Raw genomic sequence first — 57490 nt, forward strand, 5'->3', positions numbered from 1 at the left:
TGGCGTGGCTGACGTCGGTGGTCTGGGTGCCCGCCCGGCACAACGCGACCATCGCCGCCTTCGCCGAGGCCGTCGACGAAGGGCTCACGGAGACGGGTCATCTCCCGGCCGGGGGTCGCCGGACTGAACCTGCCACGGACCGGCCGGGATGAAGGTGGCGCATCGCCACACCGCGAACGGCCGCGCCCTCCGCTGGCGGCATCCACTGCGGCCGGACCGTTTCGCCGGGGATCATGCGTCCACCGGGAGTCGAGCCCCGGTGGACGCAGTTCGTCCGGTGGGGTCAGGGTTGGAGGGGCATCGACCAGCAGTTGGAGGTGGCGGGCTTGCCCGCGAGGCGGTCGCTGAGCCAGGAGATGGCGTCGCCCTGGTCGGTGATGAGTGGCACGAGGTGGTTGGTGAGGATCTTGTCGCCGAGGTTGGGCAGCACGATGGCGTCGTAGGTGACGTTGCCGCCCTTGTCGCACCAGTCGACGGCGAGCTGCCGGGCCTGGGAGTGGGGGACGATGTCGTCCTGGACGCCGGTGGCCAGGCGTACGGGGCCGGTCGGCTTCAGCCTGCCGATGCGCTGCTTGTCCAGGGCCGCTTTCGCCCGGGGGTCGGCCGCGATGATGTCTGCGATGGACTTGCCGCTGGTGGTCCACTTGCTGCTCTTGGTGAAGCCGTAGCCGAAGATCGCGTCGCCGACGCACATGGTGGACGCGTCGGCCAGGGCGGCCTTTCCGACGGCGCTGATGTTGGCGTCGACGACCGCGCGCAGGTCCGGATCAGCCTGGGCGAATCCGTTGATGGACCAGGCGAGGGCGCCCGCGAGCGCGCTGCCGTCGATGCCCTTCATGACGGAGGTCAGGTCGGCCGGGGGCGCGCCGGCGTAGGTGCCGGCGAGGGGGATGTCGGGTGCGTAGGTGGGCTGGAGTTCGGCGGCGGCGGCGCTGGCTCCGCCGCCCTGGCTGTATCCGTAGAGGCCGGTGCGGGAGGCTGTGGTGATGGAGGCTCCGGGTACGGCGTGGGCGGCGCGGGCCGCGTCGAGCAGGGCGTGTGCCTGGTCGAGGCGGTTGACGTAGGTGTGCAGCCGGTCGGTGGTACCGAGGCCGACGTAGTCGGTGACGACGACTGCTGCCCCGGTGGACAGGAGCCGGTAGATCGCCAGGGCTTCGTAGCCCACGGACACCGTTTCGCCGTTGAGGGTGAGCGGGTTCTGGAGTGCGAACGACGGGGCGCACTGGTCGCCCTGGCCCATGGTGCCCGAGGCCACCGCGACCAGGGGGCGCGCACCTGTCCCCTTCCAGGCGGCCGAGGGTTCTATGTACGCGCCGGTCACAGCGACGGGCTGGCCGGCCGAGTCGGTCGACTTGTACATCAGGCGGGTGGCGGTGCCGGGCATGGGCCGACCGTCCAGACCGGGGATGGAGAGCCCGAGAGGCAGCGCTTCGGTGCGGATCAACGTCCCGTTGGCCGAGGGAAGTTCGGTCGGCGGGGTGTAGAAGGCGGGGATGGTGACGCCGCGGGAGACGACGGGTTCCGGCGCGGCGGAGGCGGGCACTGCCGACAGACCGGCGCAGACGGTGCCGGCGATGACGCCGGCCAGCAGGCGTCGGCGGGTCCGGTTGCCGCGGGGGGTGGTTCCGGCGGGTGTGGGGAGGGCGGAGCGGGATGGAGTTCCGGCGGGTGCGGGGAGAGCTGAGCGGGACGGGGTTCTCTTGCGGCTCATGTGTGTTCCTCGTTCGTCGGTCAGGTGAGGGTGTCGATGTGGGCTGCGGGGTTGTGGTCCATGGCCCGTTCGGCCACGGCGGCGATGGTCGTCGAGGGGGCGTTGGCTCCGGTGGTGCAGGGGATCTGGGCGCGGTGGAGGGCGTAGAGGCCGCGCCCGGCCCCGGACGGGTCCTTCTGGGCCGCATACGGTTCGCGTGGGGGCGCCGCCTAGCGGGTGCCAGGGGTTCTTGGCCAGAGCGTTGGTGTCCGTGAGGGTGCCGGGCTCCTGGGTGATGGCGCTGTTGATGACGGCGTCTTCGTCGAGGGGCCCGTGCGGTGGGACGGAGTCGGGGGGGGTGGGGGCGTGGCCACCCGGCCGGTGTCGTCGGTCCGGTCGGCGTACGTCTTCCACGCGCCTACCAGCGTCCGCCGGCGGTCCGTTCGGCGGAGGCGACGTTGTGGTGGGTCTGTACCGTCACTCGGCCCGTCGCCTCGGCCTGGGCGGGCGGAGGCGGGGAGGGTTCCGTAGCGAAGGTTCCCGGACCAGCCTCATCCGGGAGGGAGCCGTCGAGGCCGTAGGTGGGGGGTGGGTGCTCGCGGGTGCGAGTCCGGTAGCGCCGGTGAGCGGGCGCGCCTGCTGGGAGTGGGCATGTGCTGCTCCTTCGGTGGGGGGTGGCGGGCCGTCCGATCAGTGGGCCGTGCAGCGGTCAGGGCGGGTGTCGGGTGGTCGAGGTGCCCGCAGTCGTAGGCAATGTCCTGCACATGCCAAGGACAGAGGAAACAGCATCGTTACTCGCTGGTCACTTACGGCAGCGTAGGTCTGTGTGTCAGTGAGTGACAAGACGTCTTCACCCGCCGTTTTCGAACGGCTCGCTATGCTGCGACGACAGGCGGGGGTCGGAAGGGGCGAACGTGCACGAAGCACCAACCGCGGTGCATGCGAGGGCAGTTCAGGCGGCGGGAAGGCCGTCGCTGGCCGAGCGGCGAAAGGAGGCGCTCCGTTTCGAGATTGCCGCCGAGGCCGTCCGTCTGTTCGCCGAGCACGGCGTCACCGGCACCACGGGCGAACAGATCGCCCGCGCCGTCGGCATCTCCTCGCGCACACTGTGGCGGCACTTCCCCAGCAAGGAGAGCTGCGTCCTGCCACTGCTCTCCGCCGGGCTCGACTTCGCCGTCGCACAACTGCGCCACTGGCCGGCCGACATGGGCTTGCTGGACTTCGTCTCACGATCGCTGAGGGCCGGGGAACTGCCCGCAGTGGCTCCCGTCATCCTCGACCTGATCCGCATGACCACCTCGGACCCGGCACTCCGTGCCGTCTGGCTCCAGGCCCACGACGACGCCCTGCCCGTCCTCGCCCAACTCCTCGCCGAGCGTTCCGGCGGCAGTGCCGACGACCTGCGGACCAAGGTGCACGCTGCCACCATCAACGGCGCGCTGCGAGCGGCCTCGGAGGACTTCGCCCGCCGGTACGCCCAGGAGCCCGGTGCGGCGGGCAGTGAGATCGCCACCTGCCTCCTGGTCGCTCTGCGCGCGGCCTCCGAGGGACTTCCCTACTGAATCCTGTGCCGCCGGGCGGGAGCTCCTCCCCCGGTCACGGTCCCTGCGGCGCTCGCGGGCTGGGCGCTGCCCTGGCGGTCCGCTCAGTGCGGCGGTTCGCCGCTCCGCTCCAATGCGGACCGGCGGTGGGAAGACGTGTCCCTGAGTGGACTGAACCGGCGAAACCGAACGCTGTCGTCGACCGTCAACCTGTAGGCAGGTGTCTCCGTCGCGTCGGGGGCCGTGGCGGGCCCGTCCTCGTGTCCGCGCCCGCCAAAGCGCCTCAGTGCTCGTCGGCCGGTTCGACGCGGTGGTCGAGGCGGTCGGTTTCGGGTAAGTGGGCGAAGGCGTCGGCCACTTGGCGGAGCCAGTCGGCCTCGTCGGCCAGGGTGGGCGGGGCGTGCGGCTTCGGGTGTGCGGTCTCGGTGGCCGGGGCGCCGGGACGGCGGCCGAGTCGACGGTTCTCCAGGGCGGCGGCGATGGCGGCGGCTTCGAGGGCCGCCGCGCGGCGGGCGTCGGCGGCGTCCTGGCGGTGGGCGGACGACGTGATCCGCTCGGCCGTCTCCGGCTCCGCGTACGGACGCAGCGCCAGGTACGCGTCGCGGATCTCGACGACGCGGCGGTACAGCTCGAAGGTGGCCCGCCAGGGAAGGCCGCCGTGCCGCCGGGCAGGGGGGCCTTCGAGCGCGATGCCGGGTAGCTCGGCGTACAGGGCCGTCCAGAGGGGTTCCAGGGCGTGGAACGTGCGCCGGGCCCTAAACCAGCGGGCCGGGACGGCGAGGACGCCTGGCCAGAACGTCGCGGACGCGCCGCCCACCCCCAGCAGCGCCACCGTGACGCCCAGCAGCGTGGACATCAGGTCCTCGCCCAGGCCCACGCGTCCGATCCGGAGGACTTCGAGGGCGTCCGCCAGCGCCCACGAGGTCCACAGCACGCCCGCGCAGCAGGCAAGCGTCATCAGGCGCAGGCCGGTTCTGATCGGACCGGGCGCGGCACGGCGGGCGTGCCGGGCGAGGACGCGGATCAGGGGGACGACGCAGAGGCAGCCGTACGCCGCGAAGATCGCGCCGTACAGCGCGTACGCCCAGGAGCGTCCGGGGCGTACCAGGACGGCGTCGTCGGTGACGATCACATGGGAGGCCGCGTACAGGAGGGCGGACGCCAGCTGCGCGACGAGGCCCACGCCCAGGTGGCGGGCGCGGGCGGCGCGGTCAGCGGGCGGTCGGTCCAGCATCGCCGCCATGAGGGCGAGGCAGGTCAGCGCGGCCAGTTTCAGGCCGTGGGTGAGGACGACGAGGAGTGCGGAGAGGCTGGGCGCGGGGCGGGTGTTCGGCGCGTTGAGCAGCAGCGAGAAGCCGAGGCAGAGGGCGAAGACCCACATGCAGCGCTGGATGCGGCCGGTCCTGGCCACGGTGATCCGGAAGACGGCGAAGCAGAGGAAGATGAATCCCGCGACGTGGACGGCGATGTCGATCACGGGCGCGTCCTCCGCGTCCGGTTCACCGTGCCGTGCCCTTCGGCCGCCGGTCCGGCAGGCCGAACAGGGGCGCCACATCGGGCTGGGCGACGCTGTGCGGGCCCCGCGGTCGGTGGGAACTGACGCGGGACAGGATCAGCGATGCCACTAACTCGGCTTCGGCTTCCTCGGGTTCGCTGTACACGGTGCGGCCGAGGACGCGTTGGACGAGCGCGGGGTTCAGGGTGGGAAGCAGGTTCTGCGCGGCCGAGCGCAGGGTGGCGGCGTCCTGGTGGCCGCAGAGCAGGTGGGCCGCCTCGTGCAGCAGGATGTGCTGCTGATGGAACGGGGTGGTGTCGGCCGCGAACAGGACGTAGTCGGACGCCTCGGTGGTGAGCAGGAGTCCGCACGGCAGATCGGGCCGGGCGTAGACCGGTATCAGCTCGACCGGCCGTCCGCGTCGCGCCGCGACCTCTCGGACGAAGACGGCGGCGTCGAAGGGATCCGGCAGGTGCTGGCGGTCCACGAGGCGGCGGCAGTCGCGCCACATCCTTCTCCGGTCGCGTCCGGACCTGGCGCGGTCGGCGCTCACGCGGAGGAACCCCCGTCCCGCTCCCGGCGCGCTATCACGTCGATCATCTCGCTGATGGTCCCGACCGCTTGGGGGGACAGGTTCACGGCGCGCAGCGCCATGCTCCGGACCCCGGCGTCCCGCAGCGCGCCGAGGAGTTCGAGGTCCTCGGCGATGGCGGCGCCCTGCGCGTCGTCGAAGAAGTAGGTGACGGGGACCTGGAAGAACTGCGCCAGCGCCTCCAGGTGGCGTTTGGTCGGGTTGTCGCGCCGACCGGTCCGCAACTGCCACAGGTAGGTCGCCGAGAAGCTCTCGCCCGTCGCCTCGCGGCACGCCTTGGCGACTTCCTCGTGGCTGTACTGGTCGCGGTTGGGGCGGCGGACGACCCGGAAGAGGGCGTCGATCCTCCCGGCCAGCGTCTGCGGCGTGGCCTCGGGCTCCGTCACGTCACGCCTCCGGTCCGGTCTCGTCGGCCGGCGCTTCACCTCGCGTCGGCCCCGGCCACATTGTAGGGCGTGCGGGGGCGCGGCGATGAGCCCCCGGGCGGTGCCCGGGGGCTGCGGGAGAGCGCCGGTTCCCGGGAGGACACGGGCCGGTTGTGCGGGTGCGGGGCCGGGCCCCGCACCCTGCCGGGGAGCCGGTCCTGGCGGGAGGCCGGACCGGGTCAGACGCCCAGGTCCTCCGGCGCCACCCAGGTGGTGTTGGAGTCGCAGAAGATCACGCTGAGGGAGCTGTCACTGGTGGTGATGGTGGGCGGCAGGGCGGCGGACTCGTCGGCCGAACTCATGGTCTGGAGCTGCAGTACGGGGTGCATGGCGTCCTCCGGAGAGCGGATGGCTGAGTGAGCGCCGTGAGCCTACATGTATCAAATCTTCAATGCCATTCATTTCAGTTGACGTGTGATCCGGTGTCGGTCATCGTGGTGCGCAACAGCTGAGGCGGATGTGACGACGGGTCACCTTCGCGTCCGGCTGCCCCCGTGCTCGGCCTCGCCACCCAGGAAGAGGGCACATGCGGACCCCCTACGTCTTCACCGTCGCCGATCCCGACTTCTACGAACCGCTCGACGCGGCCGCATCGCACGGCGGCGAGCTCCGCCCCTCCACCGTGCCGCCCGGCTGGCACGGCACACCGTCGGGAATCTGGACCATGTGGCGGCGGGACGGGCTGGAGACCGTCCCGGCGGGCTGGAAGGTGCACGTCTCCGCCAGGCCGGGCCGCCTCGGCCACGTGCTGGACGTGGTGGCGGCCGTCTGCTGCGAACAGGACGTCTCCTTCAAGCATCTGTCCACCCGTCTCTTCTACGGATGGACGCACCAGAAGCACGCGTCCCGTCCGCAGAGCGGCAAGTTCTGCGCCGCCTACCCGCCGGACCCGGACGCGGCCCGGCGGCTGATGGAGCGCCTCGACGAGGCGCTGGCGGACGAGGAGGGGCCGTACATCCTCAGCGACCGGCGGTTCGGCACCTCCCGCACGGTGCACTACCGGTACGGGTCCTTCCTGCGACGGCAGCGGCTGCGGGCGGACGGCACTCCGGTGCTGCTGGTGCCCGACGGGCGGGGACGGCTGGTCGAGGACGTGCGCGGGGTGTCGTTCCGGCTCCCCGACGGTGTCGAGGACCCGTTCACGGCGGCGGCCGAGACGCCGTCGGGGCAGGCCGACTTCGGCGGCTACGTCTTCGAGGCGGCCCTGCGCCACAGCAACGGGGGCGGCGCCTACCGGGGCCGGCACAAGGCCACCGGGCGGAAGGTCTTCATCAAGGAGGCGAGGGCGCACACCGGTATCGGGGCGGGCGGCGCCAACGCGCAGCAGCGGCTCCGCGCGGAATGGGAGACCCTCCAGGCGCTGCACACGGCCGCGCCCGGCCTGGCACCTGAGCCGCTGGCGTACTTCTCGGAGTGGGAACACGACTTCCTGGTCACCGAGTTCGTCGAGGGCGACTCGCTCAGCTCCTGGACGGTCCTGCACAACCCGCTGATCCGCCGCGACGCGGGAGCCGCCGACTTCGCCGACTACTACGGCCGTTGTGAGAAGGTCCTGGCCCGCACCGAGGAGGCCATGGACCGGCTGCACGCGGCCGGCTACCTCTTCGTCGACGTCAGCCCCGGAAACCTGCTGGTCGCCGAGGACGACACGGTCCGGCTCATCGACTTCGAGTCCGCGCACCGGATCGGCACCCCCTTCGTCGCCTCCGGCACTCCCGGCTTCAGTCCGCCGACCGCGCTGGTGGGCGACGATCCGGCGGTCCACGACGCCTTCGGGCTCAGCGCGCTGGCCCTGCTGACGCTCTGTCCCCTGCACCAGGTGGTCGAGCGCGCGCCGGCCGCGCTCACCTACGTACGCCACGATCTGCGGCGGCGCGGCATCGACATCCCCCCGTCCCTGTGGCGGCGCGCCACCGCCTTCCACCACGCCGAACTCCTCGACGACGGCCGGGCGCCGGGCGGTGATCCGCTCGCCCCGCCCGCGCCCGAGCGGGTCGCGGAGGCACCCGAGGAGAGCCTGCTCTGGCTCCGTGAGCGGGTCGCGGAGGGGCTGACCGCCATGGCCGAGGCGGACCATCCCCGCCGGGTCTTCCCCACCGTGCCCGAGGGCCACCTCTCCAACACCCTCTGCCTGGCCTACGGAACGGCCGGTGTCGTGCACGCCCTGCGCCGGGCCGGCACACCGCTGCCCGACTCCGTCCTCGGCCGGCTGCGCACGGACGCGCTCGGTGCCGTGGACTCCCTCGGTCCCGGGCTCTGGACCGGGCTCGCCGGTATCGCCCGCGTGCTCGCCGACTGCGGACACACGCAGGAGGCGGTCGATCTGCTCGCCGCGGCCGACCGGCACCCGCTGACCCGGTCGGACGCCACGCTCGCCGGCGGCGGGGCGGGCGTCGCGCTCACTCATCTCGCGCTGTACGGGCACACCGGGGACGCCCGCCATCTGGAGAGGGCGGCCGAACTCGCCGCCGGCCTGGCCGACGGACCGGGCGCGCTCACCCCGCGACTGGGGCCGGACGACGCGACCGGGCTCTGGCACGGCAGGACCGGCGTCGCCCTCATGTTCCAGCAACTGGCCGCCGTCACGGGCGACAAGGACTATCTCGACACGGGACTTCCGCTGCTGCACGCCGAGTTGGACCGCGAGAGCGATCCGTCGGCCGTGCAGATGTCCTTCCCGGTCTCCACGACCGATGTCCGCCGCATGCCGTATCTGTACTGCGGTTCCGCCGGGGTGCTGCACACCGTGACCCGGTATCTGCGCGAGCGGGACGACGAGCGGCTCGCCGCGGCGTCGCCCCGGCTCCTCACCGCGCTCACCACCAGCTACACCGGAATGAGCGGCCTCGGCCAGGGGCTGTCCGGGCTCGCGCTCGTCCTCTCCGAGCACGCCGCGCTGACCGGCTCGGCGAGCAGCCGCCGGCTCGCGGTCGACGCCGCGTGCGGGCTGTTCGCGCACGCGGTGCCGCATCCCACCGGGGTCCGCTTCCTGGGGGACCAGATGCTGCGCCTCAGCGCGGAGCTGTGGAGCGGCAGCGCTGGTGTGCTGCTCGCCCTCACCGAGGTCCTCTCCCCCGCCCCCGACCCGCTGTTCACCGTGGACGCGGTCGCCGCCGCCCGCGCCTGACCGGAGCCCGCCACCGGACCGGTGCCCCCCACCGCTCCGATGTGACCCAGCGCCTGGTCCCCCATGCTCCCGGCCGTCACAGGGACGCACCGGGTTCGTCACACACACCAAGGAGTTCGCCATGCAGCAGATCCTCGACCTTCAGGAGCTGGAGACCGAGCACATCGTGGACGAGGACGGTGCGGTCATCGCCAGCGATTTCAGCACCTTCGCCTGTGACAGCAACGTCAGCGTCGTCGTCTGCTGACATTCGCGACGCCGGCCCCCGCAGGGCCACGGCGGCGGCCGCCCGCGCGGGTGTGCCGCCGCCGCTCTCCCGAACCACGCCGCCGCTCTCCCGAACCTTGCCGCCGGTGCCCGCTCCGCCCTGAGAGGAACCATGACACTCCCCCGGCCGGCGCTCGCCGGAACGCCGGCACCGACCGGGCTCGCCAGGTCCCGCCCCGCTGGAGCCCGGACCGGCCCGGCCGATCCCGCAGGCCCGGCGTGCGCCACCTTTCCCGCGGAGCCCGGACGCTCCCTGCGCGAGAACCTGCTCCACGCGCTCGGGCCGCGTGAGCCGCGGAGCGCCGACGCCCTGTCGGCCCTGTCCGACGCCACGTTGCGGGAGCTGGCCCGCACCGGGCTGTGCTCGCCGGCGTCGGTGCGGTCGCCGGGGCCGCCGACCGGGTGGCCGGGTGCGCTCGCCGCCCTGACACCGGAGCAGACGACCGTCGCCGGGTACTGCGCGCTGCTCGGTCCCGATGTCTCGCCCTCGCTGCTGGCGGCGGTCGGCGGATGGGACCTCGGCCGGGTGCTCGCCGTCCTCGACGAACTCGTCGCCCGGGGCGTCGTACGCGAGGACGAGTCCGGGGCCCCTCTCTTCCACTTCCGGCACCCGCTGCTGAGGGTGCTGGCGTACACGCGTGTCCCGCCCGGCCGCCGGATCGCCGCCCACGCCGCGGCGGCGCGCGCTCTCGCCGGTGTCGGTGCCCCTCTCTCCCAGCGGGCACCCCACCTCGCCCGGTCCGCCGCGCCAGGAGAGACGGAGGCCGCCCGGCTGCTGCACCGCGCGGCGCACCACGTGCTCGACAGCCGGCCCGACTCCGCCGCCGACTGGCTGCTCGCCGCTCTGCGCGTCCACCCGGCGGACCCGGAGGGCGGCGCCGCGACGCTGAGGACGCGGATCCTTCTGTGCGTCGCCGCGGCACGGTGCGGACAGCGGGCCGAAGTCGTCCGCCGGATGCCCGAGGTGCTGGCCTCGCCGCTGCTGCCGCCGGAGGAGCGCGGGCGGCTCCTGGACGTGTACGCGCGGATGGAGGACGGTCTCGGGCGGCACCGTGAGGCACGGGCCCTGCTCGCCGCCGAACCGCTCGGCACCGGACCGGCGGTGCCCGCCGCCCCTGACACCGCGCTCCTGCTGCGGTCCGCCGCGCTGAGCGCCGCCGCCGGGGACCTGGTGGCCGTTCGCGAGCGGCTGGCCGCCGTCACCGCCGCGACGGCGGCCTCGCCCGGCCGGGCACCGGGCGACGCGGTACGGCGGATGAGCGCCGCGGCCTCTCTGGCGCTGGGCACGGCTCTGGCGTCCGACGTCACCGCGCGCGACGCGGCGGTCGCGGACGCCACGCGCCGGGCCGACCTGCTCACCGACGCGGCTCTGCCCGAGGTGCTGGACGCCGTGGTGCGCCTGGGGCGGGCCCAGTACCTGACGTCCCGTCACCGGGACGCGGTCCGGCTGTTCGACCGGGGCGTCAGGAGCGCCCGCGCCGGCGGACGCACCGCCGAGCTGCCGGCGCTGCTGATCGGGCACGCACGGGCCGAGGCCGTGCTGGGGCGGCTCGCCTCTGCCTCGGCGTCGGCGGCCGAGGCCGCCGGAGCGGCGCGGCTGCTCGACTGCCCCGAACTCGCCCACGAGGCAGGGGTGATCGGCGGCTGGACCACGCTGTGGTCGGCGGGGCACGAGGCCGCGGAGCCGGCGGCACGGGACCTGGCAGGTGCGGGCGGCCCGTCAGGCGAGCGGGGGCGCGCGGCCGCCCTGCTGCTCGCCGCGGTCCATCTCGAAGCGGGCCGGCCCCACGAGAGCCTGGCTCTGCTGCTGTCGCCCGCCGCCGACGGGTCGGGGCCGCCCGGGAGCGGCCGGGCGCCCTGGTGGTCCCTGGCCTGCCTCGCGGCGGTGGCCGCGGGCCTCGACGGCACCGCGCGTCGCTGCGCGGCGGTGGCGCGCGCCGCAGCCGGGGCGTCACGGCTGCCGGCCGACCACGCCGCCGTGCTGCGCGCCGAGGCGGCTCTCGTCGCGGACGAGGCGGCGCTGCCGCTTCTGGCCTCGGCCGTGGAGCAGCACGTCCACGACGGCGCGCTGCCGCTGGAGTGCCGTACCCGCCTGCTGCTGGCCCGGCGGCTGCTGGGCGCCGGCCGGCTGCCGGAGGCCGCCTTCCACGCCGGCCTCGCGAAGTCCCGTGCGGAGCCGACCGGTTCCGAGCCCCTGCGTCTGCTGGCCGTCGATGTCCAGCGCGCGATCGGTGCGCGCCGACCGCGCGGTACAGGGAGTCCAGGCGGCGCGGGGGCCGCCGGTCTGTCGCAGCGGGAGCGCGAGATCCTCGCCCTGGTGTGCCGCGGCATGTCCAACCGCGCCATCGCGGGGGCGCTGTTCGTCTCCGTCAAGACGGTCGAGGCCCACCTCACCCGGGTCTTCCGCAAGACCGGGACCCGGTCGCGCGCGGCGCTGCTGGCCACGTTCGGAGCCGCGCGACCGACCGAGGTCCTGGCCCCCGTCGAGTCGGGCGCGGCCGCCCGGGTCTGACCCGCCGCCGGGCGGGCCGGCGGCGCCGTACCGGGCGGGGCGGCCCTCACTCGCCCGGTACGGGGGACGCATCCGGCCGACCGGCCGGTGGCGCCGTGCCGTCCCAGTGGCCGACCAGCGCCGCGTAGCCGGGCTCGGCCGCCAGCAGCTCCGTATGGGTGCCGCAGACCGCCCGGGTGCCGTCGAGCAGCAGGACGCGCCGGCCCCGCAGCGCGGACGCCAGGCGGTGGGCGATGACGACGAGGGTGCCGCGCCTGACGGCGAAGGCCGCTTCCACCACGGCCTCGCTCCGCATGTCGAGATGGCAGGTGGCCTCGTCCAGGATCACCACGGGCGCGTCGGACAGCCAGGTCCGTGCCGCCGCGACGAGTTGACGCTCGCCGCTGGACAGTTCGGCCGCCGGGTCCTCCAGCACGGCGTCGACGCCGCCGAGCCGTTCCACCACGGGTCCGAGTCCCATGGCGGCGATCGAGGCGGCGACGGCCGCCGGGTCGGCGTCGGGGGCGAGATAACGCAGGTTGTCGCGGAGCGTGCCGCGGAAGACGTAGGCCTCCTGCGGCAGCAGCGCCACGGCCGCGGGCCGCTCCCTGGTGCCGAGATCGGCCACCGGCCGCCCGCCGAGCAGGATCCGGCCCCCGGAGGGGCGTTCGAGACCGGCGAGCAGCCCCGCCAGGGTCGACTTGCCGACCCCGCTGGCCCCGACGATCACCAGGTGGTCGCCCTCGGGGACGCTCAACCGCACGTCCCTCACGACGGGTTCGGCGTGCGGACCGTAGGCGAACGTCAGGTTGTCGACGTCGATGCGGTAGCCGCCGCTCGGTGCGTCGCCGCGCACCGTGCCGGACGCGGGCTCGTCGCACGGCTCGGTCGCGGCGGCGAGCCGTTCCAGCACCACCTGGAGCTGGCCCCACAGCCCGGCCACGGTGCCCGTGAGCAACTGGAGCGCGGGCACGAGGCTGCCGGTGACGTACAGCGAGGCGCCGACCACCTCACCGGCGCTGACCGCTCCCTCCTCGACGAGGGTGGGGCCCGCCAGCAGGACGAGCAGCAGCGGAAGCTGCCCGCCGAGCAGCACGATCGGTACCCGGGCGGCGGCGGCCCAGGCCACGGCGACCGACGCGCGGGCGCTCGCACGGGCGCTGCGCCCGGTCGTCCCGCAGGCCAGGGCGACCGCGCCGAGGGCGGCGATGTCGCGGCCGGCGCCGAGCACGGCACCGGTGGACGCCGCCACGTCCTCCTCGGCGACGACGGCCGCCCGCCTGCGCCGGATCACCGACCTCATCGAGACGGCGAAGGCGATGAGCGCGGCGGCGAGCGGCACCGCGACGACAGCGGCGAGCACCGGGGCGAGCGCGGCGAGACCGACGAGCGTGGCCATCAGGGTGACGGTGAGGGGGCGGGCGGTGCGCAGCAGGGCGCCGACGACCAGGCGTACCGTGTCGACCTGACTGGTCATCCGGGAGACCCCGGCCGCGTCGTACGCTCCGGCGCCCCGGACCGCGCGGGACAGCGTGGCGTCCACCACGGCGGTCACCAGGGCGTCCCGCATCGGTTCGACGCAGGCGGCGAGCGGGTCGAAGAGGGCGCGCTCCGCGAGGGCCCGCACGACGTAGAGCGTGGCGAGCAGGCCGATCCACAGCAGCCCGGTGCCCGGTTCGCCGGCGAGGAATCCCCGGTCGAGCGCGGCGGCGAGCGCCCAGCCGGAGGCCAGTGCGGGCCCGGCCTCCAGCACCGACCAGAGGGCGATCCGTCGCAGCGGGCCGCCCGCGCCGCTCAGCGACCGCGCCAGCAGCCGGGCGGCCGGCCCCCGGAAGGGTGCCGTCCGTGCTCCCGTGCTCACACCGGTGAGGGACACGGCACCTCCCGCTCGGCCGCCGGGTCGTCGTGGGCGGCGAAGACCGCGCGGTAGTCGGCGTGCCGCCACAGTTCGCGGTGCGGGCCGACCGCGCGGATCCGTCCCCCGTCCAGCCACGCGACGGCGTCACAGCGCGCGGCGGTGGTGACGCGGTGCGCGACCACGAGCCGGGTCCGTCCGGACAGGGCGCCGGTGACGGCCTCGCTCACCTCGGCCTCGGTGACGGTGTCGAGCCCCGAGGTGGCGTCGTCGAGGACGTACACCAGGGCGGGTCTGGCCAGCGCCCGTGCCAGGCCGAGCCGTTGGCGTTCCCCGCCGGACAGCGGGGCGTGGTCGAGCGGTGTGTCGTACCCGGCGGGCAGCCGGCGGACGAAGGCGTCGGCCCGCGCCGCGCGGGCCGCGCGCTCCACGGTCGGCCGGCTCGCTCCGGGCCGGCCGTAGGCGATCGCGTCGTGGACGGTCGTCCCGATCAGGGCGGGGCGTTCGAAGGCGTACGTCACCGCGTTCCGCAGCGTGTCGAGGGTCAGGTCGCGCACGTCCACACCGTCGAGGAGGATCTGTCCCGCGTCCGGGTCGCTCAGCCGGCCGAGGAGCCCGGCGAGGAGGCTCTTGCCCGCGCCGGTCCTGCCGACCAGGGCCATGGAGCGGCCGGCGGGCAGCTCCAGGTCGGCGCTTTCGAGCACCGGGTCTCCGGCGGCGGACCGGACGGTGATCCCCTTCAGGAGCACGCCGCCGGGGCCGGTGGCGCCGGTGACCGGGCCGGCGGCCGGCAGCGGGTGCGCGAGGGTGGCGGCGATCCGGTCGCCGCCCGCGCGTGCCTGGGCCAGCGCGAGCAGGGCGTCGACCTGCTGGAGCGCGCCGATCGCGAGCTTCACGTAGCCGGCCACGGCCAGCAGTTGCCCCGGGCTCAGCCGTCCCCCGGCGACCCCGAGTCCCGCGACGGCGAGTGCCAGCGCCTCGGTGAGCGACAGCAGCAGTCCGAACTGCCAGACGGTCGACTTCTGGAGGCGCCACATGGCGTGTCCGGCCGCCGAGACGTCGGCCAGGGGCACGAGGACCCGGGCGGTCTCGCTCGTCAGGGTTCCCGAGGCCCTGATCGTCCTGGCCCCGGCCAGCGCGCCGAGCAGCCGGGTCGCGAGGTCGGACTGCGCGCCCAGGTAGGCGCTCTGCGCCTCGGCCGCCCGGCCGACGAAACGCCGGGCGATCAGCACCGAGAGGGGCACACCGAGGGTGAACGCCGCCGCCGTGCGCCAGTCGATCACCCAGAGTGCGGCGAAGCCCGCGAGGGAACCGGCCAGCGCGACCGCGGACTGGGCGGCCGCCGCGGGCAGCGCGCCCGCCTGGGGCGCCGCCTGGGTGATCTGCGTGACCGCCTCGCCCGCGGTCAGCGGTGCCCGCGGCTGGAGTTCGAGGAGGTGGCGTACGGTCCTGCCGCGCAGTCGGCGCGTGGCACGGCTGGTTCCTGAGGCCCCCAACGGCCCCATCACGGCGTCGCACAGCGCGGCGCAGGCGACGGCCGCGCCCCAGCCGAGCGCGGGTCCGTGGAGCCCTCCGCCGTCGCCTTCGAGCACGGCGTTCACGGCCGACGAGAGCAGCGCCGGGACGGCGAGGGCCACGACGACCCGGCACACCATCACGCACACCAGCAGGGCCAGGGACCCGCGGGTGTCCCGTGCGACGTCCCTGAGCAGGCGTCCGCCGCCGCGGGCGGGGTCACGCCGTGGCGGGGTGGTCATCGCTCGCCTCCCCGGTCGGCGCCGACAGCACGCGGGCCGCGTACCGCAAGGTGCTGAGCAGGGGCGGCATGCCCTCGGCGACGGCTGTGCCGTCGTGCGCCGAGATCGCCGGTTCCATCGGGACGACGTGGTGGCCGTCCTCCCGGAGCAGGTCCAGGTTGCGACGGACCGACGGCCGGGCGAGCGCGCCCTGCGGTATCGCGGGGGCGAACACCACCGGCGCGGTGGTGCAGATGACCGTCGTCAGGGCCAGGCTGTCGGTCATGCCCGCCGCGCACTTGGCGATGAAGTTGGTGGTCGCGGGGGCCACGATGATCAGGTCGGGCCACTCGGCGAGTTCCTTGTGGGGTACGACGCCCGACGACGTGTCCCAGTCGGGGCCCGCCACCGGCGACCGGGTCACGGCGGCGAGCGCCTGACGGGACACCAGGGTCTCGGCGGAGCGGGTCAGGCAGACGCGTACCGACCAGCCGTAGCGCGAGCGCGCCAGCATGGCCCATTCGGGCAGCGCGGTGACGGAGATGCCGCCGGTCGCGACGAACAGCAGCCGTCCGCGCGGCAGGACGATCGGCGGCAGTGCGCCGCGCCGTGTGCCGCGCGGCTGAGGGGTGGGGTCCGGCTGCACCGTGCTTCTCTCCGCTCCTCGACGCTCTTCGTCGCTGTCTGTCCGGTCGCTGCTGAGTCGCTGCTCGGTCGCTGCTCGTGGCTGCTCGGTCGCTGCTGAGCCGTCGCTCGGTCGCTGCTCTGTCGCTTCGGCGGTCGTGCCGGTGGGGCGGGCGACGGCCGGCGCGCCGTTGCGCGGGCGCGCCGGCCGTCCCTGGCCCGTCGGGTCAGTTGGTGACCTGACAGCTGATGCCGCAGGTGCTGCCGCCGTTGCAGGTGTGGCCCTCGCAGAGGTTCAGCGCGTGCGCCTGGGCCTCCTCGCCGGAGAGCAGTTGCAGGGCGTCGAGGTCGTTCTCCATGGGGGTCTCCTTCTGAGAAGCCGTTCGGCCGTGGCCGGGTGGTGGTGCGGAGGCGGCGATGCCTGCCGGACGGTGCCTGGGCCGCGTCCGGTGGGAGGGCGGCGGTGCCCGGCGCCCGGGGCGGTCAGCCGGTCACCGCGCACGTGCCGCCGGGCGAGCAGGATTCGCCGCAGGTCACGGTGCAGAGGGCGGCGGTGTCCTGGTCCTCGGCGGGGAGCAGTTGGAGCGCTTCGAACTCTGTTTCCATGGGGTTCTCCGTTCCGGTGGGCGACACCGCGGGCGCGGTGTCCGGTTCGAGGGGCCGGCGGGTGTCCCCGGCCGGTCAGCCGGGGGCGCGCGCGGACCAGGTGGCCGGATCGGGCATCCACGGCGTGGGGCCGCCGTGCAGGAGCCGCAGCAGGAAGGAGACCGTTCCCGCCACACCGGTCCTGGCGTCCGGGCGCACCGACGTCCCCGACTCGTCGGGGACGAGCAGGAGTCCGTCGCGGACCACGGCACGCAGGCGCAGCACCGCGGCGAGGTCCCCGGCCCAGCTCCGGTAGGGGCCTTCGGGCACCGCGTCGGCGAGGTCGAGGAGGAAGTCACCGTCGCCGGCGATCCCGTGGCAGGCGGCGGTCGACGATGTCCAGCGGGCGGCGTGCGCCGCCGCGCCGGCCTGCTCGGCGAGGCGGAGGTGGGTGGTGTCGCCCGTCGCGCGCCACAGGCGCAGCAGGAAGGTGCCGACGCCCGTCGAGCCGGAGCACCAGTGGTGGAGCAGGCCGCTGCCTGGCTCGTGGTCCAGGTCGGTCCGCCACCGGGCGCCCCAGGGGCCCCGCTCGGCCTCGGCGACCAGCGTGGCGCCCGCCGCGGCGGCCAGTTCCGCGTACTCCTGGTTGCCGGTCGCCCGCGCGGCGCCGAGCAGGAAGGAGGCCACGCCCGCGACGCCGTGCGCGAACCCGAGGTGCCGGGCGCCCGCGAGGGCGGAGTCGAAGTCCGCGGGCACCGGCCACACGATCCGGCCGCGCACGGTCTCGGCGCACTCCACCAGTCCGTCCGCGCAGGCGACGATCCGGTCGAGGAAGGCGGGTTCGTGTGTGGTCTGCCAGAAGTGCAGTTGCGCCATTCCGGCGCCGGCGGCGCCGTGGCAGACGTCGGGGTTGGGCCACCGTACGGGCACAGCCAGCGCGAGGTCCGCCGCCCGCCGCGCCATCGCGGGGTCGTCGAGCCGCCGGGCGGCGTCGTGCAGCGCCCAGGCCGTGCCGGCGCGGCCGAAGTAGAGGCCCGGCAGCAGCCGCGGTACGGATGCGCGTCGTTCGTCGGTCCACCGCGCCAACAAGCCGTGGGAGGCGTGCAGTTGGTCCCCGTCGAGGAGTTCGGTGGCCCGGCCGAGGACCGCCAGTACGCCCGCCGAGCCGTGCTGGACCGCGCACGGGTCCGTCGTGTCGCCGAAGGGACCCGCCTTCCAGAGGCGTCGGCGGGACGGCGGGCCGGCCTGTCCTTCGACGGCGGTACTTGGTCGCAGCGCCCGCGTCAGGTGGGTGAGGCCGTCCTCCACGAGTCTGCGCAGGTCGCCGTCGGGTACGGGCCGCGGGGCGGCAACGGCCGGGGCGGGCCCGCCGGCCCGCTCAGGGGCGGGGGCGACGGCCGGTGTGCGGTCGGCCAGGGAGGCGGCGAACCGCTCCATGGTCCAGCGGTGTTCGGGCCTGTGGACCGTGAGGCCGAGGATCGCCGGTTCGAGCCGCCGGGCGGCCGCTCGCTCCGGCCGTATCAGGGCCAGCAGTTCGCCGACGCGGTGCGCCGGGGACCGCTCCCGGCGGTCGTCCCGCGCGGCGGGCGGCACCACTCCGGTGGTCAGGTGGCAGAGGACGGCGCCGAGGGAGTACAGGTCGGCGGCGGGGCCGTGGGCCGGGCCGAAGCGGGGGCCCGCGCACTGTTCGGGAGCGGCGAAGCCCGGCGTGTGGGCCCGGTACGTCCACGCCCCCGGGACGGTCGCCCATTCCGGGTCGATCAGCCACAACCGCCCGTCGTCGTCCACCATGATGTTGTTCGGGGTGAAGTCCTGGTGGACGAGGCCGCGTCGGTGCACCTCGGCCAGGAGCGCGGCCAGTCGGCCCGCCATCGCGACCGCTGTCGCCGGGGCGACGCCGGGTCCGCCGTCCGCGTACCGCCGGCGGACCCACTGGCTCAGCGTCTCGCCGCTGATCAGGCTCTCCACCAGGAAGGCGTGGCCGTCCTTCTCGAACGCGTCGACCCTCTCGGGGCAGACGCCCTTCAGCGCGGTGAGCATCTCGGCTTCCCGGCGGAGCAGTGCGCGGGCGTCACTGCCGGTCAGTCCTTCGGCGACGTGGGCGCGGGCCTGCTTGACGACCACCTCGGTGCCGGTGTGCTCGTCCAGCGCCCGGTACACACCGCCCCGGGCCGAGTGCCGGATCGCCTCCTTCACCACGAACCGGCCGGCCAGCAGCACCGAGGAGGGCTCCGCCGGCGTCGCCGGCGGGCGTCCCGGCGTTCCGGCCAGGGGCAGTTCGGCCCACGCGGGGGGACAGAACCACGGCTTGCGGGGGTCGGTGACAGCGGCGCCGCCCGGCTCGCGCAGCCGGGTCTCGAACGAACCGTCGTTGTTCAGGACCGGCACGCCCCGGAAGGCTCCGTAGCGGTAGTGCACCAGACTGCCCGCGCGCAGCGGACGGTCGGAGAGGATCGCGGGTCCCGGCAGTCCTGCGGTCGCCGCGTCGAGCCGGTCGGCGAGGTCACGGAAGTGGTCGTCGTCATCGGGGTAGGCGGTGAGGAACTTGCCGCACTGCGCGCGGTCGTAGGAGGCCGAGGTCATCTCTTCGACGAGGTCGAGGCTCCGGGCGAATTTGAAGGCGCAGCCACCGGCTGCCAGGACCCGCGCGGCGCGGTCCAGGACGTGCGGCGCGGACAGCGCGGTCGCCGAGACGTGGAGTTTCCAGCCCTGGACGCGCGCCGCGGCGGAGGGCGGGGCCACCCGGCACCACACGTCGTCCTCGTCGAACGTCCAGCCGGACGCGCCGAGGTCGTCGAGCACGGCACGCACCAACGACCGCAGGGAGAGGGACGGCACGGACATGACCTCCTGACTCCGGTTCCCGCGGTCCCGGCGGGGACGGGCCGCGCCGTCCCACAGTGCCTCCTGGTCAGGGAGGCCAGCATTGGGGAAACCCCTACATGAGGGTCGGGGCCCGTCCTCGCGGCGGCGAGCACTCCTGCGAGGACGATCCCGGCGACGGTGTCCTCGACGGACCGGAGCCGCTTCTGGGCGCGGCCTGTGTGGACGGCCGCGGAGCCGGACCGGAGCCGGTGCTACGCGCAGTCCGTGTCGACGGCCGCCGAGCGGGTCGGTGCCGTGCCGCGTTCCACGGGCAGGGACGGGTCGCGTGACCAGGCCGACCATGAATCGACGTACAGGCCGACCTGTTGGCCGATGAGCGCTCCGGCGAGCACCAGCAGGGCGCTGGAGACTCCGCCGCCGCAGTAGGCGCCGACCTCGTGGCCGCCGACCGCCCTGCGGGCGAGGAACCATTTCCGGAGTTCGACGGGGGGTCTGAGCAGGCCGTCGGGCGTCATCAGCTCGGCCGAGTGGGCGTGCACGGCGTGCGGGACGTGCCCGCTCCTCGGGTCGTCGGGGGTGCCGTTGTAGGCGGCTGCGGGGCGGGAGTCGAGCAGGGTGCCCAGGGCCGCGATCTCCGGGACGTCCGCGCGTGCGAGGACGCGCCGACCGCCGGCGCCCTCGTCGTCGTACGAGAGCGGTGGCGCGGGGTGGCCGGGGGGCGCGGGCGTCGCGAGGGTCGTCGGGCCGTCCTCGCGGACCCAGGCGGGCAGTCCGCCGTCGAGGACGGCCACCGAGCGGAAGCCCGCCCAGGTGAGGACGAACCACGCGCGGGCGGCGGAGGACAGCTCCTCGACGCGGCGGGTGTAGAGGACGAGGTCGTCGCCGGGTCCGACACCGTGTGCGCGCAGGGCGGCCCGTACGGCGGTGCGCTCGGGCAGGGGCAGGTGGCCGCTGGTCGCCGTGGGGCGGCCCGCGAAGTCGGATCTGACCGAGGTCCTGATGGCGCCGGGGACGCTGCCCCTGATCGGGTCGGGCCCCTGGGCCATCACCCGCCAGGGAGCGACCTCGACGAAGACCGTGCGGGCCCGGCGCGCGCAGGCCGTGCGGGCGTCGACGAGGTGGGGCGAGCCGGCGCCCGTCACCCCGATGCTCCGGGAGTGTGCGGGACGAACACCACCGGCAGGCTGTCCTTGAGGGCGTTGTAGATGCGGCACCTCTTCTTGTACTCGGCGACGAGTTCGTCGGCGGTGACGTGGTCGACGCCGTCGATGAAGCACTCCATGACGAGGGTGCCCAGGTAGTCGCCCTCGATCTTGCGCTCGATGCGGGCGAAGATCTCGACCTGGCGCGCGGGCTGCCCGCCTTCGAGGAAGTCGTGCCGGAACGCGTTGAGGGCGCAGGAGACGAGGGAGGCGACGAGCAGGTCGAGTGAACCGGCCTGCTCGCCCGGTCCGCCGCTGCGCACCGATCCGTCCGACACGATCTCGAACTCGGGGCCCGCGATGGTGTACCGGCCCTGGATCTCCGTGGTCCTGCCGTGCAGATTGCTGACCACGGTCACTTTGTCGTTCACCGCGCGAGTCTAGGCGCGCGGTGCGTGCCGGGCCGCGGAGTCCGCAGTGTGGACGGCGCCGTTGGTGGTGGCGACCCGCAGCTGGTCGGCGAGGAGGGCGACGACGCGGGTGAGCGAGCGGTTGTCCTCCTCGAGCACGGCGGCCCGGTGTTCCAGTTCGTCGATCCGGTCGAGCAGTTCGCGCCGGCCCGGCCTGCGGTCCTGGCGGGCGGCGGGCGCGGCGCGGGGCTCCCAGCCGTCGCGGTCTCCGTCGCCGTCGGCCGGGGTGTGGTCGTAGTCGTAGCTGCCGTCGTCGTAGCGCAGGACCCACTTGCGCAGTGACTGCGGGCCGACCTCGAACTCCTCGGCGACCTCCCGGACGATCGAGCGGTTCTCGGGCTCCTCGCGGCGCCTGGTCAGGACCCGCTCGACCGCCGCCCGGCGGACCTCGTCGCTGTACTTCTTGTCGAACACCACGTCGTTCGTCCGTTTCAGGAGACTGCAACACTGCCGTCACGATACGTAAAGCATACCCGTGCCAACATATCGGTTACGGAGTCGCGGTGCACAGATCACATCGCGCCGTATCCCACCCCCGCCGCACACGGCATCTTTTATGTATCGCTTCTACATCCCCGCCTGAGACGTGCACATCGCTATGTAGCGCATCCGCTACCCGCTCGCCCAGGACCGATCGAGAGGAACCACACGTCGTGTCCAGTTCACGCCCATGGCGCCGGCTGACCGTTGCGGGCACCGCGCTCGCGCTCCTGTCCACCGCCGCCTGCGCGGGCAGCGGCGGACAGAGCGAGCCGGCGGCCCAGGTCGCCAAGAAGGACCGCTACGGCGGCACGCTCAACATCGGCCTCAGCGCCGACCCCGGCGGCGTCGACTCCGCCGTGGTGAACCAGGTCTGGCGCACGGCCGCGCGCGCCCTGGCCGACTCGCTGGTGTTCTACAACCCCAGGACCAAGCAGGTCGAACCGTGGCTCGCCACGAGCTGGACGGTCAGCGACGACGCCCGGGTCTACTCGTTCGAGCTGCGCGACGACGTGACCTTCCACGACGGCACCAGACTCACCGCGCAGGTGGTGAAGGCCAACCTGGAGAGCCTGGACCGGCCGGGCATCCACTCCAGCGCCAGGACCGTCGTCCAGGGCATCAGCACGATCGAGACGCCGTCCGAGCACCGGATCACCGTCAGGTTCGCCGAGCCGAACGCCGCGTTCCTGACGTCGCTGTCCCGCGCGTACGTCGGCATCGTCTCCGAGAAGACGGCCGGGCTGCCGGTGGCCGAGCGGCAGAAGTGGCTGGACGGATCGGGCCCGTACTACCTGGAGGAGTACGTCCCCAACCAGCGCATCGTGCTGAAGAAGCGCAAGGACTACGACTGGGCGCCCGCGTACTTCGACCACGAGGGGCCCGCCTATCTCGACAAGGTCGTCTACAAGATCATCCCTGAGGACTCGGTGCGCAACGGCGCGGTCATCGGCGGTGACGAACTCCAGTTCGTCTACTGGGTGAACGCCAAGTACCTCCCGCAGCTGAAGGCCGCCGGGCTGACCATCTCCAGGACGCTGAACCCCGCGACCGGCACCGAGCTGCCGCTGAACACCTCGTCGAGGTTCCTCAAGGACGTCCGGGTCAGGCAGGCGCTCCAGGTGGGCACCGACCGGGACGAGTTCGTGAAGATCGACTCGGGCGGTGTCGACCAGCCCGCGACCGGCCCGCTGAGCAAGGACAACCCCTACTACTCCGACCAGAGCGCGCTGCTGGCCTACGACCCGCGGAAGGCCACGTCGCTGCTGGAGCAGGCCGGTTGGACCAAGGTCGGCTCCGACGGCATCCGCGTCGACGCGAAGGGCAGGAGGCTGTCGCTGCGGGCGCCCGAGGACGACGCGGGCTGGCAGGTGCTCCAGGACCAGTGGAAGAAGCTCGGCGTCGAGCTGGTCCTCGACCCGCCGCTGGCCGCCGAGGCCAACGAGAAGCTGCTCAGCGGCGCGTACGACATCGCCTACTGGTACGCGTCGACGCCCGACCCGGACGTCCTGCGCGCCAACTACGGCAAGGCGACCGGCTCCAACCGCAGCTTCATCGCGGACGACGACGCGACCGGCGGGGAACTCGACCGGCTCCTCCAGGAGCAGAACCAGACCATCGACAAGGAGAAGCGGCAGCAGCTCGTCGACCGGGCCTCGCGCATCCTGGTCGAGAAGGCGTACGAGATACCGGTCTCCAACGACGTCGACATCTGGGCCTCCTCGCCCCGGCTGCACGACATCCAGCCCGTCGGGCTCGACCAGTACCTGATCAACGCCTGGCTGGCGAAGAAGTAGACCGATGGCTCGATACGGACGACGCCTGCTGTACGGCGTGATCGTGGTGTGGGGCGCCTTCACCGGAGCGTTCTTCCTGCTGTACGTGGTGCCCGGTGACGCGGCGGGCGGTCTCACGGCCGGCGCCGACGGCGGTGACGTCGAACAGCTGCTGGCCGAGCAGCGCGAACTGCTCGGCCTGGACCGCCCCGTGTGGACGCAGTACTGGGACGCCCTCACCGGGGCCCTGCACGGGGACTTCGGAGAGAGCGTCTACCAGCGCAGGGCCGCCGTGGACGTCTACTTCGACTCCTTCCCCCAGACCCTGGAGCTGGCGTTCCTCGGGCTGCTGCTCGCCGTGGTGCTGGGGGTCACGCTGTCGGTCCTCATCGAACTGACCGACTGGAGATGGGCGCGCGAGCTGCTCATCTCGCTGCCCCCGGTCGCGGTGTCGCTGCCGCCCTTCCTGGTGGGGCTCGTGCTGCTCCAGGTGTGCGCCTTCCAGCTGCACTGGATCAAGGCGGTCGGCGACCAGAGCCTCGGCGGGCTGCTCGTGGCCTCGGCGGCTCTCGCGGTCGCCGGCGGCGGCAGTGTCTCCCAGCTCCTGACGGCCAATCTGCGCGGCGCGCTGACCTCGCCCTATGTGGAGACCGCGCGCAACTGGGGGCTCAGCCGGTTCGACATCGTCGTCCGGCACGCCCTGAGGAACGCCGCGCTGCCGGTGGTCACCTCGCTGGGAACCACCGTCGGCGTGATGGTCGGCGGGACGGTGCTGACCGAGACGGTGTTCTCCCGGCTCGGGGTGGGACGCCTGGTCGTCGACGCGGTCAACGGGCGGGACATGCCCGTCGTGCTGATCGCGGTCACCGTCAGCGCGGTGATCTTCGTGGTGGTGAACCTCGTCGTCGACGCGGTGTACCCGCTGCTCGACAGGCGCATCCGATGGGAGGGATGACATGACGACCACGCTCGAAGCCGGTTTGGCCGCACCGCCGTCCGGACGCCCGCGCGGGCTGCGGGGACGCCTGGCCGTGCCGGCGCGCTCCCCCGGGCTCCTGCTGGCGTACGTGTGGATCGCGGTGGTCCTCCTCGCGGCGGTCCATCCCGCGCTGTTCGCGCCGGGCGACCCGCTGCGGCAGGACGGCGCCCGGATGCTGCTCGCCCCGGGCGGTGGCCGTCTCTTCGGCACCGACGACTTCGGCCGCGACCAGTTCACCCGGACGGTGTGGGGCACCGGGCAGTCCCTGCGGGCGGCGGTCGTCGCCGTGGCCATAGGGCTGGTGGGCGGCTCGCTGATCGGGCTCGTCGCGGGGGCGCTGCGCGGCCGGGTGGACAGCGTCGTGATGCGGATCGTCGACATCATGCTGGCGGTGCCGAGCCTGATCGTCTCGCTCGCGATCATCTCCGCGCTCGGCCGCGGCACGCTCAACATCGCTGTCGCCATCGGCATCAACAGCACGGCCGGTTTCGCCCGGCTGATGCGCTCCGAGGTGCTGAAGGTGAGCAACGCGACGTACGTGGAGGCCTCGGTCTTCGCCGGGCACGGGTATGTCCGCCGGCTGTTCAAGCACGTGGTGCCCAACGCGTCCCGCTCGGTGCTGGCCGCCGCGACCATGGACATCGGCACGGCGATCCTGACCGTCGCCGCGCTGAGCTTCCTGGGGCTCGGCGCGCCTCCGCCGACGCCCGAGTGGGGCCTTCTGGTGGCCGAGGGACGCACGTTCATCGGCGTCCAGTGGTGGCTGAGTCTGCTGCCCGGCCTGGTCATCGTGGTGACCGTGCTCGCGGTCTACCGCATCGGCAGGTCGTTCAACCGAGGGAGAACCCGTGTCGTCGCCTGACCATCTTCCCGCGCGGTCCTCCGGCGGGCCGGCTCCGCGGGCCGGGGAGCCGCTGCTGCGGGTGCGGGACGTGAGCGTCGAGTTCGCGCTCCCCGGCCGGCCCGCGGCGCGCGTGCTCGACGGCATCGACCTGGACGTCGCGGCGGGGTCGATCCGTGCGGTCGTCGGCGAGTCGGGCTCGGGCAAGTCGACGCTCGGCCGGGTCGTCACCGGCACCCTCGCCGGGAACGGGCGGCTGACCTCGGGCGAGGTCGTCCTCGGCGACCGCACCCTCACCGGACTGTCCGAGCGGCAGTACCGGACGGTGCGAGGCAAGGAGATCGGCTACATCCCGCAGGACGCGCTGCTCGGCCTCAACCCCCTGCTGCCGGTGGGTGTGCAGGCCGGGGAGCCGCTGCGGGCGCACCGGCTGGCGTCCCGGGCGGAACGCCGTGAGCGGGTCGTCGACCTGTTCGCGAAGGTCGGGCTGCGTGATCCGGCGCGCCTGTACGAGCGCTACCCGCACGAACTGTCCGGCGGGATGTGCCAGCGGGTGCTGATCGCCGCCGCCATGAGCACCCGGCCCAAGCTCCTGATCGCCGACGAGCCGACGACGGCGCTGGACGTCACGGTCCAGAAGACCATCCTCGACCTGCTGTCGGGGCTGGTGGAGTCGGAGGGCCTGGGGATCCTGCTGATCACCCACGACCTGGGGGTCGCGGCCGAACGGGCCGACGACATCGCGGTGGTGAGGGACGGGCGCGTGGTGCGCGGCGGCAGGACCGGCGAGGTCGTCGCCGATCCGGGGGACCCCTACACGGAGCGGCTGCTGCGCTCCTCGTCGCTCGGGTTCTCCGGGCGGCGGGCGGCGACCGCGCGGCTGGAGTACACGCGTACCGTGCCGGCGGACTCGCCGGTGGTGGTCGAGGCCAAGGGGGTCTCCAAGACCTTCGCCTCCCGGCGCGGCTCTCAACCGGTGACGGCGGTGGCCGACGCCTCCTTCCGGGTGCGCAGGGGGACCACGCTGGGGATCGTCGGCGAATCGGGGTCGGGCAAGACCACCCTGGTGCGGGTCCTCGCCGGTCTGACCCCGGCGGACACCGGCTCGGTCGAGATCGACGGCGAACCGGTCGTCCACCATCGCAGGGGCGCCGGGCAGGCCGGTCTCTACCGCACGGTGCAGATGGTCTACCAGGACCCCTTCGCCTCGCTGAACCCGCGCTCGACGGTCCGCTCGATCCTGGACGAGCCGCTGCGGGGCCACGGGTACGGTCCCGGGCGGGAGCGCGCGCGGCGGATCACGGAGCTGCTGGAGGTGACGGGGCTGCCCGCGTCGCTCGCGGACCGGTACACGGCCGAACTGTCGGGCGGCCAGCGGCAGCGGGTGGCCATCGCCCGCGCCCTGGCGCCGCGGCCCGACGTCGTCGTCCTGGACGAACCGGTCTCGGCGCTCGACGTGAGCGTGCGGGGCCAGATCCTGGGCCTGCTCGACTCGCTCCAGCGCGAACTGGCCCTGACCTACGTCTTCATCTCGCACGACCTGGGCGTCATCGCCGAGGTGTCCGACGAGATCCTCGTCCTGCGCCACGGGCGGATCGTCGAACGCGGCCGGGCCCTCGACGTCCTCACCGACCCGCGGACCGAGTACGTCGGACGACTGCTGTCGTCGATCCCCGGTGCCGACGTGCCCGGCCCCACCGTGCCCTCACCGGCGTCGTAGACGCCACAGAAAAGGAACACACCATGCCTGAACGACAGCTCCACCTGGGCTACATGCACTGGCTCAACGGCACCCACTGGGGCGGCTGGCGGCACCCGGACGCGCCCACCGCGCGCGCCTTCGAGCTGGAGTACGCGACGAAGGCGCTGCGGATCGTCGAGGACGCGAAATTCGACTTCTTCTTCCTCGGGGACACCCTGCCGGGTGACATCGTCGGAGAGCAGTGGATCACCACCCACAACACCGGGCGCCTTGAACCCTTCACCCTCGCCTCGCAGCTCGCCCTGAACTCCTCGCGGATCGGGCTCGTCGTGACGGCGCACCCGACGTTCTACGAGCCGTACATCCTGGCGAGGCTGACGGCCTCCCTCGACCATCTCAGCGGCGGACGGCTGGCGTGGAACGTCGTGCTGGGCGCCTCCGACCTGGCCGCCCGCAACTTCAGCCTGCCGGACCTGGGCGGCGCCGACCGCTACGGGCGGGCGGACGAGTTCATCGACGTCGTCCAGCGGCTGTGGGACAGCGTCGAGGTCGGCGCCTACCTCCAGGACAAGAGGTCAGGGCGCTACCTCGACGACACCAAGGTGCACCGGCTTGAGTGGGAGGGCAGGCACTTCCAGGTCGCCGGCACGCTGCCGCTCGAGCGGCCGCCGCAGGGGCACGTCCCGCTGCTGTACGCCGGTGCGTCCGAGCTGTCGCGCGAACTGACCGCCAAGTGGGCCGACATCAACTTCACCGGCCCCGCGACGCCGGAGGAGTCGATCGCCTTCAACACCGACGTGCGGCGGCGGGCCGAGCGGCTGCGGGGGCGGACCGACCCCCTCTTCTTCCTGCCGGGGATCACCCCGCTCGTCGCGGACACCCGGGCCGAAGCGGTCGAGCTGTACGAGGAGTTGAACGCGCTGCTGCCGTTCGACGACGACCTCGTCGAGGGCGACCAGGACGAGGCGTTCTGGTCGGGCCCCGAGTGGGCGGGGATCAGCTCGGGGCGGGGCGGGCTGCCGAGGGGGGTGCGCAGTGTCCGCTCGCTGTCGGAGCGGCTCGGTGTGGATCTGCGGCCGCTGGGCATCGACGGCGTCGTCAAGCCGGACACCGCCGAGCGGTTCGACGCCTACGGCCGGCGGCTCCTGGCGGCGCTGGGCGAACGCACCGGCCGGAGTGTGGACGGCGGGTCGGTGCGGGTCAGGGATCTCCTGGGCGCGGCGACGGCCGGGAACTTCCCGCTGGTCATCGGGACCGCCGGGCAGGTCGCCGACACGCTGATCGACTGGTTCGAGCGGGGTGCCGCCGAGGGCTTCAACGTGAGCACGCCCTACCTGTGGGAGCCGCTGGAGCGGTTCGCGGGCGAGGTGGTGCCCCTGCTCCAGGAACGCGGCGTGTACCGCGCCGACTACACGAGCAGCACCTTCCGGGGCCACTTCGGGCTCGACGTCCCCGCAGGCCGGTTCGCCGCCACCGCGTCCGAGGGGCGGTCCGCGTGAGCCGCCGGCGCAAGCTGCGACTGGGGCTGGCCGCCTACGGCACCGGGTGGGACCTGGACGCCTGGCGGCTGCCCGAGGCCACCAACTCCGGTCTGCGCGACCCCCGTGTCATCCTCGACATCGCCAGGACCGCCGAACGCGGCACACTGGACTACGTGTTCGCGGGCAGCGCGCTCGGCAGCGAGCCCGACCGGCTCAACCGGGTCCACCGGTGGGACAGCTTCGTGTACGCCGCGCACGCGGCGGCGGTCACCGAGAACCTCGGGTTCGTGATGTCGGTGAACTCCTCCTTCGAGCATCCCTACGGCGTCGCACGGCAGTTGGCGACGCTGGACAACTTCAACCGGGGGCGCACCGCGCTGAACGTGGTGTTCGGTATCGACCGGGACGGCGATCCGGTCGGCAACTTCGGCAAGAACCCGGTGCCGACCGAGGAGACGAAGTACGCGCGGGCCCGGGAGTTCACCGAGGTCGTCAACCGGCTGCTGCACGAGAGCTGGGACGACGACTTCCTGCTCGACGACCGGGCGGGCGCCACGCTGATCAGGCCCGGGTCCTGGCACGAGATCGACCACCACGGTGAACACTTCGACGTCCGGGGCCCGTTGAACGTCCCGCCGCCGGTGCAGTCGCACATCCCGATCGTCCAGGTGGGCCTCTCCGAGGAGTCCCTGCGCTACGGCGCCGACTTCGCGCAGCTGCGGTTCTCGCCGTACTTCGGCGTCAGCCGGGGCAAGGAGGAGTACCGCAGGCTCAAGGAGCGTGTCGCGGCCAACGGGCGCGACCCCGAGAAGTTCAAGATCATTCCGGGGATCACCTTCTATCTCGGGGGTACCGTCCGGGAGGCCCGCGCGAAGTTCAACGAGATCAACGCCCTGCAGCTCACCCAGGATCTGCCGGCCGCGTTCTCCCGCGGCCTCGGTGTCGACCTGTCGCGGGTCCGCGACAGCGAACGCGTCCTGGACGTGGTCGACATCGACACGCTGCCCGACGACGCGCTCAGGCCGCTCCTCGGCGACCTCGGGCGGGACGCCGAGGACGACCGCGAGCTGCTGCGGCGGATCCTCGGCACCCAGATCGGGGAGGACGCGACGCTGCGGGAGCTGTACCACCACGTGCAGCGCTCCCGGCACGCGCAGCAGCCGGCCGTGGTCGGTGACGCGCGTGCCATCGCCGACTGGCTGGAGGAGAACCTGGAGGAGGAGGTGCTCGACGGCGTGCAGCTCTTCCCGCCCTACCACCGCGGTCCCGCCGACCTCTTCGTCGACCTCGTCGTGCCGGAGCTGCGGCGGCGCGGCATCTTCAGGACCGCGTACGAGGCTTCGACCCTCCAGGGTCTGCTGGACACCGACGACACCTACTGAGGACCACTGTGCCCCCTGCTCTTCAACTCCCCGCAGGACACCGGCTGCTCGGCTCCTCGGGTCTCGTCCTCTCCGAGATCGGCGTCGGTGCCAGCACGTTCGGCCGGTCCGGCATGCGGGCCGCCGGCCAGGAGGCGGTCACCGCGATCGTCGACCGCGCCATCGGTCTCGGCGTCACCTACTTCGACCTCGCCGAGGGCTACGGCGACCGGCCGGGACAGAGCGAGGAACTCTTCGCCGCCGCGCTCGGCCGCCGACGCGAACAAGTCGTCATCGGCACCAAGTTCGGGCTGAACCTCGCCCGGGAGCACGGCGCCGCCTACTCCCGGCCCGGGTCGCGCAAGTACATCGTCGCCGCGGTGGAGGAGTCGCTGCGCCGGCTGCGCACCGACTACATCGACCTCTACCAGATCCACTTCCCCGACCCCCTGACGCCGATCGAGGAGACCCTGTCGGCCCTGGACGCGCTGGTGCGGTCGGGAAAGGTGCGCTATGTCGGCGCGTCGAACTTCCCCGCCTGGCAGCTCGTCGAGGCCGAACACGTGGCGCGGGCCTCGGGGTCGACCCGGTTCGTGTCGACGACCGACGAGTACAGCCTGCTGTGGCGGCGTCCCGAGGAGGAGCTGATCCCGGCGCTGCGCCGGCACGGCCTCGGGCTCATCCCGTACTTCCCCTTGCAGAACGGGCTGCTCACCGGGAAGTACACGGCGCGGCGGGCGCCGGACGACGCGAAGATCACCAACCTCAAGCGGTATCTGCTGCGTTCGGCTCCCTGGGACGCGCTGGCGCAGTTCGAGCGGTTCGCGCGGGAGAGGGGCATCACGCCCGCCGCGGCGGCGCTCGGCTGGCTGCTCGCGCAGCCCACGGTGACCAGTGTGATCGCCGGGGTGACCGTGCCCGAGCAGGTGGAGGAGAACGTGCTGGCGTCCCGGTGGACGCCCACCGCCGACGAAGAGGCCGAGCTGCGGGGCCTGTTCACGGGTGATCTGTCGGGCGGTCCTGGCGTGGTCGACCGGGGCTGACGGGCGGGGTGCCGGGGCGGCGGGCCCCGGCACCCGGGTCAGGCCGCCGAGGGCTCGGGGGCGCCGGGCCGGTCGCCGGTGGCGGCGGGTCGCGCCGGGTCGGTGATCCACTCGGACCACGAGCCGGGGTACAGGGCCGCCTGGATGCCGAGGGAGGCGAGCGCCAGCACGGTCGTGGTGGCCGAGACCCCGCTTCCGCAGTAGGCGCCGAGCGGACGTCCGTCCAGGTGGGCGCCGTAGCGGGCGGTCAGCTCCGCGGCGTCGCGCAGCCGTCCGCCGGTGAAGTTCCCGGAGCCGGGGAGGCTGTGCGCGCCGGGGATGTGTCCGGTTCCCGGCCGTCGCGGGTCGCCTGCGTACGCCTCGGGGGCGCGGGCGTCGAGAAGGTGTCCCGAGGCGGCGAGCCGTTCGGCGTCCCGGGCGGTCAGGACGGGGAGCGAGCCGGGCCGTGCGACGGCCGTCCCCGCGCCCGGCGGCGGCACGCGGGTGTCGAGCGCTCCCCCGATGGCGCGCCAGGCAGCTAGGCCGCCGTCGAGGAAGAGCGTGTTCTCCACTCCGGCCCAGCGCAGCACCCACCAGGCCCGCGCGGCGACGGCGGGGTTCTGCCGGGTGTGGACGACGACGGTGGAGCCGTCGTGCACGCCCCACGCGCGCAGCCGCCTCTCCAGGTCGCCCGCGGACGGGAGGGGGTTCGGGCCGGAATCCTCGGCCGGTGCGCCGACCATGTCCCGCTCGAAGGGGACGTAGTGGGCTCCGGGGATGTGTCCCTCCGTGTAGGCGCGGAGCCCCGATTCGCCCTCCGCCGCCCCTGCGCCGGTCTCCCGGCCGATCTCGAGGACCACGGGCCGGGTGCCGCGACGGGACACCGTATCGAGGTGCTCCGCCGACCATATGACTGATTGCACGCACAAGGGCCGCACTGCCACACTCCTCCGCCTCCGATGTACATAAAAGATATCGGGAGAGCGGCGCGGTGCTACGTAGTTTCTATTGCGGCTTGACGAAGCTGTTGTGTCCGAGGTCGGTTCCGCCCGGGTGCCCCGGGGTCAGCCGTGGGCGGTGGGGCGCGAGGACTCCCCCGGCTCCCGCGGGGCGGTCTCGCCGGGGAGCGCGGGCGCGGCGGTGCCGCGGGCCCTGCGGCGGGCCGCGAGGGACTCCCGTGCCGCCTGGCGGGGGTGGCGGCGGCGCCAGTAGGGGTTGTCGTGCGACAGCTTGCTGGAGACCCGGCCGTACATCCCGAAGGTCAGGATGATCAGCCCCATGACGAAGCTGAAGATGACGTTGGTCATGCCGAAGTCCAGGATGTTCGCCGGGCGGTCGAGGATGAACAGGTGCACGAAGCCGCTCAGCAGGAAGAGGGTGCCGACGACCATGTTGAGCGTCGAGGCGATGTTCCCGCCGATGAAGCCACCGGCGATCAGGGCCAGGCCCACGACGACGGAGATCAGGCTCAGCACGCCGTTGGTGGACATGCCGGCGAGCCGGTGCCCGTCGGTGCTGAACGGGCTCAGCTCGTCGGCGAAGCCGAGGGCCCCGAAGATCAGCAGGACCACCCCGCACAGCCCGGCGCCGTAGCGGTAGACCGTGGACAGGCCGTGGTCGACGGGCAGTTCGTCGCGCAGTTTCATGGCGGTTCCCTTCCGGACAGCGGAACGCGTCGGCGGATCAGCGGATCAGCAGGGCGGCGGATGAGCAGGTGGCGGGTCGGCGAGTGGCGGGTCGGACGGAGTGGCGGCACAAGGACCAGGTAGAGCGTTATCACCCTGAAAGCCACTCATCACACCATTCTTCGCACAACGACCGTCCGGTTGCGGTCGGTCCGGTTCTTCACCCGAACGGGTCCACCGGGTGTTCCCGGCGCGGGCGCGCTCAGTCCGTGCCCCGGGCGGCCAGCGCCCGCAGCAGGCGGCCCCGGCCCCGGTCGGGCACGGTCCACAGCGGGTGGCCGCGTACCCCCCACTCCTGGAGCAGGGCGTTGGCGGCGAGGAATCCGCTGGTGGCGGCGCGTTCCATCAGGGCCACGGGCAGATCGGTGCGGACCAGGTCGCCCGCGAGCACCAGGCCGGTGCCGGGGGCGCGGGTGCCCGGCCGATCCGCGTGGCCGCCCACCGGGAACAGGGGGCAGTCGCCGCGCCACTCGTGCCGGGCGTCCAGGACCCGCGCGTGTCGGGTCTCCGGGTAGACCCTGCGCAGTTGTTCGACCAGGCGGGCGGCCTCGGTGGCGGGGTCGGCGTCCTCGGGCAGCGCGTATCCGTGCAGTTCGACGACGGAGCCGCCGGTGCGGGTGGCCCAGCGGCGGGACTCGCCCTCCCAGCGTTCGAGGACGCTGACGTTGTCCAGTGAGCCGTATCCGGCGGTGCCGAGGAAGCCGGGTCTGCCGGGGGCGACCGGGCGGTCGAGCCAGAGCCGGGAGACGAGGAACGGCGGGGCGGTGCGGAGCCGGCCGATCCGCCGCCGCCAGTCGGCGTCGCCCAGCCGGGGCGAGCGGGCGACGAGGGCGCGCAGGCCCGGGGTGTCGAGGGCCAGGACGACGGTGTCGTGCCGGGTCTCCTCCCCTTGGGTGGCGACGGTGTACCCGCCGCCGCCGGCCGGCGTGACGTGCAGGACCGGTGTGGTGGTGCGGACGGTGACGCCGTGCCGCCGCAGGTGTCCGCCGAGCGGGTCCCACAGGGCCGTCGGGAAGGGTTCGGCGGGGACGTCGAACAGGAGCCCCTCGGAGGAGCCGAGGAAGTAGATGTGGAACATCAGGACCATCTCGGCGGCCGAGAGCTGCCGGGGGTCGGCGAAGAAGCTGCGGGAGAACACCTCGAAGGCCAGGTGGCGCGCGGCCCGGGGGAAGCGCAGCCGGTCGAGGAAGGCGTGGGCGCTGACGCCGTCGAACCGCTCGTAGACGTCGGGGACCCGCACGTCGAGCAGGGCGAGCGCGGCGGCGGGGCGCATCCGGACCAGGTCGCGGGCGCGGAAGGAGGGGCTCAGGGCGACGAAACCGAGCGCGCTGAGCGGTGGGGTGCGCGGGACGCGGCGGAAGCTGTCGTGGAGTCCGTCGCGGTGCCGCAGCGGGTAGTCGGGCAGCCGGGTGAGTGCGCCGAGGCCGGGGTCGGCACGGCTCAACAGGCTCCGCAGGTTGTAGTACTGGAGGAAGAAGGCGTGGAATCCGCGGCTCATCGTCGCGGTGGAGCCGTCGAACAGGTCGGTGTGCCAGCCGCCCACCCGGCCGCCCAGGTACGCCTCGCGTTCGTAGAGCGTGACGTGCGCCCCGCGTTCGGCGAGCGCGGTGGCGGCGGCGAGTCCCGCGATGCCGGCGCCGACGACGGCGGTGGTGCGCGGTCCGCCGTCGACCCGGGGCGCTCCGGGCGGGGCCGCGACGCGGACGGCGCGCCGGTCCCGGACCGTGCCGGTCACCGCGGTGCCCGCGCGGCGAGGACGGTGTGGGCGATGCCGGTCTGCCAGCCGGGCAGCGGCAGGGCCCGCACCCGGTCGAAGCCGTGCGCCCGGACGCGGTCCGTGAACCGTTCGACGGTGTCGAAGCCGACGACGCTGTGCCACAGATGGCGGTAGAGGGGGCCGTCGCCGAGGGCGGTGGCGACCGGCAGCACCAGGCCCCGGCAGACGGCCGTCCACGCCGTTCGGTGGGCGGGGCGTCCGCTGAGGAGGTAGTCGTGCACGGCGAGCCTGCCGTGCGGGACGAGCAGTGTGTGGACGGCGTCGAGGACGGCGTCGGGGTCGGCGACGTTGCGGAAGAGGTAGGCGGCGAACACGGCGTCGAAGGGGCCGTCGACGCCCGCCCGGGTGAGGGCTTCCGCCGGTGCGCGCAGGAACGTGACGCCCGTGGGCCAGGGTTTGGCGCGGGCCCGTTCGAGCATGCCGGCGGAGGCGTCGACGGCGGTGATCGCGGCGCCGGGCAGCGCGGCGCACAGGGCGGCGGTGGAGGCACCCGTTCCGCAGCCGAGGTCCAGCACCCGCAGCCCGGCGCCTGGGCGGGGCAGTCCGAGCCGGTGGGCCGAGCGGCGCAGTTGGCGGTGGTAGCCGGGGTTGGCGGCCACCAGCGTGTCGTAGCGGCGCGCCACCCGGTCGAAGGCGGCGGCCAGTTCCGCGTCACGCAGCAAGGTCATGGCGTCTCCGGTGCGGGTCTCGGGGTGTCGGAGGGGGCGGGTCGGCTCAGGGGAAGGGCCTGCGGGGCAGCCGGGGGAGTTCGGCGGCGGCCCTGAGCATGGGCAGGACGGGGGTGCGCAGCCCGATGGCGAGGTCTTCGTGCCAGCGGGTCGTGCCGTCGAGGAAGCGGAGCAGGCGGACCATCGGGACCCGGGAGAAGAGCCGGGAGAAGAAGGCGGCGCCGTCCATCGCCCCGCTGTCGAGGGCGCGCAGCACGACGGCGTCCATGGCGCGGGAGCGGTGCGAGTGCGGGGACGGCGGCAGCGGTGGGCGCCCCTGGCGCAGGGCGGCTTCGACGGCCGCCGTCTGGCGCTGGACGCCCGCGAAGGTGTAGCCGGTGGAGGGTCGGGTGCAGCCGCCGGCGGCGCCGACGCGGAAGACGGACGGCGCCGCCTGGCGCGCGAAGGGCGCGTCGGTCATGGGGATGGCTCCGGTCTCGGTCCCGACGACCTCGAAGTCCCCGAGGCCGAGCACGGCGCTCGTGTAGTGGCGCAGGGCCGCCTCGTACTGCGGCGCGGACAGCGGCGCCCGGGAGAACTCGGTGTACTCGACGAGGGCTTCACGGCGGCCGGTGGGCAGGACGTAGCCGAAGGAGAGGCCGCGCGCGGGCTGGGGGGTGCGGAAGTCCATGAGGTCGGCGACGCCGGGTTCGAAGGCGGCCTCGCCGGTGCGGACGAACCAGCCGTGGAAGTGCTGGAGCAGCGTGGTGCGGGCGGCGGGGAGGCTGCCGAGCGGGCGTGAGTCGAAGACCCAGCGGGCCCGCACGGACCGGGTCCTTCCGTCCGCCGTGCGGGCGTGGACCCTGGCCCCCTCGGGGAGGGTCTCGACGTGGTCGACGGTGGCCGTGAGGCGCCGGACCCGGTCGCCGCGCGCGAGGTCGCGGCCGACCAGCCGTTCGAAGTCGTCCGAACGGATCATCTTGTAGCGCAGCGGTGTGATGTCGTCCTCGACCGGTGCTCCGGCGGGCGGGTGGACGCGCAGCCGGTGCCAGGTGGCGGTGACCGCCTCGTCGTGGCGTCCGCGTCCCGCCTCCCAGAAGCACCAGGTGCGCGGGGGCGGGCGGAGCGGGCCGGGCGGGGCGTCCAGCAGGACGGCGGAGGGGCCGGGGGCGCCGGGTCCCGAGCCGGCCAGGCGGTGGGCGAGGGAGAGCCCGGCGGCTCCGGCCCCGACGATGGCGACGTCCGTCTCGATCACGGCGTGTTCACTCCTCCCGCCGGCCCGGCAGGCGGACGGCGGGCACGAGGCTACGCATCGTGATCGCGTCCGGCCGTCCCGGCTGGGCCGGACGGCCGCGCGCGCTCCCCCGTGCGGACGCTTCGGGACGCGCGGACCGTCCCGGTGCGGGGCGGGCGGGTGAGCGGGGTGGTGCCGTCGTCCGCGCCTGCGGGTCGCGAGCGGGCGTGACAGATTTATCTCGGTACATCACTTATAAATATGAACAGATGACCTAAATCAGAAGAAGATGATCGTGAATCGTCAACGTGGTGATGGGTCACCGTCCTGTCCTGCCGTAGCCGTCCCCCGGCCCGCGGCGGACCGATGACGACGACGCCAGCTCTGATCGCGAGGATCTCGATGACGGGAACCGGCATGGGCCCCCCAGCGCGCCAGGACCAGCGCGGTCCCGAGCACGCCTTCGCGCACCCGTGCGCCGTCGACGCGGACGTGACCGGCGCCGTGCGCGCGGTCCTCGCCGACCTGCTCGCGCGCCGGGTCGCCGCGGCCGAGGCGGTCGATCCGCTCTTCGCCCGGGACCTGGCCGCGCGGGTCGCGCGCTTCACCCACGACGGCGGGAAACTCGCCAGACCCCAACTGATGTGGTGGGCGCTGCGGGCCTGCGGCGGCGGCGAGCACCCGCAGACGGCCGCCGCGCTGCGGCTCGGCGCCGCCCTCGAACTCATCCAGACCTGCGCCCTGGTCCACGACGACGTGATGGACGCCGCGCCGGTCCGCCGCGGCAGGCCCGCGCTGCACGCCGACGTCACCGCCCAGTACGCCGACGCCGCGCCCGGCGTGCGCGGGGTCCGGCTCGGCGAGGCGACCGCGATCCTCGCCGGTGACCTCGCGCTGGCCTGGGCGGACGACGTGGTGGCGGAGACCGAGCCGGCGCCGGGGACCGCGCGCCGGGTGCGGGAGCTGTGGAGCGGGCTGCGGATGGAGATGGTCGCCGGGCAGTACCTCGATGTCCACGGCGAGGCCACCTCGGCGCGGGCGCTGGCCCGCGCGGTCCGCGCCGCCTGCCTCAAGAGCGCCCTGTACTCCGTGGAACGTCCGCTCGCGCTGGGCGCCGCGCTGGCCGGCGCCGACGCCGTCACCACGCGCGCGCTGTGTTCGGCGGGCCGCTGCGTGGGGCTCGCCTTCCAGCTCCGCGACGACCTGCTCGACGCGTTCGGCGACCCGCGCGCCACCGGCAAGCCGGCCGGCGGTGACATCCGCAGCGGCAAGCCGACCTGTCTCGCCGCCGTCGCGCAGGCGCGGGCCGAGGCCGCGGGCGACCGGCGTGCGCTCGGCGTGCTGCGCTCCACGCTCGGCCGCTCCGACGCCTCGGACGCCGAACTCGCGGCGGTCCGCGAGGTGTTCACGGCCACCGGGGCCAGGGACGCCGTGGAGGCGCGGGCGGCCCGGCTGGTCTCCAGGGGCCTCGGGCACCTCGACGCCGTGCCCCTCGACCCGCGCGGCGCGGTCCCGCTGCGCGCCTGCCTCAGCCGCGCGGCCGGCCCACCGCCGGCCGTGCCCGACGACGACGGGAGCGACCCGGCGAGGGCCGCCCTCCACGTCACCGCCTCCGACGAGGGAACCCACCGATGACCCGCACGGTGCCGGGCCGCACCGACCATGTGGTGGTCGTCGGCGCCGGTCTCTCCGGGCTCGCCGCGGCCCTGCACCTGCTCGGCGCCGGACGCCGGGTGACGGTGGTCGAGCGCGACCCGGCGCCCGGCGGACGGGCGGGCCGGCTGGTGCGCGGCGGCTACCACATCGACACCGGGCCCACCGTCCTGACCATGCCCCACCTCGCCGACGAGGCGTTCGCCGCCGTCGGCGACAGCCTGCGGGCGCGGGTCGAGCTGCTGCCGCTGCATCCGGCCTACCGCGCCCGGTTCGCCGACGGGAGCACCCTGGACGTCCACACCGGCGCGGAGGCGATGGAGGCGGAGGTGGAACGGTTCGCCGGGCCGCGGGAGGCGGCCGGGTACCGGAAGCTGCGGCGCTGGCTGGAACAGCTCTACCGGGCCCAGCTGCGGCGCTTCATCGACGTCAACTTCGACTCCCCCGCGCAGCTCCTCACCCCCGATCTGGCCCGGCTGGCCGCGCTGGGCGGGTTCAGCCGCCTCGACCCGCGGATCGGCCGCTTCCTGCACGACGAGCGGCTGCGGCGGGTCTTCTCCTTCCAGTCGCTGTACGCGGGCGTCCCGCCGGCCCGCGCGCTGGCCGCCTACGCCGTCATCTCCTACATGGACACGGTGGCGGGCGTGTACTTCCCGCGCGGCGGGATGCACGCGCTGCCCCGGGCCATGGCGGACGCCGCCGCGGCGGCGGGCGCGGACCTGCGTTTAGGGGAGCGGGTCACCCGTCTGGAGCGATCGGGCGAGCGGATCACGGCCGTCGTCACCGACCGGGAGCGGATCGCCTGCGACGCCGTCGTGCTCACGCCCGACCTGCCCGTCGCCTACCGACTCCTCGGCCGGGCGCCGAAGCGCCCGCTGGGCCTGCGGTTCTCGCCGTCCGCCGTGGTCCTGCACGCGGGGACGGACCGCACCTGGCCGTGGCTGGCCCACCACACGATCTCCTTCGGCGCGGCCTGGCGGCGGACGTTCCACGAACTCACCGAGAGCGGACGGGTGATGAGCGACCCGTCCCTGCTGATCACCCGTCCGACCAGCACCGACCCGCGCCTCGCGCCGCCCGGACGGCACCTGCACTACATCCTCGCGCCCTGCCCGAACACCGCCGTCGGACCGAGCGCCGCGCACTGGGGCGAACTGGCGCCCGGCTACCGGCACGGTCTCCTCGCGGAGCTGGACCGGCGCGGCCTCGACGGCATCGCCTCGGCGATCGAGGAAGAGTGCCTGGTCACCCCGGCCGACTGGCAGGCGCGGGGGCATCCGGCGGGTTCGCCCTTCTCGGCCGCCCACACCTTCGCGCAGACCGGCCCGTTCCGGCCGCGCAACCTGGTGCGCGGCACCACCAACGCGGTGCTCGCCGGGTGCGGCACCACCCCGGGCGTCGGAGTGCCGACCGTCCTGCTGTCGGGCAAGCTGGCCGCGGCACGGATCACGGGCGGCGACCGCTCCCCCGCGACCACGGCGCGACGGCGCTCGGGCGCCCGGGGCGACCAGGAGAGGAGGCCGGTGTGACCGACCGCGAACTGGACGCGGCAGGCATCACCGATCCGGCGCTGCGGCAGGCGTACACGTGGTGCAGGCGGCTCAACGCCCGGCACGGCAGGACCTACTTCCTCGCGACCCGGCTGCTGCCGGTGGAGCGCAGGCCCGCCGTGCACGCGCTGTACGGGTTCGCCCGCTGGGCCGACGACATCGTCGACACCCTCGACCCGGCGGAGACGCCTGCGGCGGCGCACGGCAGGTCGGCCCGGCTCGACCGGCTCTGCCGCGAACTGGAGAGGGGGCTCGCCGACGGGGACAGCGCCGAACCGGTGGTGCGGGCGCTGGCCGACACCGCCCGCAGGTACGCCATCGACCACCGGCACTTCACCGCCTTCATGGCGGCGATGCGCGCCGACCTCGATGTCGTCGACTATCCGACCTACGCCGATCTGCGCCGGTACACCTACGGTTCGGCGGAGGTGATCGGGCTGCAGATGATGTCGGTGCTCGGCACGGTCGTCCCGCGGGAGCGGGCGGCGCCGCACGCGGCGGCCCTCGGCGTGGCCTTCCAGCTGACGAACTTCCTGCGGGACGTGGGCGAGGACCTCGACCGCGGCCGGGTCTACCTGCCGGGCGACCTGCTGGCCGCGCACGGCGTGGACCGGGCGCTGCTGCGCTGGAGCCGGGCCACCGGCCGCTCGGACCGCCGGATCACCGCCGCGCTGCGGGACTTCGAGCGGCTGACCCGCGCCCTGTACCGCGAGGCGGCTCCCGGGCTCGCGCTCCTCGAACCGGTGTCCCGCCCGTGCATCCGTACCGCGTTCGTGCTCTACGGCGGCATCCTGGACGCGGTCGCGCGGGACGGCTACCGCTCGCTGCACCGGCGGGCCGCCGTCTCGCAGCGCCGCCGCGCCACCGTCGCGCTCGACGGCCTCGCCCGGGTCGCCGCGGCCAGGCTGCGCTCACCCGCGCCCGGCGCCGACCGTCCCCGCGCGGCGGAGCGGGTACCGGCGAGGGTCGCGTGAGGCCCGGCCGCCCCTCGCTGTCGCTGCGCCGGCGTCCGGTGCGCTGGGAGCGGCAGCGGCCGACCTGGCGCGAGGCGAGGCCCGGCATCATCGCGGACGCGCTCGACCGGGCCCTGGCCCGCCCGTCGGGCAACTGGTACGTGGTCGGCGCGGTCCTCGACGTCCGCCGCGACCGGCCGCTGTCCGCGACGGTGGCCGGCCGGGAGATCGTGGTGTGGCGGGCGGCCGACGGACGGCTGGTGGCCGGGCCGGGGGTCTGCCCGCACCTGGGCGCGCCGCTCGCCGGCGGCGCGGTGCGGTGCGGACGGCTCGTCTGCCACTGGCACGGCCTCGCCCTGGACGGCGCGCCGTTCGCCGGCTGGGAGCCGCTGCCCGTGCACGACGACGGGGTCCTGGTGTGGGTGCGGATGGACGCGGCGGGCGGCGAGACACCGCTCGACGCGCCCGTCGTCCCGCCCCGCCCGGAACGCGCGCGCTCGATCGCGGCGGTGTGCACGGCGGTGGGGGTGTGCGAGCCGGAGGACATCGTGGCCAACCGCCTCGACCCCTGGCACGGGGCGTGGTTCCACCCGTACTCCTTCGTGGACCTGACCGTCGTCGGGACACCGGAGAGGGGCGGGGAGGGTGACGGGAACGGTGGCGGTGGCGGTGGCGGTGACGACGGGTTCACCGTCGACGTCTCGTTCAAGGTCGCGGGCCGGCTCGTGGTGCCGGTGCGCGCGGTGTTCACCGCTCCCGAACCGCGGACGGTCGTCATGCGGATCGTCGAGGGCGAGGGCCGGGGTTCCGTGGTGGAGACGCACGCGACGCCGCTCGGCCCCGACGAACTGGGCAGACCGCGCACCGCCGTCGTCGAGGCGGTGATCGCCTCGTCCGAACGCAGGGGCTTCGCGGCGGCCCGGGGGGCGGCGCCGGTGGTGCGGCGCCTGATGGCGACGGCGGCCGGCCGGCTGTGGCGCGACGACCTGGCGTACGCGGAACGCCGCTGGCTGCTGCGGACCAGCGGGGGCTTTCCGGGGTGAGGGGGCCGTGGTGGTCCTGCCGGGCGGTCTCTTCTCAAGGCATGGATTCGCGGGCGCCCGGTGACCGCATGTCAGGCGCCGGTGACACCGTCGATCCGCTCGCGGATGAGATCGGCGTGACCGTTGTGACGTGCGTATTCCTCGATCATGTGGACCATGATCCAGCGCAGGGAGACCTCTTGATCGCCGACGAAACCGGCCTCCTGTTCGGACAGCCGACCGCAATCGTCGAGCGACGCGTCAGCGATCAGCTCACGCCCTCGGGCGATCTCGACCTGCCAGCGAGCCGTCGCCTCGTCGAGCCGTCGGTCCGGTCGGAGCGCGTAGCCGTCGAGGTTGTTGTCGCCGTGGACCGGCGGCACGTCCAGTTTCGCGAACACACGCTGGAACCACTTGCGTTCCACCTCAGCCACGTGCTGAACGAGACCGAGCAGTGTCATGGTCGAAGGTGGCAGTGCGGCAAGCCGTGATTGATCGTCCGTGAGGCCCGAACACTTCAGGGCGAGCGTCGCGCGGTGGAAGTCCAGCCATGCCTCCAGCATGGCGCGCTCGTCAGCATGTGCGGGTGGGACAGGCCGTCCGTCCGGTGTCGTCTTCATCAGCACACCATGGCAGCAACGGCCGTGGCCAACGGCCGCGTTCGCCGGCAACGAACAGGCGTCTCGTCCTCGCACTGGGAGGGCCTGTGTCATCAAGACCAACGTCGTGACGCAGTCGGCACGACGGGCGCCCAAGCAACTGAAGGCCGGGCCCGCAGCTCGCGGGGCGGGCCGAGCCGACCACCAGTGTCGTGCTCAGGCTCCCAAGTCCGGGGCGACGGTGCGCGTGACACAGTCCCGGAGCAAGGCCCGCCGCTGGTCATGCGCGCTCGCGGGCTCCTGGGCGGAGGCGGCGTAGACGTTGCTCACCGGGGACCAGGCCATGGACATGGCCATCACACGGAGTGGTCGTTCGCGACGGGCGCCATCAGCTCTGGCGCGGTACGGGGAAGCAGCGACGGCAGGAGGACGATTCCGCTTGCTCTCCTACTCTCCCGACTGGTCGGCGCGCGCCGACCGGACTTCCTCCAGCAGTTCCGGGTGGCGCTCGCCGTACGTGTTCACCGCGGGAGTGCAGCACCGCGGGTTGGGCTCTCAGGATGACCACTGCTTGAATGCTCCAGTGATCGAACTGGTGGTTGTCCTGGCAGTGGCAGGGCTGACGGCGTGGTTGACGCGTCGCAGAGTGAGCCAGCGGGCGGACAGCGCCGCACAGGGAAACGTCATCGAGGTTCCCTGCCTGCTTCAGCACCCTTCACTTGAAGGGCGATGGCTGCGGGGGCGGCTGTTGATAGGAATCGCCGGAACCGACTGGAAGCCACGGACAAGGGCGGGTGCGGCCGTGTCCCTCCCGGACGGGCTGCGGCAGGTCGGGGTGCGTTCACCGTCGTGGCGCGAGGCGGTGAAACTCAACGGTGGGGCCAGGATCGTTGAGTGCACCTCCGCCGAGGGGGCCTCCTTGTCGCTGTGATGCCGAATGAGTTGAATCACGTGCTCTCGGCTTTGAACGGCAGCGCGACAGAGTAGGAAGCGTCCCGTTGCGCCCTCCAGACAGGTTGCCGAGCCGCGTGATTTCGGAGTTATAGTCGCCTGGTCGCGAAAAACGATGTCCCGCGGGTCCACCCGCCAGGCATCGCGCACACATCGACGCAGATGGTTCTGATCGGTGAGCGTCTCCCTGCCGAGAGCGGGCGCCCTGCCCCCTCCCGGCGCTGCCCACCGCCGACGCGTGTCGGCGCGAGCGAGGAGCGCAACGTGCGGAAGACCATCGCCATCATCGGAGCCGGACTCGGCGGGCTGACCCTCGCCCGGGTGCTCCAGACACACGGCGTCGCCGCGACGATCTACGAGAGTGAGGCTTCGGCGACGACCCGTGGGCAGGGCGGCCTGCTCGACATCGACGAGGAGACCGGACAGGTCGCGCTTCGCGCGGCCGGTCTGTACGACGAGTTCCTCCCTCTTGTCCGTCCCGGCGAGGACGCCAAGCGCGTGGTGGACCGCCACGGCACGGTCCTGTTCGACCAACCCGCGGACCCCGGTTCGGCCCGTCCGGAGGTGGATCGCGGCGAACTCAGGCGGCTGCTTGTCGACTCGCTGACACCCGGCACGATCAGGTGGGGCCACAAGCTCACCTCGGTCCGGCACTGCCCGGAGGGCGGCTACGACCTGACCCTCACGAAAGGTCCCGCCGCACGCGCCGACCTCGTCGTCGGCGCGGACGGTGCCTGGTCGAAGGTGCGTCCGCTGCTCACCCCCGCCACGCCCTCCTACAGCGGAACCTGCTTCATCGAGATCGCCCTCACCCAGGCCGGCCAGGACCACCGGGCGAGCGTGGCCGCCATCGGCAGCGGCACGCTGATGGCGGTCGCGCCGGGCAGAGGCATCATCGCCCACCGCTACGCCGACGGGCGCGTACGCGGATACGTCGCGCTGAACAAGCCCGAGGGGTGGATGAGGTCGATCGACTTCAGCGAGCCGTCCGCCGGCCTCCGTCAGGTCGTCGACCAGTTCGACGGCTGGTCGCCGCTGCTCACCGCCTTCGTCACGGAGAGCGACGCGGAACCGTGGCTGCGGCCCATCCATGCCCTTCCCGTCGGCCTCACCTGGGACCGGGTGCCCGGCGTGACGCTCGTCGGCGACGCCGCGCACCTGATGTCGCCCTTTGCCGGCGAGGGCGCGAACCTCGCCATGTTCGACGGCGCGGAGCTGGCGAGGGAGTTGGTCGAGCAGCCGGACGCCGAGGCCGCGCTCGCCGCCTACGAGGAGCGGTTGTTCCCGCGCGGTGGCGACGCCGCCCGCCGCTCGGCGCGGAACCTGGAGATCTTCTTCGGCCCCGAGGCGCCGCGGAGCGTAGCCGCTCTCTTCGACCACTCCTGACACCTCGGTCTCGTTCGCGATCTTGTCGCGTACCGACCAGGTCATGGCCCGGATCGTGGGCCGGTTCGGGCGGGTTGAGTGCCGCGCCTCGACCTGCCCCTACCGGCGGCTCGGGCTGCTGTCCGGCGCGGGTGTCCGGCGCGGAGCCTGCGGGCCTCCTCATCTCTTGCTGGAGCCAGTGGTCCGGCATATCGCCCTCGGCCTGGGCCGCCACACCTGCCAGCACCCACCAACCACGTCCCACGTCCGACCAGCCGAATCCATCATCCACGTACATCACATGCACATTACGCAATCCCTTTTCAGCACATGGGATCTCCGGTAAGTTTCCGCCGCAGCGGAGGCCGATCGCCGCCTTCGCGTGACGGATCGCGTGATGCGCGCAGCCGCGCGGGAGGCATCGGTGGACGGGGCGACCCCGCCCGGTCGTACCGTTCCTGAACTCCGCCGCGCCGGTTCCGCCCCCGACGAAGGAGTCGCCATGCACCCCCTCAAATCCCGCGCCCTGCTGGCCCCGGCCGCCGCTCTGGCGGCCGTGCTCGCCCTCGTCCCGGCCGCCCCTCGGGCGGAGGCGGCCGGGACGGCCGCCGTCTCCGTGGAGCAGGTCCCCTACGCGATGGACTCGTCCAATCAGGCGGCCTGGTGGACCCCCGCCGCCACCTACAAGGGCCGGGGCCAGTACACCTACTTCGCGTTCAACGAACCGGGTTCGACGGCGGCCACGCACCGTCCGGCGATCGCGCGCCGCGATCCAGACGGGGTGTGGAGCCGGCTGCCGCTGCTCGCGAGCGACGGGCAGCAGGCGCAGTTCACCGACGACAACGGGCACAACCAGCCCTCCGTCGCGCGGGACGGCAGTGGCCGGCTGCACGTCTTCACCTCGATGCACGGTGACCCCTGGCGCTACTTCCGCACCGACTCGCCCCAGAGCGCCGTCACGGACCACTCCGCCGAGATGCCCGACCAGGGCCAGGGCATCACCTATCCGGTCCTGACCACCGCGCCCAACGGCGACCTCTACCTCGCCGCCCGCGTCGGCACCGGCAACGACCGGCGCCCCGGCAAGCTCTACCGCTGGAACAACGCGGCCGCCACCTGGAGCGTCGTCGCCACCTTCGCGTCGGCCCAGTACCGCTCCGTCTACCCGGACGACCTGGCGGTGGACGCCGCCGGGAACGTGCACCTCCTCTACGAGTGGTCGAAGGCGCCGTCGTCCGCCTTCCGTCACAAGCTGTCCTACCTGCGTCTCGACCCGGCCACCGGCCACTTCACGGACAGTTCGGGCGCCGCGGTCACCACGCCCGTCACCCCGGACACCTCCGACGTGATCCAGGACCTCACCAGCGGCGAGGAGTGGAGCGCGGACAACACCGGGTACACCGGTGCGGCGGTCCAGAGCGCCAAGCTCACCCTGGACGGCTCCACGCCCAAGGTGGCCTACCGCTACCGTTCGGCCGCGAGCGGGGCGGAGTTCCACGTGTACTACGGGTATCCGAGCAACGGCGGCTGGCTGCGCCAGGACGTCTACACCGGGGGCCAGACCACCGCCGCGATCGGCATCACCTGGGACGCGACCGACCTCAAGCGCGTCTACTACGTGAAGAGTTCGGGCACCGACCGCGTCTTCGCCGCCACCGAGAAGAACGGCGGCTGGACCTCGGCGTCCGTCGTGCCGGGCCTGACGGCCGACCGGCTCGCGGTACGCCGCGACAGCGACGGGAACGACGTCCTGTACCTTCCGGACACCAAGAGCGGCACCCTGTACTACGCCCGCCGCTAGCCACCCGTACCCCGGCAGGACGGCAGGACGGCAGGACGGCGGACCGGTGTCGTGCCGGTCCGCCGTCCGCACCGGCCCCTCCCCCGCCCTCGCACCCGCCCCTGGACCGACCGGCGGCCGTCCCCGCCCGACAGCCACCGTCTTGAGGAGAGATCTTGTCCGCCCGTCCGACACCCACTCGTCCGTTCGCCTCGGACCGCGGTGAACCCGGCCCGCTTCCGCATGACTTCCCCTTCGATCCCACCCACGGCTACGACCTGCCGCGGCTGCTCGCGGTGGACGCTCCGCCCGGTCCCCGCGACTTCGCCGACTTCTGGCGGGAGCGCCACGCGAGGGCGCTGCGCGTCGACCCGGCGCCCCGGATCGAGGGACCGTGGGTCACCGTGGAGGGCGTGCGGATCGCCGACGTGTCGTACACCTCCGTCGACGGCGTCCGGATCGGCGGGTGGCTGACCGTCCCCGCCGACGGCCCCGTCACGCAGGGCTGTGTGGCCACCCACGGATACGGCGGCCGGGCGGCCCCCGACCCCTGGCAGTGCCCGCCGGAGACCGCGACCCTGTGGCCCTGCCTGCGCGGGCTCGGCACGCGGAGCCTGCTGCCCGGCGTCCCCTCGTCGTCGGCGGGGCACGTCCTGCACGGCATCGGTTCCCGGGAGTCGTACCTCATCGGCGGGTGCGTGGCGGACGTCTGGTGCGGGGCGACCGCACTGGGGACGCTGGTCCCGGAGGCCGCCGGCCGGCTGACGTACCTGGGCACGAGTTTCGGCGGCGGCATCGGGGCGCTTGCCCTCCCCTGGGACGACCGCTTCCACGCCGCCGGCCTCACGGTGCCGACGTTCGGGAACCATCCGCTCCGGGTGACGCTCCCGTGCACGGGCAGCGGGGAGTCGGTGCGTACGCGGCTCGCCGAGGACCCTTCCGTCCTTGACGTCCTCGCGTACTTCGACGCCGCGACGGCGGCCCGTCATCTGCGCGTCCCGGTGCACGTGGGCGCCGCGCTGTTCGATCCCTCGGTCCCCCCGCCGGGGCAGTTCGCGATCCACAACGCGCTGGCCGGGCCGCGCGAACTCGTCGTCCTGCGGGCCGGGCATTTCGAGCACCCGGACGAGCGGGACGAGACGGCGGCCCTGGAAGAGGCCCAGCGACGCTTCCTGTCGGGGGCGGGCCCCCTCGCTTGACCCGTTCCGCGCGGCCCGCCTCCCTCCGGGCCGAGGCCCTTCGGCCACCGCACCATGACCTGGTGGTCCGGTGGCCGATTCGAGGTACGGGCGCCTGCCATGCGCGATAGGGTGATGCAGATTGTGCACGGTATTTGCAGAGCTAGGAGGGCCATGGTCACGCGGGCTACTGACGTCGGCACGAACCAGAGCGTCGAGCGCGCGGTCTCGGTGCTGCGTGCACTCGACTCCGGTCGGCCCGAACTCCGTGTCTCCGACGTCGCCGAGCTGACCGGACTTGGCTCGTCGACCACCTCCCGGCTGCTCTCCACCCTGGAACGTCTCGACATGGTCGAGCGCGATCCGGTCAGCAACCTCTACCGGCTCAGCCTCGGCCTGCTCCCCCTGGCCGCCACCGCCGTCAACCGGCATCCCGTGCACCGGGCCGCCCGCATGGTCCTCCAGGACCTCGCCACCCGCACCGGGCTCGGGGCCAACGTGGCGGTGCGCCGTGGCGGCGAGCTGATGTTCCTGTGCAACTTCGAGGGCCCCCGCGCGCCCAAGTCCTATACGCAGAGCGGACACACGGCGCCGCTGCACGCCACGAGCATCGGCAAGTGCCTGCTCTCCGGGCTCACCCCCAAGGAGCGTCGCACGCTGCTGGGTGCCGCGCTCGACGCGCACACCGAGTACACGACCACCAGCCACGACCTCCTCGACGCCGAGATCGACACCGTCCGGCGCTCCGGGTATGCCGTCGAGGCGGAGGAGCGGGCCTTGGGCCGCGCGTCCCTGGCGGCGCCCGTCCGCGACGCGTCGGGGGACATCGTCGCCGCCATCTCCCTCTGGGGCCCGACCTCGGTGCTGGGCGACCGCGACGACGCCGAGGGCAAGCGCCTCGCCCTCGTCCGCGAGGTCATCGAGGCCGCCGACGCCATCAGTCAGGCACTCGGCGCGCTCTGACGCGCGCACGGCGAAGGGCCGGTGGAAGCCGAACAGCTTCCACCGGCCCTTCGCCGTGCGTCTCCAGGCACCCTGCGCCTTCAGGTGCCCTGCGGCTCCAGGCGCCCCGTTGCTCTACACGCCGTACGCCTTGAACGCGATCACGTGGGCGTGCCGTGCGCCGTGCGTCGCGTCGACCACGAGCCGCAGCGCGGCGGTGCGCACCGGGCCGCCGTCCGCGGTGGTCAGTGCGTGCACCCGGTGGCGGCGCCGGTTGTCCTTCACGGTGAGGGCGGTGTGCCACGCCCCGGCGGCGTCGCACCACTGGACGCGGTAGTCGCTGACGAGTTCCGGCATGACCTCGTACGGAGTGCGGTGCCGGTGCAGGTTGTTGAGGTATTCGTCGACGTCGTCGTCGAACACCAGGCGGATCTCGGTGAGTTGCCGCTCGTCGTCCCAGTCGAGACGGAGCCACTCGGCGTCGCCGTCCGGCGCGGACGACCACATGTGCGGGCCGCCGTAAGGGCGTTGGTAGCCGCCCACGGCCCGTTCGGGGTGGAACGCCGCGGTGTCGGGGGCCGCGCGGAAGGCGAAGGTCTGCCGGCGCAGCCCGCGGGCCTGCCACTCCAGGACCGGTTGGCCGTCCTCCTCCGGGATGTCGTGGTCGACGGCCGCGTCCCCCTCGGCCTTCCTGCGCAGGGCGAGGACACCGTCGGTCCGTTCGGGGAGGAGGACCAGGGCCGTGTCCGGGCAGGCGCGGACGATGAGGATCGCGTTGCCGGGGGTGTCGGGACGGTGGTCGAGGCGGGCCGTGACCCAGTGCGGGCCGCCGGGGGCGACGGCGACCGTGGTGGTGAGGAGCCGGTCGGCGGGAACCGCGTTCTCGGGGCGGCCCGTGCCCCACAGTTCCACGGTGAGTTCGCGGACCTGGTCGTCGGGGGCGCCGTGGACGAGGAGGTCGACCGTGTCGAGCGCGGGGTCGACCGGCAGCAGCAGGGCGAGGTCGCGGGTGAGGGGGTACGGGACGCCGGGCGTGTCCGGTGTGGGCTCGGCGGCCAGCCCGGTCAGGCTGGAGGAGGCGGTGACGCGGGCCGTGCGCGCCAGGTTGGCGGGGTCCTCGTCGGCGAGGCCGATCACGGAGGCGTCCTGGCGCAGCAGGGTGCGGTGCACCAGATCGGGGCGTTCGGTGGCGAGTTGCCTCGGCGTCAGGCCCTCGGCGACGCAGAGGGCGGCGGCGGTGCCGGCGGCCTCGCCGAGGGTCGCGCAGGTGGCCATGACGCGGGTGGCCCCGAAGGCGATGTGGGTGGCGGAGATGTTGCGCCCGGCGAAGTGCAGGTTGGTGACGTTGGCCGAGTACAGGGAGCGCAGCGGGATGTGGAAGACGCCGTCGGCGTACCGCTGGCGGGCGCCCGGCTCGTCGGCGTACATGCCCTGGACGGGGTGGAGGTCGACGGACCAGCCGCCGAAGGCGATCCGGTCATCGAACCGGCGCTGCTGGAGGATGTCCTGCTGGGTGAGGACGTGGTCGCCGAGGAAGCGGCGGTACTCGCGCTTGCCGGGGAGGCTGCCGACCCACTCCAGGGTGAGGTTGGCCGCGTCCGCGAACCGGCCCGAGTTCTTGATGTGGTCCCAGACCCCCATGATCACGGACTGGAGCTCGTCGCGGATGCGCTCGTTGTCGTGCACGGTGTCGAGTTCGCCGCCCCACTCGATCCACCAGTAGTCGCAGCCGTTGTCCCCGGTGCGCAGGATGCGGTTGCGCAGGATGGGCGTGGTCGACAGGTCCTTGGCGTGGGCGGGCGGCACGAACTTCACCGGGCGGCCGGTGTCCCTGGTGTGGAAGAGGATCGTCGAGCCGAGCAGCGCGCCGTCCGCCTCGGACGGCGCCCAGGGCTCGTCGAACTCGGTCCGGGCCTCGCGTCCTATGCGGTAGCGGGCGCCGGCGAGGTGGCCGAGCAGGCCGTCGCCCGTGCAGTCGAGGAACTGGCGGGCGTGGAAGGTGATGCGGCGCTCCGAGCCCATCATCCAGCCGGTGCAGGAGTGCACCTCGCGGCTGTCGGCGGGGCCGCTCGCGTCGACCTCGCGCACGTCGGTGTTGAGGTAGAGGTCGATGTTCGGTTCGGCGCGGACGGCGTCGAGGACGACCTGGTCCCAGTAGTAGGGGTTGCCCTCGGGGTTGCGGTACTGGTTCTCGGTGTACAGCTCGCCCATGATCCCGGTCTCGCGGGCCCAGCGGTGGACGCCGTGCGCGGTGGCGCCGCAGACCCAGACGCGGATCTCGCTGCTGGCGTTGCCGCCGAGGACGGGCCGGTTGTTGACGAGGGCGACGCGGCGGCCGAGCCGGGCCGCGGCGATGGCCGCGCAGGTTCCCGCCAGTCCGCCGCCGATCACGGCGATGTCGTAATGGGCCTGTTCTTCCCGCACGGTGCGGCCTCCTAGGTGTGGCGCTCGGATACTCCGCGCCGTGGCGGAGCGACCTTGAACGTACATCACATCCATATTGTGCAACCACTGTTCAGTCAGCGGGATTGGCTGTAGGTTCCGATGGCGGCCACCGACCTGGCCGCTGTGTGGCGATGCGTGCGTTCGATGCAGCTGGGGCGCATGCAACGGCCCAGCCGGAACCGGCGATTCCCCGACCAAAAGGGTTGCGCCATCGCACGTTATGGAGAACGATCCCGCATGCTGCAAGTTGCATTCACGTAACCGGGGACGACGTTCACACAGGGTCCCGGCGCTCCCGCCACCGTTTGAACCGTTCGAGAGGACAGAGCCATGAGTACGGCCGCACCACGCCAGAAGGAGCCCCCGCCCCGCCGGACCGAGGGACGCCTCTCCAACGGTGCGTTCGCCTTGCTGCTGACCGCACCGGGACTCGCGCTGTTCGCGGCGATCATCTTCTACCCGCTGCTCTCGGCCCTGTTCACCGGCTTCTTCCAGCAGGATCTGCGGCTGCCGGGCCGGGAGTTCGTCGGCCTGGACAACTTCGCCTACTGGCTGGACGGCGACTTCCTCACCATCCTCGAGCAGACGCTGGTCTTCACCGTCGGCGCGACGCTCCTCCCCTTCGTGCTCGGCTTCGCGCTCGCGCTCGCGCTGAACACCGGGCTCAAGGGCAGCGGGTTCCTGCGCGGTCTGTTCCTGTTCCCGTGGGTGATCCCGGGTGTGGTGGTCTCCTTCCTCTGGATGTGGATCTTCAACGCGAACTACGGGGTCCTCAACGGCGTCCTCGTGGAGGCCGGGATCATCGACGAGTCCGTGGCGTGGCTCGGCCGGCCCGGCACCGCGATGCTCGCCGTCATCGTCACCAAGACCTGGGCCAGCTTCCCGTGGATGATGGTGATGCTCCTGGCCGGTCTGCAGACCGTGCCCAAGGAGCTGCACGAGGCGGCCTCGATGGACGGGGCGGGCTCGGTCCGGCGCTTCTTCGCCGTCACCTGGCCGCAGGTGCGGGGAGTCGCCTCGATCGTGCTCCTGCTGGAGTTCATCTGGAACTTCCAGCACTTCGACACCATCTACGTGCTCACCGGCGGCGGGCCCGCCGGCACCACCGAGACGTTCGCGACCGCCGTGTACCAGACCGCCTTCAACGGCTTCGACATCGGCCGGGCCACCGCACTGGGCGGACTGTGGATGCTGCTCCTGCTCCTCCTCGTCGCCGCCTACCTCAGGATCACCGAGCGGAAGGGCGACGTCTGATGACCTCCACCACCTCCACCGCGCTGCCCGCCGTCGAACGGCCGCAGCCGTCCACCGCGCGGGCCGGACGGGGCACCCGGCGCCGTATGCGCAAGGACCTGCTGCGTTCGCGGATCGCCGCCTGGTGCGCGGTCGCCGTCATCGGCGCCTTCGGTCTGCTGCCGGTCTACTGGCTGCTCGCCACCGCGCTCAGCACCCCCGAGTCGGTCTTCCAGTTCCCGCCGAAGCTGGTCCCCACCGATCTCACCCTCGGCAACTTCACGGCCCTGGCCGAGAACGACCAGTTGATCAAGTACATGGTCAACTCGCTCATCGTGGCCTCGATCACCGCCGTGCTGAGCGTGGTCGTCGCCACGTACATGGGCTATTCGTTCTCCAAGTTCCGCTACCGGGGGCGGCGTTCGCTGATGCACCTGGTGCTGGCCTCGCAGATGTTCCCCCAGGCGCTCCTGCTGGTGACGCTGTACGCCGTCTTCTCCAGCTTCGGCCTGCTCAACACGTACACCGCCCTGGTGCTCTCGTTCACCACGTTCACCATGCCGCTGTGCGTCTGGATGCTGAAGGGGATCTTCGACACCGTCCCCGACGCGCTGCTGGAGGCGGCGTCCATCGACGGCGCGTCCCGGTGGCGGACGCTGCACTCCATCGTGGCGCCGCTGGCCGCGCCGGGGATGATCGCCGCCGGCCTCTTCGCCTTCGTCCGCGGCTGGAACGACTTCATCTTCGCGCTGACCCTGGCCGACAAGGAGAAGCAGACCCTGCCTCCCGGGCTCGTCTCCACCTACATCGGCGAGTTCCAGACCGCCTGGCCCCAGTTGATGGCGGCCTCGCTGGTGGTGTCCGTGCCGGTGGTCGTCGCCTTCATGTTCCTTCAGCGCTACCTCGTCGGCGGCATGACCGCCGGCTCGGTCAAGAGCTGACCCGCGGGCCCGTCCCGCCCCCTCATCACCTTCCCTCCCGCCGACTTCCCCATGGAGAGATCATGACCACCTCTGGCATCAGCCGGCGCGGCGCGCTGCGCATGTTCGGCATCGGCGCGCTCGGTGCGGCGGGCGCCGGTGTGCTCGGCGCCTGTGCGCCGTCCGGCGCCGGCTCCACGGCCGACAGCGGCGACCCGAAGTCCAAGAATTTCGACTTCACCTCCTGGTCGCTGAACGAGGAGGCCGCCAAGCCCGCCATCGAGAAGATCATCAAGGCGTGGGAGAAGGCCGAGAAGTCGAAGATCCGCGCGGTCTCCTACCCGTACAACGAGTACCTGAGCCAGCTCACCCTCAAGCTGGGCGGCGGCGAGACGACGGGCGCGGTGCACCTCGACATCGCCTGGCTCGCCGCGATGGCGCAGATGGGCAGGCTGGCCGACCTCGGCTCGGTGGCGGGCAAGGGCGGCTACACGGACGTGGCGCTGAAAAGCGGTGTCTACGACGGCACGCAGTACGGGCTGCCGTGGAACACCGGCTCGATCGGCGTCATCGCCAACGCCAAGCTCCTGGAGAAGGCCGGGATCAAGAAGCACCCCACGACCGTCGAGGAGTTCGAGGACGCGCTGCGGGAGCTGAAGGGGCTCGGCGGCGGGGTCGTGCCGTACGCGGCCGCCACCAAGGTGGCGCAGCTCAAGGACATCTTCCCGTGGATGCAGACCTTCGGCTGCACGCTGTACGACGGCGGGAAGGTCACGATCGGCGACGACGCGTCGGTGGACGCGGTCACCTGGTACAAGAAGCTGCACGACCAGAAGCTGATCGCCGCCGACGTGGACCGCTTCGACGCCCGCGCCCTGTTCGGGCAGGGCAAGGCCGCCTTCTACGACGACGCGATCATCGGCAAGGGCGTGACCTCCGCCCAGTCCAAGGACACGACGCTGGCCGACGCGATGCAGCCGATGGAGCGTCCGGTGCTCAAGGCCGGGGACACACCGCGGGCGCTGCTGTGGGGTGGCGTGATCGCGATCGTGAAGGGCAAGGGGCAGGACGCGGCGACCGAGTTCGCGCTGCACACCACCACCGACCGCGCCACCACCTCCGCGTACTTCGCCGCCCGTGCGCTGCCGCCGTCCACCACCGCGGGCCTGGCCGCTCCCGAGGTCGCGAAGGACACCTTCACCACGGAGTGGACCGAGAAGATCACCAAGACGGCGAGCGGCAGCCCGTTCTGGCAGTTCGCCCAGAGCGCCCAGATCGACGAGGTCGTCGCCAAGCAGGTACAGGCCGTCCTCGTCGGCAAGGCGAAGCCGAAGGACGCGATGAGAAAGGCAGGCGAGGAGGTCACGGCCCTCACCAAGCGCTGAGGGCGAGGGACGGGGGGTCGGGCGGCGGGGGCTGACCGGGCCTGGTGGGTGCGGTGGGGCGGGTGCGGTCGGGCGGCGGGGTGGCAGGGGCGGCGGGGTGACAGGGGGCGAAGCCGGCGGGTGGCCGCCTATCCTTCGTCGCCCACGACCCGATCCCCCGCGTACGCCCGTCCGGTCCGTTGCCGAACGCCTGCGGGCAGGTCGGTCCCTGGCGTGACGGGCGACCCGCGCCCGACGTCGAGAAGGGACCGGCTCATCGACCCCGGCTCACGGAAAGCGGCTCCAGCGTGGCCCCGTGCGGGCCCAAGCCTCGTCCCACTCGGCGGAGTTCCGTCGCAGCAGTATCCGGCAGCACCCGTCGTACACCGCGATCCCGGCGACGGTCACCGCGGCGAAGGCGAGCAGCGCCCAGCCCAGGGCGCGGCTGCGGATCTCGGCGGCGGGCATCGGCGGGCGGGCGGGTGAGCCGTCCGCGTCGACCCAGAGGCCGGTGGTGCTGCCTCCGCGCAGTCCCGGTTCGACCTCGGTCCTGGCGGTGCGCTCGTGCCCGAGCGGGTCGGTGTAGCGGACCGTCACCGGATAGCGGGTGTGGCGTGCTTCCGGCGACCCCGGCTCCGGATGGCGCGGGGCGTCGTGGACGAGCACGGCCGGGGTGAAGTACCGGCTCCGTGCCTGGTGTTCGGCGACGGCACGGTAGTGATCGCGCACCGTGTCACGGGCGGTGGTCGCCGTGACCGCCGCCAGGCAGGGCACCAGGACGAGGAGGCCGAGGGCGATCCAGCCCTGGATCCGGTCGGTGCGGCGGCACAGCGGATTGCCCCGCCAGCGCCACAGCGAGAGCGGATGCTCGGGGCGGTGCCAGGAGGCGGGGGGCGGTTGATCGGGAGGCACCGGGCCGGGCACCGCGGGACTCCTTCCACAGGAGGGGATCGGGACGGACAGAACGAGCCGAGGGGCGCTGCCGTCAGACAGCCGGCTGTGGCGCCGACGGTTCGCCGCCGATCGGACAGCCGGCGCTCGCAACGAACTCAGCCGTCCGACGGTCGCCGTCGATCACGCCGAGCGCGGGGCGGTTCGTCGGTCTGCTCGGGTCGAGGGGTGGGTGTGGGCGGCGTGCAGGATCATCGCCGCGCCGCGGATCGCCGCGGTGTGCGGTGCCGGCACCGTGCGCACCGGCCCCCGCAGTCCGCCCGCGAGCCGGCTGATCAGCTCGGGGCGGAGTGCGCCGCCGCCGGCCACGAGCACCCCGCGGGCCAGGGCGTCCGCGCAGAGCGGGCCGCGGGCCTGACGGAACATCGAGGCGATCATGGTGACGACGGCGTCGGTCAGCTCTCCCGGGTCGCGGGCGGTGGACAGATCCGTGAGGCCCGACTCCGCGCGCCGCGCGTCGAAGACGGTGCCCTTGACGAGCAGCACCACCTCGGTGAGCTGGGCGCCGAGGTCCACCACGAGCAGCGGCCTCGACAGGTCCGCGTCGGCGGCCAGCGCGACGGCGCGCGCGGCGGTCACCGGCACGACCGCGCGCGGGCGCAGCACGTCGAGGGCGGTGCGGACCCGCTGCCGGTGGGGTGGTCCGCTCAGCACCGGCACGGTGACGACGACCAGCGGGCGGTCGAGCGGCGGGACCCGGTCGCCGAGGGTCCTCCTCAGCATGCGGGCCGCGCCGGCGACGTCCACGAGCCGGCCGCGCCGGACCGGGCCCACCGGACTGTCGCCCGGCGAGGAGGCGGTGGGGACGTCGAGGATGGACCGCTGTCCCGAGATCCACACGCGGGTGCGGGCGCTGCCGAGGTCGAGGGCGAGGCCCCGGCAGTCCCGGCACTCCCGGCACTCCGGGTCCGGCCGCCGCGGCCGGGGGTCGCTCCACGGTGTCACTGCCGGCTCTCCCTCACCTGTTGGCACCGCGCGCAGTACCTCGCCTGCGGCACCACCGTCAGACGGTCGCGGTCGATCGGGCCGCGGCACAGATGGCAGACGCCGTATCCGCCCTCCGCCATCCGCCGCAGGGCCGCCTCCACGTCGTGCAGGACCATCCGCGCGGACGCGGTGAGTTTGGCCCGCACCTCCGACAGGGCGGCGGCGCGCTGCTCGGCCGGGTCGCCGGTCAGTGGCGCCGCCTCGATCTGCTGGAGCTGCTCCTGTCGGAACAGCCGCTGCTCCTGGAGGTTCTCGCGCAGCGCGGCGAGGTCGTCGAGCGACAGGTGCGCGACACGGCCGACACGATCGACACGGCCGACGGGTTCGGCCCGGTCAGCGGGGTCTTCGGCGAGTCGTCGGTTCACCACGGCACCCCTCTCGAGCAGGGCGGCAGACGCCATCGGAGCGGGTCAGACGGCCGTTGCGGTGGCACGGCGCCGGCAGGGGACACAGTGACTGGTGTGCGGGAGGATCTCCAGGCGCTCGACGGGGACGGCTTCCGAACAGCCCAGGCAGGTGCCGTACGTGCCCTCGTCGAGACGGGTGAAGGCGTCGTCGATCTCTTTGAGCACCTGGCGGATCGCCTCCGCCTGGGCCGTCGTCAGATGGTCGGCGTCCTGGCCGTTCGCGGTGAGCGCGCGCAACTGGGCGGTCCGGCTGGAGCGGGCGTGTTCGAGCCGTCGGCGGGCCTCGCCCGGGGTCAGTCGTTCGAGGCGGGGATCGGCCGGGGCAGCGTCGAGGGACACGACGATGTCCTTTCTCCAGGGCGTGACGGACGCGGCGGTGGCCGCCCGCTCGGTTCGGGGCCCGGCGGCCTCGCGGCTCCGGGTGCCCCGGGTCGCGGCGGGCGGCTCGGTCACCGTCGACTCTGCTCGCCGCCGTCCCGGAAACCCATCGGGCGCGCGCTCCATTTGCCCGGCCCACGGTGTCCACACGGCGGGCGCGCGGGACGGCGGGTGGCTGCCGTGCGGGCGGCGAAATGAGTACTGCGCCCCATCGACGCGGCGCACCGGCCGGGGCAGACTGTGGGGCGGATCGATCACGACCAGGTACCGCGGCGCCCGCCCCGGGGTGTGATGACCGCAAAGACCGATCGCGGTCGGACCACTGAGGGAGGCGTCTGTCCTGTGTCGCTGTTCTGGCGGATCTTCGGGCTGAACGCGATCGTGCTCGGCGCGGCGACGGCGCTGCTGCTCTGGGCGCCCGTCACGGTCTCGGTGCCGGTGCTGGTGACGGAAGCGGTCATCCTGGTCGTCGGGATGGTGGTCATGCTCGTCGCCAACGGCGTTCTGCTGCACTGGGGGCTGGCGCCGCTGGGCCGGATGACCCGGCTGATGGGGACCGTCGATCTGCTCCGCCCCGGCCAGCGGCTGCCGGCGCCCGGTGTCGGCAGCGGCAGTGACGTGTCGGAGCTGATCCTGACGTTCAACGCCATGCTGGAGCGCCTGGAGCACGAGCGCGCCACCTCGAGCTCCCAGGCGCTGCTGGCCCAGGAGGCCGAACGGCGCCGTCTCGCGCAGGAGTTGCACGACGAGGTCGGGCAGAGCATGACCGCCATCCTGCTGGTGCTCAAACACGCCGCCGACGACGCGCCAGGACCCCTGCGGGAGAACCTGCGGCAGGCCCAGGAGATCACGCGCGAGAGCCTGGACGAGGTGCGGCGCCTGGTGCGTCACCTGCGGCCTGGCGCCCTGGACGATCTCGGGCTCGTCAGCGCGCTGACCTCCCTCACCCAGGACTTCGCCAC

49 protein-coding genes and 1 pseudogene (2 of these 50 only partly in view) are annotated in these 57490 nt (G+C 73.3%); 24 read left to right on the forward strand and 26 right to left on the reverse strand.

What is annotated here, in order from left to right; genetic code table 11:
- Positions 1 to 152: the end of a LysR substrate-binding domain-containing protein gene (locus DDJ31_RS00230; protein ID WP_127182343.1), read on the forward strand. It extends 790 nt beyond the left edge of the window; the window shows 152 of its 942 coding nt (coding positions 791-942); its start codon lies beyond the left edge, outside the window; it ends in the stop codon at positions 150 to 152.
- A gap of 131 nt (positions 153 to 283) precedes the next feature.
- Here DDJ31_RS00230 and DDJ31_RS00235 read toward each other — a convergent pair whose 3' ends face one another.
- Positions 284 to 1711, reverse strand: a complete 1428-nt coding sequence (locus DDJ31_RS00235; protein WP_127182342.1) for a lipase family protein — start codon at positions 1709 to 1711, stop codon at positions 284 to 286.
- Between the two features lie 893 nt (positions 1712 to 2604).
- Between DDJ31_RS00235 and DDJ31_RS00240 the strand changes: the two genes are divergently transcribed.
- A complete protein-coding gene (locus tag DDJ31_RS00240; RefSeq protein ID WP_240678345.1) occupies positions 2605 to 3252 on the forward strand; it encodes a TetR/AcrR family transcriptional regulator in 648 nt (215 codons plus the stop codon).
- 262 nt (positions 3253 to 3514) lie between these two features.
- On the opposite strand, the gene DDJ31_RS00245 is transcribed toward DDJ31_RS00240, so the two are convergent.
- The 4 genes from DDJ31_RS00245 to DDJ31_RS00260 all read right to left on the reverse strand — a co-directional run bounded on the left by DDJ31_RS00245 (position 3515) and on the right by DDJ31_RS00260 (position 6072).
- Positions 3515 to 4708, reverse strand: a complete 1194-nt coding sequence (locus DDJ31_RS00245; RefSeq protein ID WP_127182341.1) for an MAB_1171c family putative transporter — start codon at positions 4706 to 4708, stop codon at positions 3515 to 3517.
- Between the two features lie 22 nt (positions 4709 to 4730).
- The gene (locus DDJ31_RS00250; RefSeq protein ID WP_240678344.1) at positions 4731 to 5213 is read right to left on the reverse strand and encodes a ParH-like protein; all 483 of its coding nucleotides are present in this window, start codon (positions 5211 to 5213) and stop codon (positions 4731 to 4733) included.
- A gap of 62 nt (positions 5214 to 5275) precedes the next feature.
- Positions 5276 to 5704 carry a helix-turn-helix domain-containing protein gene (locus DDJ31_RS00255; RefSeq protein WP_127182340.1) on the reverse strand — a complete coding sequence of 143 codons (429 nt, stop codon included), beginning with the start codon at positions 5702 to 5704 and terminating at the stop codon, positions 5276 to 5278.
- A 218-nt stretch (positions 5705 to 5922) separates the two neighbouring features.
- Positions 5923 to 6072, reverse strand: coding sequence for a hypothetical protein (locus tag DDJ31_RS00260; RefSeq protein ID WP_164785076.1), 150 nt, complete (start codon positions 6070 to 6072; stop codon positions 5923 to 5925).
- A gap of 197 nt (positions 6073 to 6269) precedes the next feature.
- On the opposite strand from DDJ31_RS00260, the gene lanKC reads away from it, so the two are divergent.
- The 3 genes from lanKC to DDJ31_RS39595 all read left to right on the forward strand — a co-directional run bounded on the left by lanKC (position 6270) and on the right by DDJ31_RS39595 (position 11649).
- The gene (lanKC, locus tag DDJ31_RS00265) at positions 6270 to 8870 is read left to right on the forward strand and encodes a class III lanthionine synthetase LanKC (protein WP_127182339.1); all 2601 of its coding nucleotides are present in this window, start codon (positions 6270 to 6272) and stop codon (positions 8868 to 8870) included.
- Between the two features lie 121 nt (positions 8871 to 8991).
- Positions 8992 to 9117 (forward strand): SapB/AmfS family lanthipeptide, encoded by a 126-nt coding sequence (locus tag DDJ31_RS00270; RefSeq protein WP_127182338.1) that lies wholly within the window; start codon positions 8992 to 8994, stop codon positions 9115 to 9117.
- A 132-nt stretch (positions 9118 to 9249) separates the two neighbouring features.
- Positions 9250 to 11649 (forward strand): helix-turn-helix domain-containing protein, encoded by a 2400-nt coding sequence (locus tag DDJ31_RS39595; RefSeq protein ID WP_127182337.1) that lies wholly within the window; start codon positions 9250 to 9252, stop codon positions 11647 to 11649.
- Between the two features lie 46 nt (positions 11650 to 11695).
- Here DDJ31_RS39595 and DDJ31_RS00280 read toward each other — a convergent pair whose 3' ends face one another.
- The 9 genes from DDJ31_RS00280 to DDJ31_RS00310 all read right to left on the reverse strand — a co-directional run bounded on the left by DDJ31_RS00280 (position 11696) and on the right by DDJ31_RS00310 (position 21283).
- Positions 11696 to 13504 carry an ATP-binding cassette domain-containing protein gene (locus tag DDJ31_RS00280; protein WP_127182336.1) on the reverse strand — a complete coding sequence of 603 codons (1809 nt, stop codon included), beginning with the start codon at positions 13502 to 13504 and terminating at the stop codon, positions 11696 to 11698.
- Complete coding sequence (locus tag DDJ31_RS00285) at positions 13486 to 15240, reverse strand: ABC transporter ATP-binding protein (RefSeq protein WP_127182335.1); 1755 nt, start codon at positions 15238 to 15240, stop codon at positions 13486 to 13488. The genes DDJ31_RS00280 and DDJ31_RS00285 overlap by 19 nt, the downstream gene beginning before the upstream one ends.
- On the reverse strand, positions 15218 to 15865 hold the full coding sequence (locus DDJ31_RS00290) for a flavoprotein (protein WP_127182334.1): 648 nt from the start codon (positions 15863 to 15865) through the stop codon (positions 15218 to 15220). The genes DDJ31_RS00285 and DDJ31_RS00290 overlap by 23 nt, the downstream gene beginning before the upstream one ends.
- Positions 15866 to 16070: 205 nt before the next feature.
- Positions 16071 to 16202, reverse strand: a complete 132-nt coding sequence (locus tag DDJ31_RS38735; protein ID WP_206280767.1) for an ALQxL family class IV lanthipeptide — start codon at positions 16200 to 16202, stop codon at positions 16071 to 16073.
- A gap of 124 nt (positions 16203 to 16326) precedes the next feature.
- Complete coding sequence (locus DDJ31_RS39600) at positions 16327 to 16449, reverse strand: hypothetical protein (protein ID WP_276319326.1); 123 nt, start codon at positions 16447 to 16449, stop codon at positions 16327 to 16329.
- Between the two features lie 75 nt (positions 16450 to 16524).
- A complete protein-coding gene (gene lanL, locus DDJ31_RS00295; RefSeq protein ID WP_164785075.1) occupies positions 16525 to 19272 on the reverse strand; it encodes a class IV lanthionine synthetase LanL in 2748 nt (915 codons plus the stop codon).
- Between the two features lie 233 nt (positions 19273 to 19505).
- Entirely contained in the window at positions 19506 to 20396 is an 891-nt protein-coding gene (locus DDJ31_RS00300; protein ID WP_164785074.1) for a sulfurtransferase, read from the reverse strand.
- Positions 20393 to 20827, reverse strand: a complete 435-nt coding sequence (locus DDJ31_RS00305) for an OsmC family protein (protein ID WP_127182331.1) — start codon at positions 20825 to 20827, stop codon at positions 20393 to 20395. The genes DDJ31_RS00300 and DDJ31_RS00305 overlap by 4 nt, the downstream gene beginning before the upstream one ends.
- 9 nt (positions 20828 to 20836) lie before the next feature.
- Positions 20837 to 21283, reverse strand: a complete 447-nt coding sequence (locus DDJ31_RS00310) for a hypothetical protein (RefSeq protein ID WP_164785073.1) — start codon at positions 21281 to 21283, stop codon at positions 20837 to 20839.
- Between the two features lie 236 nt (positions 21284 to 21519).
- On the opposite strand from DDJ31_RS00310, the gene DDJ31_RS00315 reads away from it, so the two are divergent.
- Genes DDJ31_RS00315 through DDJ31_RS00345 form a run of 7 tightly spaced genes read left to right on the forward strand, consistent with a single transcriptional unit; the run spans position 21520 to position 30528 of the window.
- The gene (locus DDJ31_RS00315; RefSeq protein WP_164785072.1) at positions 21520 to 23142 is read left to right on the forward strand and encodes an ABC transporter substrate-binding protein; all 1623 of its coding nucleotides are present in this window, start codon (positions 21520 to 21522) and stop codon (positions 23140 to 23142) included.
- Positions 23143 to 23146: 4 nt separating this feature from the next.
- Positions 23147 to 24076, forward strand: a complete 930-nt coding sequence (locus DDJ31_RS00320) for an ABC transporter permease (protein WP_127182329.1) — start codon at positions 23147 to 23149, stop codon at positions 24074 to 24076.
- 1 nt (position 24077) lies between these two features.
- Positions 24078 to 24962, forward strand: coding sequence for an ABC transporter permease (locus DDJ31_RS00325; RefSeq protein WP_127182328.1), 885 nt, complete (start codon positions 24078 to 24080; stop codon positions 24960 to 24962).
- Complete coding sequence (locus tag DDJ31_RS00330; RefSeq protein ID WP_127182327.1) at positions 24949 to 26661, forward strand: dipeptide ABC transporter ATP-binding protein; 1713 nt, start codon at positions 24949 to 24951, stop codon at positions 26659 to 26661. Before DDJ31_RS00325 ends, DDJ31_RS00330 begins: the two co-directional genes overlap by 14 nt.
- Positions 26662 to 26684: 23 nt before the next feature.
- Positions 26685 to 28142, forward strand: a complete 1458-nt coding sequence (locus tag DDJ31_RS00335; RefSeq protein ID WP_127182326.1) for an NtaA/DmoA family FMN-dependent monooxygenase — start codon at positions 26685 to 26687, stop codon at positions 28140 to 28142.
- On the forward strand, positions 28139 to 29506 hold the full coding sequence (locus DDJ31_RS00340) for an NtaA/DmoA family FMN-dependent monooxygenase (RefSeq protein WP_127182325.1): 1368 nt from the start codon (positions 28139 to 28141) through the stop codon (positions 29504 to 29506). The genes DDJ31_RS00335 and DDJ31_RS00340 overlap by 4 nt, the downstream gene beginning before the upstream one ends.
- Positions 29507 to 29514: 8 nt before the next feature.
- Positions 29515 to 30528: an aldo/keto reductase gene (locus DDJ31_RS00345; protein ID WP_206280758.1), complete on the forward strand. Its 1014-nt coding sequence runs from the start codon at positions 29515 to 29517 to the stop codon at positions 30526 to 30528.
- A gap of 38 nt (positions 30529 to 30566) precedes the next feature.
- On the opposite strand, the gene DDJ31_RS00350 is transcribed toward DDJ31_RS00345, so the two are convergent.
- The 5 genes from DDJ31_RS00350 to DDJ31_RS00370 all read right to left on the reverse strand — a co-directional run bounded on the left by DDJ31_RS00350 (position 30567) and on the right by DDJ31_RS00370 (position 35871).
- On the reverse strand, positions 30567 to 31391 hold the full coding sequence (locus tag DDJ31_RS00350; RefSeq protein WP_240678343.1) for a sulfurtransferase: 825 nt from the start codon (positions 31389 to 31391) through the stop codon (positions 30567 to 30569).
- 180 nt (positions 31392 to 31571) lie between these two features.
- A complete protein-coding gene (locus tag DDJ31_RS00355) occupies positions 31572 to 32153 on the reverse strand; it encodes a DUF4383 domain-containing protein (protein WP_127182323.1) in 582 nt (193 codons plus the stop codon).
- A 241-nt stretch (positions 32154 to 32394) separates the two neighbouring features.
- Entirely contained in the window at positions 32395 to 33927 is a 1533-nt protein-coding gene (locus DDJ31_RS00360) for an FAD-dependent oxidoreductase (RefSeq protein ID WP_171480753.1), read from the reverse strand.
- Positions 33924 to 34637, reverse strand: coding sequence for a methyltransferase domain-containing protein (locus DDJ31_RS00365; RefSeq protein ID WP_127182322.1), 714 nt, complete (start codon positions 34635 to 34637; stop codon positions 33924 to 33926). Before DDJ31_RS00365 ends, DDJ31_RS00360 begins: the two co-directional genes overlap by 4 nt.
- Positions 34638 to 34683: 46 nt before the next feature.
- The gene (locus tag DDJ31_RS00370) at positions 34684 to 35871 is read right to left on the reverse strand and encodes a lycopene cyclase family protein (RefSeq protein ID WP_127182321.1); all 1188 of its coding nucleotides are present in this window, start codon (positions 35869 to 35871) and stop codon (positions 34684 to 34686) included.
- 396 nt (positions 35872 to 36267) lie between these two features.
- Here DDJ31_RS00370 and DDJ31_RS00375 point away from each other — a divergent pair, with 396 nt between their 5' ends.
- From DDJ31_RS00375 to DDJ31_RS00390, 4 genes are read left to right on the forward strand one after another with little or no spacing between them, the layout of a single operon-like run.
- Positions 36268 to 37485, forward strand: coding sequence for a polyprenyl synthetase family protein (locus DDJ31_RS00375; RefSeq protein WP_240678342.1), 1218 nt, complete (start codon positions 36268 to 36270; stop codon positions 37483 to 37485).
- Positions 37482 to 39032: a phytoene desaturase family protein gene (crtI, locus tag DDJ31_RS00380; protein ID WP_127182319.1), complete on the forward strand. Its 1551-nt coding sequence runs from the start codon at positions 37482 to 37484 to the stop codon at positions 39030 to 39032. Before DDJ31_RS00375 ends, crtI begins: the two co-directional genes overlap by 4 nt.
- Positions 39029 to 40027, forward strand: coding sequence for a phytoene/squalene synthase family protein (locus tag DDJ31_RS00385; protein ID WP_127182318.1), 999 nt, complete (start codon positions 39029 to 39031; stop codon positions 40025 to 40027). The genes crtI and DDJ31_RS00385 overlap by 4 nt, the downstream gene beginning before the upstream one ends.
- Entirely contained in the window at positions 40024 to 41049 is a 1026-nt protein-coding gene (locus DDJ31_RS00390) for a DUF5914 domain-containing protein (protein ID WP_127182317.1), read from the forward strand. Before DDJ31_RS00385 ends, DDJ31_RS00390 begins: the two co-directional genes overlap by 4 nt.
- A gap of 71 nt (positions 41050 to 41120) precedes the next feature.
- On the opposite strand, the gene DDJ31_RS00395 is transcribed toward DDJ31_RS00390, so the two are convergent.
- A complete protein-coding gene (locus DDJ31_RS00395) occupies positions 41121 to 41648 on the reverse strand; it encodes a DinB family protein (RefSeq protein ID WP_127182316.1) in 528 nt (175 codons plus the stop codon).
- Positions 41649 to 41843: 195 nt separating this feature from the next.
- Positions 41844 to 41987, reverse strand: a pseudogene (locus DDJ31_RS38835) (TetR/AcrR family transcriptional regulator); the annotation flags it as partial.
- Between the two features lie 855 nt (positions 41988 to 42842).
- Between DDJ31_RS38835 and DDJ31_RS00400 the strand changes: the two are divergent.
- The 4 genes from DDJ31_RS00400 (at position 42843) to DDJ31_RS00415 (ending at position 47864) form a co-directional block, all read left to right on the forward strand.
- A complete protein-coding gene (locus DDJ31_RS00400; RefSeq protein ID WP_127182314.1) occupies positions 42843 to 43964 on the forward strand; it encodes an FAD-dependent oxidoreductase in 1122 nt (373 codons plus the stop codon).
- A 481-nt stretch (positions 43965 to 44445) separates the two neighbouring features.
- On the forward strand, positions 44446 to 45744 hold the full coding sequence (locus DDJ31_RS00405; protein ID WP_127182313.1) for a BNR-4 repeat-containing protein: 1299 nt from the start codon (positions 44446 to 44448) through the stop codon (positions 45742 to 45744).
- A gap of 155 nt (positions 45745 to 45899) precedes the next feature.
- On the forward strand, positions 45900 to 46922 hold the full coding sequence (locus DDJ31_RS00410; protein ID WP_127182312.1) for an acetylxylan esterase: 1023 nt from the start codon (positions 45900 to 45902) through the stop codon (positions 46920 to 46922).
- Between the two features lie 153 nt (positions 46923 to 47075).
- Positions 47076 to 47864: an IclR family transcriptional regulator gene (locus DDJ31_RS00415; RefSeq protein ID WP_127182311.1), complete on the forward strand. Its 789-nt coding sequence runs from the start codon at positions 47076 to 47078 to the stop codon at positions 47862 to 47864.
- A 114-nt stretch (positions 47865 to 47978) separates the two neighbouring features.
- Here the strand turns inward: DDJ31_RS00415 and DDJ31_RS00420 are convergent, their stop codons facing one another.
- Complete coding sequence (locus tag DDJ31_RS00420; RefSeq protein WP_127182310.1) at positions 47979 to 50267, reverse strand: FAD-dependent oxidoreductase; 2289 nt, start codon at positions 50265 to 50267, stop codon at positions 47979 to 47981.
- Between the two features lie 351 nt (positions 50268 to 50618).
- Here DDJ31_RS00420 and DDJ31_RS00425 point away from each other — a divergent pair, with 351 nt between their 5' ends.
- The 3 genes from DDJ31_RS00425 (at position 50619) to DDJ31_RS00435 (ending at position 53826) form a co-directional block, all read left to right on the forward strand.
- Entirely contained in the window at positions 50619 to 51542 is a 924-nt protein-coding gene (locus DDJ31_RS00425; protein WP_127182309.1) for a carbohydrate ABC transporter permease, read from the forward strand.
- A complete protein-coding gene (locus DDJ31_RS00430; RefSeq protein WP_127182308.1) occupies positions 51542 to 52462 on the forward strand; it encodes a carbohydrate ABC transporter permease in 921 nt (306 codons plus the stop codon). The genes DDJ31_RS00425 and DDJ31_RS00430 overlap by 1 nt, the downstream gene beginning before the upstream one ends.
- A gap of 62 nt (positions 52463 to 52524) precedes the next feature.
- Positions 52525 to 53826, forward strand: a complete 1302-nt coding sequence (locus DDJ31_RS00435; protein WP_127182307.1) for an extracellular solute-binding protein — start codon at positions 52525 to 52527, stop codon at positions 53824 to 53826.
- Positions 53827 to 54093: 267 nt separating this feature from the next.
- On the opposite strand, the gene DDJ31_RS00440 is transcribed toward DDJ31_RS00435, so the two are convergent.
- The 4 genes from DDJ31_RS00440 to DDJ31_RS00455 all read right to left on the reverse strand — a co-directional run bounded on the left by DDJ31_RS00440 (position 54094) and on the right by DDJ31_RS00455 (position 56489).
- Entirely contained in the window at positions 54094 to 54729 is a 636-nt protein-coding gene (locus DDJ31_RS00440) for an Rv1733c family protein (protein WP_171480755.1), read from the reverse strand.
- A 150-nt stretch (positions 54730 to 54879) separates the two neighbouring features.
- Positions 54880 to 55701 (reverse strand): rod shape-determining protein, encoded by an 822-nt coding sequence (locus DDJ31_RS00445; protein WP_240678341.1) that lies wholly within the window; start codon positions 55699 to 55701, stop codon positions 54880 to 54882.
- Complete coding sequence (locus DDJ31_RS00450) at positions 55698 to 56027, reverse strand: TraR/DksA family transcriptional regulator (protein WP_164785157.1); 330 nt, start codon at positions 56025 to 56027, stop codon at positions 55698 to 55700. The genes DDJ31_RS00445 and DDJ31_RS00450 overlap by 4 nt, the downstream gene beginning before the upstream one ends.
- A 126-nt stretch (positions 56028 to 56153) precedes the next feature.
- Positions 56154 to 56489: a TraR/DksA family transcriptional regulator gene (locus tag DDJ31_RS00455; RefSeq protein ID WP_127182304.1), complete on the reverse strand. Its 336-nt coding sequence runs from the start codon at positions 56487 to 56489 to the stop codon at positions 56154 to 56156.
- A gap of 381 nt (positions 56490 to 56870) precedes the next feature.
- On the opposite strand from DDJ31_RS00455, the gene DDJ31_RS00460 reads away from it, so the two are divergent.
- Positions 56871 to 57490, forward strand: the 5' portion of a protein-coding gene (locus DDJ31_RS00460; protein ID WP_164785071.1) for a sensor histidine kinase. It continues 343 nt past the right edge of the window; 620 of the gene's 963 nt are visible here — the first part of the coding sequence; its start codon is at positions 56871 to 56873; its stop codon lies off the right edge, out of view.

It is taken from the genome of Streptomyces griseoviridis, assembly GCF_005222485.1.
GTDB classification, from domain to species: Bacteria; Actinomycetota; Actinomycetes; order Streptomycetales; family Streptomycetaceae; genus Streptomyces; species Streptomyces hintoniae.

Coding starts and splice junctions, on each gene's coding strand:
- DDJ31_RS00335 (WP_127182326.1), top strand. CDS start 26,685: ATGCCTGAACGACAGCTCCACCTGGGCTACATGCACTGGCTCAACGGC.
- DDJ31_RS00425 (WP_127182309.1), top strand. CDS start 50,619: ATGAGTACGGCCGCACCACGCCAGAAGGAGCCCCCGCCCCGCCGGACC.
- DDJ31_RS00430 (WP_127182308.1), top strand. CDS start 51,542: ATGACCTCCACCACCTCCACCGCGCTGCCCGCCGTCGAACGGCCGCAG.
- DDJ31_RS00235 (WP_127182342.1), bottom strand. CDS start 1,711: ATGAGCCGCAAGAGAACCCCGTCCCGCTCAGCTCTCCCCGCACCCGCC.
- DDJ31_RS00395 (WP_127182316.1), bottom strand. CDS start 41,648: ATGAAGACGACACCGGACGGACGGCCTGTCCCACCCGCACATGCTGAC.
- DDJ31_RS39595 (WP_127182337.1), top strand. CDS start 9,250: ATGACACTCCCCCGGCCGGCGCTCGCCGGAACGCCGGCACCGACCGGG.
- DDJ31_RS00365 (WP_127182322.1), bottom strand. CDS start 34,637: ATGACCTTGCTGCGTGACGCGGAACTGGCCGCCGCCTTCGACCGGGTG.
- DDJ31_RS00320 (WP_127182329.1), top strand. CDS start 23,147: ATGGCTCGATACGGACGACGCCTGCTGTACGGCGTGATCGTGGTGTGG.
- DDJ31_RS00375 (WP_240678342.1), top strand. CDS start 36,268: ATGGGCCCCCCAGCGCGCCAGGACCAGCGCGGTCCCGAGCACGCCTTC.
- DDJ31_RS38735 (WP_206280767.1), bottom strand. CDS start 16,202: ATGGAGAACGACCTCGACGCCCTGCAACTGCTCTCCGGCGAGGAGGCC.
- DDJ31_RS00325 (WP_127182328.1), top strand. CDS start 24,078: ATGACGACCACGCTCGAAGCCGGTTTGGCCGCACCGCCGTCCGGACGC.
- DDJ31_RS00435 (WP_127182307.1), top strand. CDS start 52,525: ATGACCACCTCTGGCATCAGCCGGCGCGGCGCGCTGCGCATGTTCGGC.
- DDJ31_RS00270 (WP_127182338.1), top strand. CDS start 8,992: ATGCAGCAGATCCTCGACCTTCAGGAGCTGGAGACCGAGCACATCGTG.
- lanKC (WP_127182339.1), top strand. CDS start 6,270: ATGCGGACCCCCTACGTCTTCACCGTCGCCGATCCCGACTTCTACGAA.
- lanL (WP_164785075.1), bottom strand. CDS start 19,272: ATGTCCGTGCCGTCCCTCTCCCTGCGGTCGTTGGTGCGTGCCGTGCTC.
- DDJ31_RS00415 (WP_127182311.1), top strand. CDS start 47,076: ATGGTCACGCGGGCTACTGACGTCGGCACGAACCAGAGCGTCGAGCGC.
- crtI (WP_127182319.1), top strand. CDS start 37,482: ATGACCCGCACGGTGCCGGGCCGCACCGACCATGTGGTGGTCGTCGGC.
- DDJ31_RS00285 (WP_127182335.1), bottom strand. CDS start 15,240: ATGACCACCCCGCCACGGCGTGACCCCGCCCGCGGCGGCGGACGCCTG.
- DDJ31_RS00260 (WP_164785076.1), bottom strand. CDS start 6,072: ATGCACCCCGTACTGCAGCTCCAGACCATGAGTTCGGCCGACGAGTCC.
- DDJ31_RS00405 (WP_127182313.1), top strand. CDS start 44,446: ATGCACCCCCTCAAATCCCGCGCCCTGCTGGCCCCGGCCGCCGCTCTG.
- DDJ31_RS00355 (WP_127182323.1), bottom strand. CDS start 32,153: ATGAAACTGCGCGACGAACTGCCCGTCGACCACGGCCTGTCCACGGTC.
- DDJ31_RS39600 (WP_276319326.1), bottom strand. CDS start 16,449: ATGGAAACAGAGTTCGAAGCGCTCCAACTGCTCCCCGCCGAGGACCAG.